The following is a 56,579-nucleotide window of genomic DNA, read 5'->3' as shown; positions in this document are numbered from 1 at the left end:
CAGGGTTCCGCGCCGTCGCCGTCGAGCGGCACGACGACGAGGTCCGTTCCGCTCGCGGCCGCCGCCGCGATCGCCTCGCCGACCGAGCCGTGATCGACGAGCTCGGCCGAGAATCCGAAATGGAAGCGCAGCGTGTCGCGCGTGCCGGGCCGCGTGGCGTTGGGGGTGTGCACCTTGAAGCTCGCCTGCGCCTGGGTGAAGGTGCCGATGATCTCGCGCCAGACATGCTCGACGGTCGAGAGGGGCAGCGTGCCCGAATGGCGACTGGCCAGTCGGCGCAGCATATCGACCTCGCGGCCGGGCCGGAAGGCGACGCCCGACGCCTGCGTGCGCTTCGCCGCGACCAGCCTGTCGATCACCTCGCCGCGGCGCATGAGAAGCCGGTGCATCTCCGCGTCGATCTCGTCGATCTGGTCGCGCAGAGCCGCGAGCTCCTCTGCGTTCTGGGGATCGGCGAGGGCGGTATTGGTCGGCACCGGCTGAAGCCTTCTAGCGGGAGGGTGAGCGGGATGGCGAAGCCCGGCAGTCATACGGAAGCGGGAGGCCGAAATCAAAAGAAACGTTGACCTCGCGCGGCTGCGTCCTTAGCTACTTTGCACCCTTGCAGAACCTTCGTCCAAGGGGCGGCCGCACGGTTCGCGGCCATCCGGCTCGGAAGATGAACGAAGTCGTCACCTCCCTCACCGCGGCCGCGCGCCAGCTCGAGGCGCCGGACAGCGCCGTCCTGAAGCTCGCGCCCGAGGACTGCCTCGAGTTCGAGGCGGGGGCACGGCTGGGCGGGCTCTCGATCGCCTACCAGACCTATGGCGAGTTGAACGCCGCGAAGTCGAACGCCATTCTCGTCTGCCACGCGCTGACCGGCGACCAGCATGTCGCGAACGTCCACCCCGTGACGGGCAAGCCCGGCTGGTGGCAGATCCTCGTCGGGCCGGGCAAGCCGGTCGACACCGACCGGTTCTTCGTGATCTGCGCGAACGTCCTCGGGGGCTGCATGGGCTCGACGGGCCCCGCCTCGATCAATCCCGAGACGGGGGAACCGTGGGGTCTCGACTTCCCGCTGGTGACGATCCGCGACATGGTCTCGGCGCAGGCACGCCTGGTCGATCATCTGGGCATCGACACGCTCTTCGCCGTGATCGGCGGCTCGATGGGCGGCATGCAGGTGCTCCAGTGGGCGGCGAGCTATCCCGAGCGGGTCTTTGCCGCCGTGCCCATCGCCACCGCCGCACGCCATTCCTCGCAGAACATCGCCTTCCACGAGGTCGGCCGACAGGCCGTGATGGCCGATCCGGAATGGTGCGGCGGCCGTTATCTCACGAAGGGTTGCCGGCCAACCAAGGGCCTCGCCGTCGCCCGCATGGCGGCGCACATCACCTATCTCTCGGACCCTGCGCTCCACCGCAAGTTCGGCCGCAACCTGCAGGACCGCGAACAGTTCACCTTCGGATTCGACGCCGACTTTCAGATCGAGAGCTATCTGCGCCACCAGGGCATGAGCTTCGTCGACCGGTTCGACGCGAACTCCTACCTCTATTTGACGCGGGCGATGGACTATTTCGACCTCGCGGCCGAGGCCGACGGCAAGCTCGCCAACGTCTTCATGGGCACGAAGTCGCGCTTCTGCGTCGTCTCCTTCACGAGCGACTGGCTGTTCCCCACGGAGGAGAACCGCAAGATCGTGCACGCGCTGAACGCCTCCGGCGCCAGGGTGAGCTTCGTCGAGGTCGAGAGCGACAAGGGCCACGACGCGTTCCTCTTGAACGAGCCCGTGATGTTCGACGCGATCTCCGGATTCCTGGACGGCGCCTGGCGCGTGCGCAGCGGGGCGTGATGACCGATCTCGTTCACGCCAGCCCGCGCCACCCGACGCCGGAGTTTCCCGACCGCATAGACCTGCAGCTCGTGGCCGAGATGATCGAGCCGGGCGCGCGCGTGCTCGACATCGGCTGCGGCGACGGCCAGCTCCTTCTCCTGCTCGAAACGACGCGCGGCGTCGACGGCCGGGGCATCGAGCTCAGCCAGGCGGGCGTGAACGAATGCGTCGCGAAGGGTCTCGCCGTCGTGCAGGGCGACGCCGACCACGACCTCGTCGACTATCCGGCGAACGCCTTCGACTATGTCGTGCTGAGCCAGACGCTGCAGGCGACCTACGATCCGCGGGGCGTGCTGGAGCATCTCTTGCGCATCGGGCGGCGGGCGGTCGTGTCCTTCCCGAACTTCGCCTACTGGCGCCTCAGGTGGCAGATCCTCTTCAGGGGACGCATGCCCGTCAGCTCGCACCTGCCCTGCACCTGGTACGAGACCCCGAACATCCATTTCTGCACGATTCGCGACTTCGTCGCGCTCGTCGACGAGATCGGCGCGACGGTCGTGCGGTCGGTCACGCTAGACGGCAGCGGCAACCGGCTGCCGGCCAACCTCCCCCTGCCCCTGCGCAACACTCTGGGCGAGCAGGCGGTGTTCCTCCTGGAGCGGGGGCAGAAGGGGAAGGGCTGAGGCCGGCGCGGACCGGCCCCAGCCCGCCCGGTCAGTTCTGCTTCGGGGTCTGCGCGTCCGGAGACTGGATCTGCGCCGTCGTCATTGGCTTCGTCTCCTTCTGGGCCGTGTGGCCGCTGTAGCAGTCGGCCGAGGCGGCACCGGCGAAGGCCACGAGCGCCGTCGCGGCGAGGATGGTGCGGATCATGTCTGGCTCCTCTGGATGCGCCCGGAGCAATCCAGGCGATCGGTGAAATGCTAGCACGGTATGCCGCTGCGTCACGGGGCCTCACCGGCTTGTGAACGCGGGGGCTCAGGCGCGCGGATGCGCCGCGAGATACGCCTCCATCAGCCGCGCCTCGTCGACCTCGGTGTAGAGCTGCGTCGTCGACAGGCTCGCATGACCGAGGAGCTCCTGTATCGCGCGGAGGTCGCCGCCGGCGGCGAGCAGGTGCGTCGCGAAGGAGTGGCGGAGGGCGTGTGGCGTCGCGCTGTCGTGCAGTCCCAAGGCGCCGCGCAGTTCCGCCATGCGGCGCTGGACGATGCGCGGGTTGAGCGGCCCGCCCTTCGCGCCGACGAAGAGAGGATCGCCGGCCGCGAGCCGGTAGGGGCAGCGCTCGAGATAGTCGCCCACCGCCTCCGAGATCGCCGGCAGCACGGGCACGAGGCGGGTCTTGCCGCCCTTGCCGAGGATGCGCAGCACGTCGTCCCCGCCGGGCAAAGGCGCCTCCTTGCGCAGGAGGCCGAGCGCCTCGGAGATACGCAGGCCGCAGCCGTAGAGCAGCGAGAAGACGGCCACGTCGCGGGCGGCCATCCACGGCTCGGCATCGGCGAGGAGGTCGGCGCACTGCGTCAGCCGCGCCGCGTTCTCCGGCGTCAGCGGTTTCGGGAGGGTCCGCTTCTTCTTCGCGCCGCGCACGACGCCGAAGGCGGGGCTAGCCGGACGTCCCGTCCGTTCGAGATGCGCCGCGAAGCCGCGCAGGGCGGCGAGGCTGCGGCCCAGCGTCCGGGCACCGACCCCGCGGTTGCGGCGCGACGCCATGAAGGCGCGCACGTCCATCGGCGTCAGCCCCGCGAAGTCGTCGAGGCGCGGCGGCTCGCCCAGGTGCCCCTGCAGGAAGGCGAGGAACTGCCGGAGATCACGCGCATAGGCCTCGAGCGTGTTCGCCGCCAGCCGCCGCTCGCCGGCCAGATGCGCGAGCCATTCCCGCACCGCCGCCTCGAGATCGGGCGCGGCGTGGAAGAGGGCGGGCGGGGCGTCGGTGTCGGTCATGCGGGGTTATTCATTTGGCCACGAGAACCATGCTCGGCGATTGCCGTGAACGCATGGTTTAATGCGCTATGGCGCCGCCGGTGGAGGCAAGGATCATGAAGGCAAGCGAGTTCGAGCCAAGGTTCAACGAGGCCGAAGACATGAGCGACCATATCGACTGGTCGAGAGCACGCCGCCCGGACCTCGACCCCAAGCACACCCGAAGCCGGGACCGCGCTCAGAGTCAGGATGAAGAAGCCGGCTTCCGGTGACGCATTGCCGGCCAGACACGGCATACATACACTCCAGCCATGCATAAGTCGCGCGACACGCACAATACGACCACGCTGACGATCAGGCGGATCGAGCCCCGCTTGAAGGCCTCGCTGCGTCGCCGGGCCGACCGTCACGGGCGCTCGATGGAGGCCGAGCTCCGGGCGATCCTGCAGGAGGCGTTGGCTTCCGAAGACGAGGAGGTCGGCCTAGCCACAGCGATCCGGCGCCGCATGGCGGAGATCGGCGGCGGCGTCGACCTGCCGGAGCCCGAACCGCTGCCGCAGCGCGATCCGCCAGATTTCAGCGAGTGGTAATCCTCGACACCAACGTCCTCTCGGAGCTCATGCGGCCGGTGCCGGAGCAAGTTGTCGCGGCGTGGGCTGACAGCCAGCCTCGACGATCGCTCTATACCGCCACGATCGTCCAGGCCGAGATTCTCGCTGGTGTGGCGACCCTTCCCAAAGGACAACGTCGCCAACTCCTGGAGCAGCGGGTTCGGGCGATCTTCGACGAGGTGTTGTCGGACCGAGTCCTCCCTATCTCGGAGGGAGCGGCGAAGTGCTACGCGCAGATATATGCGGTCCGGCGCGACCTCGGACGGCCGATCTCGATGCCGGATGGCTTCATCGCCGCGGTCGCCATGGAGCATGGCGCTACCATAGCCACACGCGACACAGGCGGATTCGAGGGACTGGGCCTTCAGCTGATCAATCCCTGGAGAGCCTGAGCGGCGCACCCGAATGCTCCTGCCCCCAGCCCGCGGATCGAGCTGCAGCGGACCTCTCCCCTCGTTACCTCACAGGATCGTCTGCCCCGTCTTCTTCCAGTCGGCGAGGAACGACTCGATCCCCTTGTCCGTCAGCGGGTGCTTCACGAGGGCGCGGATCGTCGCCGGCGGGACGGTCGCCACGTCGGCGCCGAGAAGCGCGCACTGCTTCACGTGGTTGACGGTGCGGATCGAGGCGGCGAGAAGCTCGGTCTCGAACCCGTAATTGTCGTAGATCTGGCGGATCTCGGCGATCAGTTCCATTCCGTCGAGGCCGATATCGTCGAGGCGTCCGATGAAGGGCGAGATGTAGCTCGCACCCGCCTTCGCGGCGAGGAGCGCCTGGTTGGCGGAGAAACAGAGCGTGACGTTGACGTCGATGTCGTCCTCGCGAAGCGCGGCGCAGGCCCGCAAGCCCTCGAGCGTGAGCGGCACCTTCACGACGACGTTGTCGGCGATCTCCGCGAGCTTGCGTCCCTCCTCGATCATCCTGTCCGCCTCGAGCGCGGTCACCTCCGCGGAGACCGGGCCGTCGGTGATGTCGCAGATCTCCTCGACGACCTCGAGGAAGTTGCGGCCGGCCTTGGCGACGAGCGAGGGGTTCGTGGTGACGCCGTCGATCAGGCCGATCTCGGCGAGCGAGCGGATCTCCTCGACGTCGGCGGTATCTACGAAGAACTTCATGAGGCGTGCTCCCTTCTGTCCCGTGCGGAACGAGGTGGTATACGAATCCGGTGCCCTCTTTATCGTATCCGGCCGTGCTTGACAGTCCCGCCGACAAGCCCCCCCTGCCCCGCACCGTGAACGTGCTGGTGACGGTCGCGCTCGAGCGGACCTACACCTATGCCGTTCCCGACGGCTTGTCGCTCCGGGTCGGCGACGTCGTGGTGGTGCCGTTCGGGCCCCGCCTCATGCTCGGCGTGGTCTGGGAGGGTGTGCCGGAGCCGATTGACGGCAAGAAGCTCAAGGCGGTCGAGCGCAAGCTCGACGGCCACCTCGACGCGACGATGAGGCGCTTCGTCTCCTGGGTCGCCGACTACACGGTGACGCCGCCGGGCCAGGTCCTGCGCATGGTGCTGCGGGTGCCGGGCGCCCTCCTGCCCGAGAAGCCGGTCCTGGCGCTGAGGCTCGCGGGTCCGCCCCCCGACCGCCTGACGGAGGCGCGGCGGCGCGTGCTGGATGTCTTGGGCCACGGCGAGGCGCGGACGAAGGCAGCGCTGGCCGAGGCGGCAAGGGTGTCGACCTCCGTCGTCGATGGGCTCGTCGAGGCCGGCACGCTGCGGCAGGTGGAGCTGCCGCCCGAACCGCTCGTCCCCCCGCCCGACCCGGACCGGCCGCACAAGGCACTGACCGAGAGCCAGGAAGAGGCGGCGGAGGCCCTGTCGGGGCCGGCGGCCGAGGGCGGCTTCGAGGTGACGCTCCTCGAAGGCGTGACAGGCTCGGGCAAGACCGAGGTCTATTTCGAGGCGGTGGCCGCGGCCCTGAAGGCCGGCCGGCAGGTGCTCGTGCTCGTGCCTGAGATCTCGTTGACGGGACAGTTCCTGGAGCGGTTCGAGGCGCGCTTCGGCGCCCGCCCCGCCGAGTGGCACTCCGACGCGACGCCGAAGGCCCGGGAGCGCACCTGGCGCGGCGTCGCGAGCGGCGAGGTCCGCGCCGTCGCGGGCGCGCGCTCCGCGCTCTTCCTGCCGTTCCGGGAGCTCGGCCTGATCGTCGTCGACGAGGAGCACGACCCCGCCTACAAGCAGGAGGACGGGGTGATCTACAATGCCCGCGACATGGCGGTCGTGCGCGGCATGCTGTCGGAGATCCCGGTCGTCCTCTCCTCGGCCACGCCGTCCGTCGAGAGCCGTGCGAACGCCCAGAAGGGCCGCTATCGCCACATCACGCTCCACGAGCGCTTCGCGATGCCGATGCCGGACATCACGGCGATCGACATGCGGACCGAGGGCCCCGAGCGCGGCCGCTGGCTCGCGCCGGCGCTCGTGAAGGCGATCGCCGAGGAGACGGGGCACGGGCGGCAGGCACTCCTCTTCCTCAACAGGCGCGGCTACGCGCCGCTGACGCTCTGTCGCAAATGCGGCTACCGCTTCGAGTGCCCGAACTGCTCGGCCTGGCTCGTCGAGCACCGCTTCCGCGGCACGCTCGCCTGCCACCATTGCGGCTTCGAGACCGGGCGGCCGGACAAGTGCCCCAACTGCGCCGCAGAGCACAGCCTCGTGCCCTGCGGGCCCGGCGTCGAGCGCGTCGCCGAGGAGGCGATGTCGCTCTTCCCCGACAGGCGCGTCCTCATATTGTCGAGCGACGTGGTGGCGAGCCTCGCCGACCTGCGCGAGCGGTTCGCGGTCGTCGAGCGGGGCGAGGCCGACATCGTCATCGGCACGCAGCTCGTCGCCAAGGGCCACAACTTCCCGCATCTGTCGGTGGTCGGCGTCGTCGACGCCGATCTCGGCCTCGCCTCGGCCGACCCTCGGGCCGCCGAAAGGACGTTCCAGCTCCTCCAGCAGGTGACGGGGCGCGCCGGCCGTGGCCTGCACGAGGGCCGCGCCTTCGTGCAGACCTTCGAGCCGAGCCATCCCGTCATGGCGGCGATCGTCTCGGGCGACAAGGATGGCTTCTACGAGCGCGAGCTAGAGGCACGCGCCCGCCAGGGCCTGCCGCCCTTCGGCCGCCTGGCCGCCCTCGTCGTTTCGGCGAACGCACGGGAACAGGCGGTGGCGCATGCCAAGGCGATGGCGCTGGCGGTGCCGTCGGGTGACGTCCGGGTTCTGGGTCCGGCAGACGCGCCGCTCGCGGTCATCCGGGGACGGCACCGGCTTCGCTTCCTCGTCAAGGCGCCGCGCGGCCTCGACATGGCGGCCTTCATCCGCGCCTGGCTCTCCGCGTCGCCGAAACCTGCGGGCAACGTCCGGGTGTCTGTGGATATCGACCCCGTCAGCTTTCTGTAGCCGACCGGACCGCCCTCTCTGCCAGTCGGGCCTTCAGCCGGACGAGGCGGGGGTGCTTGGGGGCGATGGCCTCCGCTTCCGACACGAGACGCAAGGGCTCGTCCGAGGACGGATCGACATGCAGCAGGGCCTGTGCGAGACCGACCATCGCGCCGGCGTGGCGGGGCTCGAACTCGAGCGCCTTGCGGTAGGCCTGTGCCGCGACCTCCGGCTGGCCGTGGAGCATATGCTTGTCACCGACGGCGAATTGGGTAAGTGCCTGCTGCTGCTTCAGGGCCGCTCTCAGCTTCTTGATCATGGCGCCGAAGGAGCGGCCGATCAGCTCGAGTTGCGCCTCGGAGAAGAGGTAGTCGGGGGCGGCCGACCTCTCCCGCCCCGGCGCCACGTCGTGCCGGTAGCGGTGCTCCGGCTCCACCAGGGCGTTCACCTCGGCAATGCAGGGACCGAGCCTCTGCCAGAAGGCCTCCTGTGCGGCGATCGAGGGACGGATCTCGTCCGCGGTAATGTCGGGCAGTTTCTCGCACAGCGGGTCGGACAGGAGCGGACTTGACGCGCCGAGCCAGGCGTTGAGGGCCCTCTGGAGAGTAAGTTCTCCGGCCGTTAGCGAGCGGTTGACCTGGCGCGCCGCCGGCGGCTCGAGAAGAGTCTCCGAAACACCCAGCCACTCCGCCGTCTCCCGCAGGAGCGAGCCACGCACCCGGCTGTAGTTGCGGACGATGGCGCGGATATTTGCTATCTCCCGCAGAGCAACAAGCGTGTCGCGCACGCGAACCGGCTTGTCGTACCGGGAGGCATAGTCGTCGATGGACATGGTGGAGCCGTGCCGTTTGACGGCCTGCTGGTAGTCCGATGCCACCTGTTCGATGGGGTCCCGAATGAAGAGGAGCACCTCGATCGCATCTGCGCCAGCCGCCGTGGCCCAGTCCGCGACCTCCCTCCGTCCGGCAGGAGCGAGGAGGTGCTCGAACAGATGCTCGCCGCTGAACAGAATCGCGTGGCACCCCGCCGGGACCTCGTCCGGCGCGACTTCATGCCTCATGAGCATGCGGCCATTGCCGGAGGTGATGCCTCCGGAAGCTGCGAGTTGCAGATCGGGAGGAGGAGGATACCAGATCCCGGCACACTCGAGCGAACGAACACTCCTCGCCAGAGACGCCTGGATGTAGCTCGAGCCGGTCTTGGAGTGCCCGACATGGAGATAGAGGGTTCGTGGCATGGCCCCCGGCTCGCCTCCCAACGCTCGAACTGCGCTTCGTGCGCCGGCAACTTCACACGGTCTGGAGGCACGTTCAATCGCCCGGCCTCGGACTCGCGAAGACAACCTTCTCGGATGTAGAGGACCCGCGCCCGCGGACACTATCCGGGGCGACAGTGGATGTTGCTCTGGTCAGCTTTCTTCAACGAGGTTGGGGCCGGCCGCCGCCGCATTGAGCTTCCGGTCGCGGGCCGGCGAACCGGCGCGCCTCGCCTGCGACAGCTTCGCCTTCAGGCGGGCCAGGCGCGGATGGTTCGGCGCGAGCGCCTCCGCCTTGGCCGCGAGACGGGCCGGTTGCGCGACGGCTCCGTTGAGCTGGAGGAGGGCCATCGCCAGGCTTATGGTGGCATCCACGTTGCCGGAATCGAACTGCAGTGCTTTCCGGAAGCTCTCGGAGGCTCGATCCGGATGGCCCGCATTCGCCTGCTTGTCACCGATCGCCAGATGGGTGAGCGCGCGCTGGCGCTGGAGCATGCTTCGCAGCTTCTCTATGGTGTCGCCGAACGACCGACCGATCACCTCGATCTGCGCGTCGGTGAACAGATAGTCCGGCGCCCCTGGCCTTTCCCTGGCGGGACCCAGATCGGCCCGGTAATGATGCTCGGCCTCGAGCTGGGCGTTGACCTCGTTGATGAATGGCTCAAGTCGCCGCCAGAAGCTTTCCTGCGCCGCCATCGAGGGGCGCATGTCGTCGGCGGCGATATCCGGCGTCAGCTCGCAGAGCGGGTCGGACAGGATCTTGCTGGACGGCCCCACCCGCCCGTTGAGAACCCTCTGGAGCGCGAGCTCTCCTGCGGTCAACGACCGGTTGACCTGCTCTCGGGGCGGCAGTTCGAGGAGGCTCCGGTCGATGCCGAGCCAGGCCGCCGTGACCGGCAGAAGCGAGCCTCGCACGCGAGAGTAGTTGCGTACCGTCACACGGACATTCGACATCGCGCGCAGACCCGCGAGCAAATCGCGCACGTCCTTCGGCATCTGCTGCTTCGCGGAGAACTCGTCGAGCGAGATTGTCGTGCCGTGTCGCTTGACCGCCTGCTGGTACGACGAGGCGAGTTGCTCGATCGGGTCCCGGATGAAGAGCAGCACCTCGATCGACCCGGCGCCGGCTGCCGTCGCCCAATCGCGCACAGCCTGCCGATTGTCGGCGTCCAGCAGGTGCTTGAACAGGCGTTCGCTGCTGAAGAGGATCGCCTCGCAGTCGGCAGGTGCTCTGTCGGCAGGAATCTCGTTGCCCACGAGCATGCGGCCGTTCCCCGAAGAGATGCCGCCGGAAGCGGCCTTATCGGCGTCCGGTGGAGAGGGATACCAGATGCCCGCCTCCTCCAGAGAGCGGCGACTCTTCGCGAGGGAGGCCTGAATATAACTGGAGCCGGTCTTGCCGTGCCCGATGTGAAGATAGAGCGTGCGTGCCATATACCCTCGCCTGAACAAGACGACTCGATCTTGCACCGCGGGGATGGACGTTCAAAGCCATCACCAACGGTCTCTCAGTTCATTCCGCCGGTGCTCTTCAACCCGATGCGCCAGGCTTCGACAAGTCCCACCGCTGCGGATCACCTCGTGTTGCACCGCCTAGGGGAGTGTGCTAGGTGCTCCGGCGGTTTCAGGGGGGCGTCCGACGCTAGCGGACCCCCCGGTCAATCAAGACATTCCGTTCTCGGGACGCGCGCATCTTACCTACGCCGTTCGATGGGTTGCGCCCGAGAGGCATCAGAGAGCAGGACGGGTGAACGGAGAAGAAACTCTCGTATCCGGCGTGGCCGGTCGTTACGCCACGGCGCTGTTTGATCTGGCCGCCGAGGAAGGCGCCATCGATCAGGTGGCGTCGGACATGAACGAGATCGGCCGCATGCTGGGCGAGAGCGACGATCTCATGCGCCTCGTGCGCAGCCCGGTCTACTCGGCCGAGGACCAGCGGCGGGCCTTCGGCGCGGTGCTTCAGAAGGCCGGCATCGGCGGGATCACGGCCAACTTCGTGAACCTCGCCGCGCGCAACCGCCGCCTCTTCGCCCTGCCCGAGATGGTGCGCGCGTTCCGCGCGATCGTCTCCCGGCACCGGGGCGAGGTCTCGGCGGAGGTCGTGACCGCGCAGGAGCTCACCGAGGAGCAGGCCACGTCGCTCGCCGCCGCCCTGAAGGAGGCGGTCGGGCGCAGCGTGAATCTCTCCCGCAAGGTTGACGCCTCCCTCATCGGGGGCATGGTCGTGCGCGTTGGCAGCCGCATGATCGACACATCCCTCAAAACGAAACTGAACGGGCTACGTCTCGCGATGAAAGAGGTCGGCTGATGGACATTCGGGCCGCAGAAATCTCCGCGATCCTCAAGGATCAGATCAAGAATTTCGGTCAAGAAGCCGAAGTCTCCGAAATCGGACAGGTGCTCTCCGTCGGTGACGGCATCGCGCGCGTCTACGGCCTGGACAACGTCCAGGCCGGCGAGATGGTCGAGTTTCCGAACGGCATTCAGGGCATGGCCCTGAACCTCGAGACCGACAATGTCGGCGTCGTGATCTTCGGCTCCGACCGCGAGATCAAGGAAGGCGACACCGTCAAGCGCACGGGCGACATCGTCGCCGTGCCGACGGGCAAGGGCCTTCTCGGCCGGGTGGTCGACGCGCTCGGCAACCCGATCGACGGCAAGGGCCCCATCGACTCCGCCGAGCGCAAGCCGGTCGACGTGAAGGCACCGGGCATCATTCCCCGGAAGTCGGTGCACGAGCCGATGGCCACCGGCCTCAAGGCGATCGACGCGCTGATCCCGGTCGGCCGCGGCCAGCGCGAGCTGATCATCGGCGACCGCCAGACCGGCAAGACCGCGATCGTGCTCGACACGTTCCTGAACCAGAAGCCGCTCAACGCTTCGGACGACGAGAGCCAGAAGCTCTACTGCGTCTATGTCGCGATCGGCCAGAAGCGCTCCACCGTCGCGCAGTTCGTGAAGACGCTCGAGGAGCGCGGCGCGCTCGAGTACTCGATCATCGTCGCGGCGACCGCGTCCGACCCGGCGCCGATGCAGTATCTCGCGCCGTTCACCGGCTGCACGATGGGCGAGTTCTTCCGCGACAACGGCATGCACGCCGTGATCGCCTATGACGACCTGTCGAAGCAGGCCGTCGCCTACCGCCAGATGTCGCTGCTCCTGCGCCGTCCGCCCGGCCGCGAGGCCTATCCGGGCGACGTCTTCTACCTGCACTCCCGCCTGCTCGAGCGCTCGGCGAAGATGAGCGACGAGCGCGGCGCCGGCTCGCTGACGGCCCTGCCGATCATCGAGACGCAGGCGAACGACGTGTCGGCCTACATCCCGACGAACGTGATCTCGATCACCGACGGGCAGATCTTCCTCGAGACGGACCTGTTCTACCAGGGCGTGCGCCCGGCGCTGAATGTCGGCCTGTCGGTGAGCCGCGTGGGCTCGGCGGCGCAGACGAAGGCGATGAAGCAGGTCGCAGGCAAGATCAAGGGCGAGCTGGCGCAGTACCGCGAGATGGCGGCGTTCGCGCAGTTCGGCTCGGATCTCGATGCCACCACCCAGCGCCTCCTCAATCGTGGTGCGCGCCTGACGGAGCTTCTGAAGCAGCCGCAGTTCTCGCCGCTGAAGATGGAAGAGCAGGTCGTGGTGCTCTATGCCGGCGTGAACGGCTATCTCGACCCGATCCCGGTCTCCGCCGTCAACCGCTACGAGGCCGAGCTTCTGCGCTTCGTGCGCGACAAGCACGCCGACCTTCTCGACACCATCCGGACCGAGAAGGCCCTGAGCGACGAGTCGAGCGAGCGGCTGAAGCAGGCCGTCGACGCCTTCTCCAAGTCGTTCCAGGCCTGAAGCCGAGACGGCGAGCGAAGGGGAAAGACGGCATAGATGGCCAGCCTTAAGGACCTCAGGAACCGCATCGCCTCGGTGAAGGCGACGCAGAAGATCACCAAGGCCATGCAGATGGTGGCCGCGGCGAAGCTGCGCCGCGCCGAGTCGGCGGCGGCTGCGGCCCGCCCCTATGCCGAGCGCATGGACGAGGTGCTCGCGGGCCTCGCCTCCTCCACGAAGGGCCAGCCGGGGACGTCGCCGCTCCTAGCCGGCACCGGCAAGGACGACGTGCACCTGCTCGTCGTCATGACGGCGGATCGCGGCCTGTGCGGCGCGTTCAACTCGTCGATCGTCAGGCTCGCCCGCCAGCACATCGACCGCCTGATCGGCGAGGGCAAGCAGGTGAAGATCCTCTGCGTCGGCCGCAAGGGGGCCGACCAGCTTCGCCGCCAGCACCGCGACAAGATCATCGACGTGATCTCGTTCCGCGACGCCAAGACGATCGGCTTCGACCATGCGAAGCAGGTCGGCGACCGCGTCCTCGCCATGTTCAACGACGGCGAGTTCGACGTCGCGACGATGTTCTACTCCCGCTTCCGCTCGGTGATCAGCCAGATCCCGACGGCGCAGCGTCTCGTTCCGGCGGAGATCGCCGAGACGGAGACGGGCGGCGAGGAGACCGGCGCGAGCGCGCTCTACGAATACGAGCCGGACGAGACGGAGATCCTCGACGATCTCCTCCCGCGCAACGTGGCGGTCCAGGTCTTCCGCGCGCTGCTCGAGAACGGCGCATCCGAGCAAGGTGCGCGGATGAGCGCAATGGACTCCGCGACGCGCAATGCCGGCGAGCTGATCGGCAAGCTGACGCTCCAGTACAACCGCACGCGTCAGGCGCAGATCACGACCGAGCTTACGGAAATCATCTCCGGCGCCGAAGCCCTCTAAAGGGCCTCTCGACCGGATACCATGACAGGGTAGACGAAGATGGCAGCCACCTCCCTCAGCACCGAAAGCCGCACGGTCGGCCGCATCGCCCAGGTGACGGGCGCCGTCGTCGACGTGACGTTCGACGACCACCTGCCGGAGATCCAGAACGCTCTGGAGACCGACAACCACGGCAACCGCCTCGTCCTCGAGGTGGCGCAGCATCTGGGCGAGAACACCGTCCGCACGATCGCGATGGACGCGACCGAGGGCCTCGTGCGTGGCCAGGAGGTGCGCGACACCGGCTCGCCCATCATGGTGCCGGTCGGTGAAGAGACGCTCGGCCGCATCATGAACGTGATCGGCGAGGTCGTGGACGAGGGCGAGCCGCTCAAGACCACCGCCCGCCGCGCGATCCATCAGCCGGCCCCCTCCTACACCGAGCAGTCGACGGAGTCGGAGATCCTCGTCACCGGCATCAAGGTCGTGGACCTCCTCGCTCCCTACGCGAAGGGCGGCAAGATCGGCCTGTTCGGCGGCGCCGGCGTCGGCAAGACCGTGCTGATCATGGAGCTCATCAACAACGTCGCGAAGGCGCATGGCGGCTACTCCGTCTTCGCCGGCGTCGGCGAGCGGACCCGCGAGGGCAACGATCTCTACCACGAGATGATCGACTCCGGCGTGAACAAGCACGGCGGCGGCGAGGGCTCGAAGGCCGCGCTCGTCTATGGCCAGATGAACGAGCCGCCCGGCGCCCGCGCCCGCGTCGCGCTCTCGGGCCTGACGGTCGCCGAGCACTTCCGCGACCAGGGCCAGGACGTCCTGTTCTTCGTCGACAACATCTTCCGCTTCACGCAGGCGGGCTCCGAGGTGTCGGCGCTTCTCGGCCGCATCCCGTCGGCGGTCGGCTACCAGCCGACGCTCGCGACCGACATGGGCGCCCTGCAGGAGCGCATCACCACCACCACCAAGGGCTCGATCACCTCGGTTCAGGCGATCTACGTGCCGGCGGACGACCTGACGGACCCGGCGCCCGCGACCTCCTTCGCGCATCTCGACGCGACGACGGTGCTCTCGCGCTCGATCGCGGAGAAGGGCATCTACCCGGCCGTCGACCCGCTCGACTCCACCTCGCGCATGCTCTCCGCCGACATCGTCGGCGAGGAGCACTACGACGTCGCCCGCCGCGTGCAGGAGACGCTGCAGCGCTACAAGGCGCTGCAGGACATCATCGCGATCCTGGGCATGGACGAGCTCTCGGAAGAGGACAAGCTCACCGTCGCCCGCGCGCGCAAGATCGAGCGCTTCCTGTCGCAGCCCTTCTTCGTCGCCGAGGTCTTCACCGGCTCGCCCGGCAAGCTCGTCGACCTCGCCGACACGATCAAGGGCTTCAAGGGCCTCGTGAACGGCGACTACGACCACCTCCCCGAGGCCGCCTTCTACATGGTCGGCACCATCGAGGAGGCGATCGAGAAGGGCCAGCGCATGGCCGAGGCGGCCTGAGCGAAGGCTTGAGAGAAGATGGCCGATAACTTCCACTTCGAACTCGTCGCGCCGGAGCGGCTCCTCCTCTCGGAGGAGGTCGAGCAGGTCGACGTGCCCGGCACCGAGGGCGACTTCGGCGTGCTCGCGAACCACATGCCGCTCGTCTCGACGTTGAGGCCCGGCGTCCTCGTCGTGCGCGAGAACGGCCAGGCGAAGCACGAGATCTTCGTGCGCGGCGGCTTCGCGGAGGTCCGGCCGAACAAGCTGATCATCCTCGCCGAGCAGGCGATCCCGGTCTCCGAGATCGACCAGGCGGAGATCGACCGGCAGATCCGCGACGCCGAGGAAGACGTGCAGGACGCGCCGGAGGGCGAGGCCAGGGTGAAGGCCGAGCAGCATCTCGCGCAGCTGCGCGAGGTGAACGACGTGCTCCGGACCAACGGCCACGTCTGACCGCGACGAAACGCCGCGAAAGCCGGTTTGACAGCCGCCCCCAGGGGCGGCTGTTCTCGTTTCCGGGCCACGATTGTCGGGGATTCGGAGGAAGGGATGGGATGACCAGGTTCAGCGAGGCGGCGTGGGCGGCGAATGCCGGCCTCTACGAGACGATCCGGACCATGGGCTTCAACGAGGAGCTGGCGGCGGGGACGCTGAAGCTCGGAGCCTTCAAGCACTACATGGTGCAGGACGCGCACTATCTCGAGGCGTTCGGCCGCGGCCTCGCCGTCGCTGCCGCGAAGGCCGACACGGCTGACGCGATCGTCCAGTTCTCCGAGGCCGCGAAGGTCGCGATCATCGTCGAGCGCGAGCTTCACGAGGAGTTCTTCCAGAAATTCGGCCTCGGCCAGGAAGAGTTTCAGGCGACGCCGCTGTCCCCGGCCTGCCACCATTACACGAGCTTCCTGCTCGCGACGTGCTGGGCCGAGCCCTACCCGGTCGCGCTCGCGGCGCTCCTGCCCTGCTTCTGGATCTATGCCGAAATCGGCAAGGACATCCACGCCCGCGCCGCGAAGGACAATCCCTACCAGGCCTGGATCGACACCTATGCGGGCGAGGAGTTCCACGAGGCGGTGCGCGCCGTGATCGCGACGACGGACGAGGTGGCGAGCCGGCAAACGGAGGAGACGGTGGCGAAGATGCACCTCGCCTTCAAGCGCGCGACCCAGCTCGAGTGGATGTTCTGGGAGGGCGCGCACCAGGAGCGCGACTGGTCGGTCGGCTGACGCTCGTCACGCGCCGAGCCGCCGCAGCACGGCGTCCGGGATGCCCATCTCGCGGACCACGAGCCGGTGGTCGCGCATGCCGCAGAGCTCGCGCTGGATGAAGAAGGCCCAGACCTCGCGCGCCGCGAGCGTCAGGGCCTCCGGCCGCTCCTCTTCTCCCGCCACTTCGAGGCGATTCAGCGCCGCCTCGACCTTGCGCCCGTGATGGCCGAGCGAGGAGGCGGTCTCCGCCTGGATCTCCGCCTCGACGAGCGACATGCCGGTGTCGGGGTTGACGACCTTGGCGAGGGACTTTGGCGGGCGGACGGCCATGCAGAGCATCCGACGAGGGGTGGGTCAACCACAGCTGGGTCTTGCAATCCTGCCGCGCAAGGGACAGCGGCCTGGCCGGCCCCTTCCGTCGCGGCTCACTCTGCGGCCGCGGCCGGGGCGTGGCGGACGGGCGGCAGCCGCCCGTCCAGCGCCGCCGGCACGGGACCGCCCTGCGCCCAGTCGAGAAGCTCGACCGTGTGCACGATGGGAATCCTCGTGCCGCCGCCGATCTGCGCCATGCAGCCGATATTGCCGGTGGCGATCACGTCGGGCGCGACCTTTTCGATGTTCCTGACCTTCCGGTCGCGTAAGCGGCCCGCGAGCTCCGGCTGGAGGAGATTGTACGTGCCGGCCGAGCCGCAGCATATATGCCCCTCCGGCACGTCGCGCACCTCGAAGCCAGCCTGGCGCAGAAGCATCTTCGGCTCCTCGCGGATCTGCTGGCCGTGCTGCATCGAGCAGGCCGAGTGGTAGGCGACGGCGAGGTCGGCCGACGCCTGCGCCGCCGGGAGATCGAGGCCGGCGAGATATTCGCTCACGTCCCGTGCGAGCGCCGAGACCCGCTCCGCCTTCTCCGCATAGGCGGGATCCTCCCGCATCATGAACCCGTAATCCTTGATCGTCGTCCCGCAGCCCGAGGCGGTGATGACGATCGCGTCGAGCCCCTCGCCCTCGATCTCGCGGGTCCAGACGTCGATGTCGTTCTTCGCGAAGGCGACCGCCTCGTCCTCCCGGCCCATGTGGTGGACGAGCGCCCCGCAGCAGCCCTCCCCCTTCGGCAGGATGACCTCGATGCCGGCGCGATTCATGATGCGGATCGCCGCCTCGTTGATGTGAGGGGCGAGCACCGGCTGTGCGCAGCCCGTGAGCACGGCGACGCGGCCGCGCTTCCTGCCCTGCGCCTCGAAGATCGCCGGCCGCCTCTCGCTGCGGCGCGGCGGCAGCGAGGACGGCGCCATCTCGACCATCGCGGCGAGCCGGCGCAGCGGCCTCGCCCGCTTCAGAACCGGCAGCGACAGCCGGCCCAGAAGGCCCGCGGCGATCGCCGCCCGGAAGCGGCCGGGATAGGGCAGGATCCGCGCCAGCGCCTCGCGCAGGTAACGGTCGTGCCACGGCCTCCTGTAGGTGCGCTCGATATGGGCGCGGCCGTGGTCGACGAGGTGCATGTAATGGACGCCCGACGGGCACGTCGTCATGCAGGAGAGGCACGACAGGCAGCGGTCGATGTGGCGCACGATCTCCGGGCTCGCCGGCCGGTCGTTCTCGAACATCTCCTTCATCAGGTAGATGCGGCCGCGGGGGCTGTCGAGCTCGTCGCCGAGCTCGAGATAGGTCGGGCAGGTCGCGGTGCAGAAGCCGCAATGGACGCAGGTGCGCAGGATCTTCTCCGACGCCGCCATCTGCGGGTCCTGAAGCTGCTCCGGGGTGAAATTCGTCTGCATCTTCGGTCTTGTCGTCTCGTCAGAGGCCGGCGTGCATGCGGCCGGGATTGAGGATGCCGGCGGGGTCGAAGGCCGCCTTCAGGCCGCGGTTGAGCCGCATCAGCGTCTCGGGCAGCGGCTGGAACGTGTCGATCCGCGCGCGCAGCTCCGCCGGTCCGCGCTGGAGCGTCGCGTGAGCGCCCTGCCCCGGCAGTGCGCCGCGAATGGCCGCCGCGCCCGCGTCCCCCGCCGGATCCGTCTCGAGCCAGACGAGCGCGCCACCCCAGTCGTAGACATGGCGGCGGACGAGGCCCTCGGGCAGAGAGCCGACGAAGGCGGCCGCAGCGGTCGAAGGCAGCGAAGCGCGCCACAGCGCGGTCTCCGCCCCCGACAGGAACGGTGCCACCTCGCGCACGTCGCGCCACAGGCTCCGGCTCTTCTCGTCGCGCAGCTCGGCCGGTCGTCCGAATGCCTTCAGCGCCTGCGCCAGCATCGTGCCGCGATGCTTCATCTGGCCCGGGAAGCCTTCGATGCGGACGATCGTGCGGGCCGCGCGGTCGCCCTCCGCCGGCAGGTGAGCCGCCCCCGTCGCCTCGTAGGGGCTGCGCAGGGCGGCGGAGAGGCAGGCGACCGCGCGGGCGTCGTCCAGCTCCTCGAACTGGAGCGTCAGCTCCGTCTCCGTCTTCGGCAGGACCTTGAACGTCACCTCGGTCAGGACCCCGAGGGTGCCCAGCGCACCGGCCTGCAGCTTCGCGAGGTCGTAGCCGGTCACGTTCTTCATCACCCGGCCGCCCGAGCGGATGAGTTCGCCCTTCCCGTTCACGAAGGCGACGCCGATGAGGGAATCCCGCGCCGCCCCCGAATGCACGCGGGCGGGGCCGGAGAGGTTCATCGCGGCGAGCGCGCCGACGGTCGGTTCGCCGGCGCTGCCGTAGAGGCTGTCGAGGCGCGGCGGCTCGAAGACGAGCCTCTGGTTCTCCGCCTCGAGCGCCGCCTCGACCTCGGCCACCGGCGTGCCGGCGCGGGCGGAGATCACCATCTCGCTCGGCTCGTAGAGCGTGATGCCCGTCAGAAGCTCCGTCGAAAGGGACGCCTGCGTCTGCGCCGGGCGGCCGTAGCCGCGCTTCGTGCCGCCGCCGACGATCTCGAGCGGCTGCGCGCCCGCCGCCGCCTCGCGCACGATCGCCGCGACCTCCGCCGCGTCGCCCGGCCGATGGCTCTCGGCGCGCGGATCGCTCACGCCGCGTCCCTGACGTCGAGCGGGAAGACCTTCGCGGGGTTCAGGAGCCATTGCGGATCGAACAGGTCCTTGATGGCGACCTGCTGCCTCAGATCCTCCTCCGTGAACTGCTCGCGCATCAGGTCGCGCTTCTCGACGCCCACGCCATGCTCGCCGGTGAGGCAGCCGCCGACCTCGACGCAGAGCTTCAGCACCTCCGCGCCCGCGACTTCCGCCCGGTGCAGCTGGTCGGGATCGTTGATGTCGTAGAGGATGAGCGGGTGCAAATTGCCGTCGCCGGCATGGAAGATGTTGGCGACGCCGAGCCCGTGGCTCTCGCAGATCTCGGAGATGCGCACGAGCACCTCCGGTAGCCTCGTCGTCGGGATGGTGCCGTCCATGCAGACATAATCGGAGATGCGGCCCATCGCGCCGAAGGCCGACTTGCGGCCCTTCCAGATCGCCGCCGCCTCGGCGGGCGTCTTCGCCTCGCGCACATGGACGACGCCCGCGTCCTTCGCGACCCTCGTGATCTTCGCGATCTGCTCGTCGATCTCGCCCGGGGCGCCCTCGACCTCGACGATCAGCATCGCGCCGACGTCGAGCGGGTAGCCGGCCTGCGCGAAGTCCTCGCAGATCCTGATCGCCGGCTCGTCCATGAACTCGATCGCCACCGGCACGAGGCCCGAGGCGATGATCTTCGCCACGCACGCTCCCGCGTCGCTGCTCGTGGGGAAGCCCAGGAGAACGGGCCTCGCGCCTTCCGCCTTCGGCAGGATCCTGAGCGTCGCCTCGGTCGTGATGGCGAACTGCCCCTCGGAGCCGATCATCAGGCCGAGGAGGTCGTAGCCCGCCATGTCGAGCCCCTGGCCGCCGAGCTCGATCACCGTTCCATCCATCAGGACGCAGGTCATGCCGAGCACGTTGTTCGTCGTGACCCCGTATTTCAGGCAGTGCGCGCCGCCGGAATTCATCGCGAGATTGCCCGCGATCGTGCAGGCGAGCTGGCTCGAGGGGTCGGGCGCGTAGAAGAAGCCGAGGTGATCGACGGCGCCCGTGACCGCCAGATTTGTTATGCCGGTCTCGACGCGGACGGTGCGCGTGTCGAGGTCGATGTCGAGCACCTTCGACATGCGCGAGACGCCCACCACCACCGCGTCCGCCTCCGGCAGCGAGCCGCCGCAGAGCGAGGTGCCGGCGCCGCGGCCGATCACCTTCACCCCCTCCTCGTGCAGGAAGGTGAGGACGCGGCTCACCTCCTCCGTCGTCGCCGGCAGCACGACGGCGAGCGGCACCTGGCGATAGGCCGTCAGACCGTCCGTCTCGTAGGGGCGCAGCTCGTCCTCAGCGCTGATGACCCAGCGCTCGCCGACGATGCGGGCGAGCCCCGCGACGATCTCGTCGCGGCGCGCGATGACGCGCGGGTTCGCGTCCGGCATGCGAAGCGACATCGGTCTCTCCTCCCCGCTCGGGCCTTCGCGGGCCCAAGTCCTTGTCCTCGGTCGCGATTTTGGCAGCTTCGGCGGAACGAAGAAAGTCCCCCGCGCGGCAGCGGGCGCGCGCCGTCCCTCACATCGGAGCGCGATGCCCGTCGAACGGCGGGCCGCGAGCGGCGGCGCCCCTCAGAAGCGCTCGAGCAGGCGCTCCAGATAGTCGCGCTCGATCATCGGGCGCATCGGCTCGGACAGCCGCCGCCGCAACTCCTCGAGGATCTGCCGGGCCCGCGCGGCGTCCATCTCCTCCGGCACCTCGACGCCTTCGCCGAAATCGGGACCCTCCGTGCGCAGCGGCCGGCCGAGCGGATCGGCGCGCCCGCGCCCCTGACCCGTCGGCTCTCCGGCCATGCCGGGGCCGCCCTGGCCCTGCTGCATCTGGTCCTGCATCGACTGGGCACCGCGGCGCAGGCTCTCGAGCGCCCGGCCCTGCTGCGACAGGGCCGGGCCGGACTGGCCCTGGCCGAGCTCGTCGGCAGCCTGCCCCATCGCCTCGCCCGCCTCGCCGAGCGACTGGCCGGGCTGCCCCTGCCCCTGCTGCTGGCCTTCCTGCCCTTCCTGGCCCTCCCCCTGCTGGCCCATCTGGCCGAGCTGCTCCATCATCTGGCGCAGCTGCTCCTGCAGGGCCCGCTGCGCCTCGCTCAGCTCGCCCATGCGGCCCTCCTGGCCGCCCTCCTGGTTCTCGCCGCGTCGCTGCGCGTCGAACGTGTCGTCCATGAGCCGCTGCTGGCGCTGGATCATCTCGCCCAGCTGGTTCATCATCTCGCCCATCTGCTGCTGCTGCGGGCTCTGCATCATGCGGCCGGCCTGCAGGTTGTTCAGCATGTTCTGGAGCTGGTTCAGCATCTGCTGCGCCATCTCGCGCGAGCCCTGCTTCGCCATTTCCTCCATCTGGTCGAGCATGCGGTTCAGATCCTGCTGGCTCAGCATCTGCGCGTTCGGATCCATCGGCATGGGCGGCATGTTCTGCGCCTGCATCGCGAGCTCGCGCATGAACTCGTTCAGCGCCTGGCGCAGCTCGTTCATGAGCTGCTCGATCTCGGCGTCGGAGGCGTCGTTCTCCAGCGCCTGGGCGAGACGCTCCTGGGCCCGCCGCAGCGCCTCGGAGGCGAGGGACAGGTCGCCGTCCTCCTGGCGCAGCGCCACCTCCCAGAGCTGGTCGACGACGGAGAGCAGCGTCTCGTCGTTGGCGCGCGGGTCCTCGAGCCGCCAGTAGGCGGAGCGCAGGCCGAGATAGACGCGGGTGTCGGAGATATGCCGCTCGGGCTCGAGGGTCAGTGCGTCGATCGCATAGGCGACGTCGCGCCGGGCGGTGCGGTCGAGCGCGAGGTTGCGACGCTGCTCGACGATCGCGCGCGCCAGCGGGTCGCGGAACGGACGCTGCGGCAGCGTCACCTCTTTCGTCTCGCTCCGCCCCTCCTGCCCGGCGGCATCCGTCGCGGCGAGCGTGAGATCGACCTCCGCCCCCGCCCACGGGTGCGACGTCAGGTCCCGCATGGTCTGGGCGCTGCCTTCCCGCCCCTGGGACCGCGGCAGGACGAGCGGCATGTCGGGCGCCGGGACGAGCGCGTTCTCGCTCGCGAAGCTCTCGTCCTGCGGCACGATCTCGGCGCGGCCGGAGACGACGCCGTAATCGTCCGCCATCGTGTAGGCGAGTTGCAGCGCCCCGCTCGGCGCCTGCCCGGGATCGCGGGCGAAGGCGACGCTCGGCGGCTCGTCGGGGATGACGGTTATCGGCCAGCGCGCCGCCTCGGCCCCCTCCATCGTCACGACGAACTCGGCGGAGGCGTCGAGCGAGGTCTTGAGGCCGGCGGACGCGACGTCGGCCTCGCCCGGATCGACCGGCTCGCCGTCGCGGATGACCGCGAGGTCCTGTCCGCTCGAGCGCACCGTCAGCACCGACCCCTCCGGCACGGCGAGCTCGCGCGCCCGGCCCGGCGCGTCACCCGTCAGCATGATCGGCGGTCGCCTGGTGTAATTCGGCGGCGAGATCCAGGCGTCGAGGCGCGCGGCGAGAGCGGGCTCGGTCACCACGGGAGCGCCGGGATCGGCGGCCGAGACGAGGCGGTTGCGCCAGTCTGGCCCGGCCCAGAAGAAGGAGACGACGAGAAGGAGCAGCACCGCCGCCCGCAGCGCGAACGGATCAAGCTCGGCGCGCCGCGGCTCGGGCGAGCCGGCCGAGAGGCGGCCGAGCTGCGCCGACATGCGGGCCTGGTGCGCCCGCCACAGGCGGTCCGCGTCGGGGCTCGAGGCGCCCGTCGGACGGTCGTTCAGCGCGTCGAGCGGCCGGTGGGCGAGCTTCGAGCGGGTCTCGACCCGGTGCCGCGCCTCCGTCTCGCCGGGCCAGCGCAGGCGCCGGAGCGGCAGGAGCGTGACGATCAGCGCGAGGGGGAACAGGGAGAGACCAACGTAGCCCGCCCAGCGGGGCAAGGCGAGCCAGAGCCCGAACCACGAGACGATCAGGAACAGCGCGACGACGACGCCCGGCCAGAGGAGATCACGCCAGGCACGCTCGAACATCATGGCCACGCGGGCGCGGCCGATCGCCCGGCCGATGCGGCGGTCGAGCGGGCCGTGGGCGGGGTCGGTGGTCATCAAGGCTTTCCTTCGCGGCCCCGGAAGCGTTCCGCGCGGACGAGGCGCGCAGAGGAACAATCAGGGAAAGTCTAGCGAAGTTCACGGTGGCGGCGAAAGGTGGCCGTATTCAGGCCTTCGTGAGCCAGGGCGGCAGGCGGTCGAGCCCGATCAGCTCCTCGTAGCTCGGCCGCGGCCTGACAACATGGAATTCCGCCCCGTTGACGAGGACCTCGGGCACGAGGAGACGCGAGTTGTAGGTCGTCGCCTGCACGGCCCCGTACGCGCCGGCCGACATCACCGCCAGGAGCTCCCCCGGACGGGCCTCGGGCAGTGCCCGGTCGAGCGCCAGATAGTCGCCCGTCTCGCACACCGGCCCGACGACGTCGACCTTGCGCGACGTCCGCGCCGGCTCGTGCTCGTCGACGGGCAGGATCTCGTGATACGCCTCGTAGAGCGTCGGCCGCACGAGGTCGTTCATCGCGGCATCGACGATCAGGAAGGTCTTCGAGCCGCCCTCCTTCACGTAGAGGACCGAGGTGACGAGTATGCCGGCATTGCCGGCGATCAGGCGGCCGGGCTCGATCACGAGCCGGCAACCGAGCCCCTCGAGGTGGCGCCTCGCGACGGCCGCATAGTCGGACGGCACCGGCGGCGCGGCCAAGCCCTGGCGGTAGGGGATGCCGAGGCCGCCGCCGAGGTCGACATGCTCGATGCGGAGCCCGTCCGACCGCAGGGTGCCGATCAGCTCCGCCAGCCGGCGGAAGGCCTGGTCGTAGGGCTCGAGCTCGGTGATCTGGCTGCCGATGTGCATGTCGATGCCGACGGCCGAGATGCCCGGCAGCTGCGCCGCCCGCGCGTAGACCTCGCGCACGCGGTCCCACGCGATGCCGAACTTGTTCTCGGCCTTCCCGGTCGAGATCTTCGCGTGGGTGCGCGCGTCGACGTCGGGGTTCACGCGCAGAGAGACCGGCGCCGTGCGGCCCATCGAGACGGCGACCGCCGAGAGGCGCTCGAGCTCGGGCTCGGACTCGACGTTGAAGCAGAGGATCTCCTGCTCGAGCGCGTAGGCCATCTCGGCGGCGGTCTTGCCGACGCCCGAGAAGACGATGCGCTCGCCCGGCACGCCGGCGGCCCGGGCGCGCCGGAGCTCTCCCTCCGAGACGACGTCCATGCCGGCGCCGAGCTCGGCGAGCGTCCTCAGCACCGCCTGGTTCGAGTTCGCCTTCATCGCGTAGCACAGGAGCGTCGGCGTGGCGGCGAAGGCCTCGGCGAAGACCCGGTAGTGACGCCGCAGCGTCGCGGTCGAGTAGCAGTAGAACGGCGTGCCCACCGCCTTCGCGATCTCCGCGATGGCGACGTCCTCCGCGTGCATGTGGCCGTCGCGATAGTCGAAATGGTGCATCAATCGAGCCTTCGGCGTCAGTCGTTCACCGTTCTCGTCGCCCGGCGGGCCGGGCGGAATGTCGGGCCGCTAGAGGAGGAGCCCGTCGAGGACGAAGGGCCGCGACGGCCGCTGGCCGTCCGGCGGCGGCACCGGCCGCTCCTCGTAGACGCGGACGTCCTCGGGGTTCGCCTGCGGCGGCGGCTCGAGATCGCCCTTCCTGCCGCAAGCCGTGAGGCCGAGGCACAGGGCCAAGAGGCCGACGGCCGCCAGGCGCGGCAGTCCCGGAACGCGTCCCCAATCCCTGTTCATGTCCCCTCGGGCGGCAGCGGTTGAACGTCGCCTGCTGCCTAGCAGAAAACGGCGCGGGGCGGAACGCTTCACGAGCGCTGCCCGGTCACGCCCCCTCCTCCCGCGCCGCCTCGTCCTCGAGGCCGTACATGTCGTCGTCGGAGAGGCCGAAATGGTGGCCGATCTCGTGGATCAGCACGTGGGCGACGAGGTCCTCGAGCGTCTCCTCGTAGTCCTGCCAGTAGGCGACGATCGGCTTGCGGTAGAGCGTGACTATGTTCGGCATCGTGCCCGTCGGCAATTCGCCCGCATGCGCGAGGCCGACGCCCTCGAAGAGGCCCAGTATGTCGTAGGAACTGTCGAGCTCCATCTCGCGCATCACGTCGTCGTCGGGGAAGTCCACGACGCGGATCACGACGTTGCCGCACATGTCGCGGAAGTCCTGCGGAATTCGTTCCCAGGCCTCCAGGGCCATCGCGTGGAACTCTTCCGTCGTCGGCATGCGGCCGCGGGGAAAGTCGCGCCCCTGGTGGATCTCCGCCATCTCAGCGCGCCCGCACGAGCTCGAGCACGTCGAAGTCGCTCTCGAACTGCGGCTCGGGCATGCCGAGCCACAGGCGGTCGCGCCCGACCCGGGAGAGGATGCCGACCGTGTTCCGCTCCGAGTTGGCGTCGTAGGCGATCGGGTCCTCCCGCGCATAGTGGTCCGCGCCGACATAGCCCCAGCGCGAGCCGTCGAGCGAGACGAGACGCCCGGAGGTGCGCTGCGAGCCGGACAGCTTCTGCAGGCTCAACCCGCCGGTGACGCGCTCGATGCGGCAGTCGAAGAAGCCGTAGGCGACGAGCGGCAGGTTGCCGCCGATCTTGATCGTGCGGCAGCGCCAGTCGCCGATCAGGCCCTCGGCGGAGGTCGGCTGGGCCTCGCCCCCGATCGCCTGCTGCAGCGTCTCGATGTCCTCGAAGGCGCCCGCCTTCACCGCCTGGATCAGCGCCTGCCCCAGCGCCTCGTCGAAACGGGCGATGCGCGCCTCGTCGGCCTCGTTCATCAGCTCGGTGAATTCGGGCGCGACCTCCTGGGCGGCCGCCGGACAGGCGAGCAGCAGGCTCGCGAGGATCATCGTGGCGAAGCGTCTCATCGTGCCTCTAGAGATAGGTGGCGGCGAGGTAGATCACGAGGCCTGCCAGCAGCACGACCGACAGGGCGCGGCCGATGCGCCGCCCCCACACCTCGATCCTGTCGTCCTGATCGGCCTCCGCCGCCGTCATGTGCCGGCGCGCGCGCTCGGCGTGGTGGGCGAGCTGGCTCGAGCCCAGGAGCTCTCCGCCGGAGCCGAGCTCGTCGAGCCGCCTGAGCGCGGCCTTCCGTTCGCGGTCGGGGTCGTGGCGCCGGGCGTTCACCTGGCGTCGCGCTCCTCGGCGCGTCTCTTCGCCTCGAGGAACTCCGGGTCCTCGTCCGTGCGCTGGCGCGGCAGATCGTCCGTGATCCTGAGCCAGACGACCCAGGATTCCACGCCCCAGTGAAGGGCCGGCGGCACGGAGGAAGGATCGTCGAGCGTGCCCATCGTGAGGCCGACGGCGTCCGGTTCGTGCGCATAGGCCATGGTGAGGCTCGATCCGCATACGGGGCAGAAGCCGCGCGTCGCGAAGCCGCTCGAGGCGTGCTCCCTGACCTCGCCCGTCATGCGCAGGCCCGAGCGCGGCACGGTGAAGAAGCCCATGAAGGCCGAGCCGGACTGGCGCTGGCACATGCGGCAGTGGCAGGTCGCGGAGCTCTGTGGCTCCGCCGTCACCTCGTAGCGCACCGCGCCGCACAGACAGCCGCCGGTCAGGGGAAGTGTCGTCATCTCGCCTCCGTCGGCGTTTCCCGCCGGCCGAAGGGTAGGATCCCGTGAGGCGCGCGGCAAGGTCGGCCACGCGGAACCCGCCATGCCTCGAGGCCGTTCATCGGGCGAGGAACATTTACAGAACGCGAGGAGAGATCGATGGGCCGATCCGAGACGGACGACCGGCACGAGACGCATGGGCACAACCCGAAGGCGGACCCGGCGCCACAGACGAACACGGAGAAGGACCCGGAGGACTGGGTCTCCGGCGGCGAGCCCATGACCGGCGCACAGGCCTCCTACCTGAAGACGCTGAGCGAGGAGGCCGACGATCCCGACGCCTTCAGCGAGGATCTGACGAAGGCCGAAGCCTCGGAGCGGATCGACGAACTGAAAAGACGGCTCGGCCGCTGATCGGGCCGGGCGGCAGGTCGGCCGCCCGCTCGCCCCGTCAGCGGTTCATGCCTGGAACGTAGTCGTAGATGCGCTGGGCGAAGCCGCGCCTGTCTTCCGTCGCCGCCGCGGCCTCGGCCGCCCGGCGATCGGCGAGCTCCGCCTCGAGCCGTTCCACGCGGTCCTTCAGGAAATCGATCTCGCGCTTCATGTCGACCCGCTCCTCCTCCGCGATGCGGCAGTTCCAGCCGCCCTGCTGCAGGTCGCAGAGGTCGAACGCGCCAGTCTCCGTGTCGAGACGGACGATCTTCTCGTTGACGTCCATGAGCTGGTAGCGGCCTCCCTCGGCGAGAGGGTGCGCCGTCTGGGCGTGGGCTGCCGTGAGTCCCGCGAGAAGAGCGGCGGGCAGGATGATGGCACGCATGTTCATGCTCCCGGCTTTTTGCGCTTTCATCCACTCCCTGCCGGGCGGGAGCGGCGGAAATGGGGCCCTCAGGAGGCGCTTTCGTCACGAAGAGGAGAGCTGGGAGCTTACGGGAGAGGGTGTGACATCGATGCAAGCTCATCCCGAAACGACGGCGGCCGGGGATGCCCCGGCCGCCCGTGACGTCTCTTGGTCCGGCCGAGCCTCTAGCGCCACTCGCGCACGTCGACGAAGTGGCCGGCGATCGCGGCGGCGGCCGCCATCTGCGGCGAGACGAGGTGCGTGCGGCCCTTGAAGCCCTGCCGCCCCTCGAAGTTGCGGTTCGAGGTCGAGGCGCAGCGCTCGCCGGGCTTGAGCTTGTCGGCATTCATCGCGAGGCACATCGAGCAGCCGGGCTCGCGCCACAGGAAGCCCGCCTCCTTGAAGATCCTGTCCAGCCCCTCGGCCTCGGCCTGGGCCTTCACGAGGCCGGAGCCGGGCACGACCCACGCCTCGATCGCCTCGTGGACCTTGCGGCCCTCGACGATCTTCGAGGCGGCCCTGAGGTCTTCGATGCGCGAGTTCGTGCAGGACCCGATGAAGACGCGCTCGGGGCGGATGTCGGTGATCTTCGTGCCGGGCGTGAGGCCCATGTACTCGAGCGCCCGCTTCTTCGCGAGGCGCCTGTTCTCGTCCCGGATCTCGTCGGGATCGGGCACGACGCCCGTCACCGAGATCACGTCTTCGGGGCTCGTTCCCCAGGTGACGATCGGCGGCAGCGCGCCGCCGTCGAGGCGGATCTCGGTGTCGAAATGCGCGCCCTCGTCGGAGCGCAGCGTGTCCCAGTAGGCGCGGGCCATGTCCCAGGCCATGCCCTTGGGGGCGCGCGGGCGGTCCTTGATGTAGGCGTAGGTCTTCTCGTCCGGCGCCACCATGCCGGCGCGCGCGCCGCCCTCGATCGACATGTTGCAGACCGTCATCCGGCCTTCCATCGACATGTCGCGGAAGACCTCCCCGGCATACTCGATCACGTGGCCGGTGCCGCCGGCGGTGCCGATCTGGCCGATGATGGCGAGGATCACGTCCTTCGCCGTGACGCCCTCCGGCAGCTTGCCGTCGACCGTCACGCGCATGTTCTTCGCCTTGCGCTGGATCAGCGTCTGGGTGGCGAGCACGTGCTCGACCTCGGAGGTGCCGATGCCGTGCGCGAGCGCGCCGAAGGCGCCGTGCGTCGAGGTGTGGCTGTCGCCGCAGACGATCGTCGTGCCGGGCAACGTGAAGCCCTGCTCGGGCCCGATCACGTGGACGATGCCCTGCCGGACGTCGTGCTCGCTGTAGTACTCGATGCCGAAGTCGCGGGCGTTCCGCGCCAGCGCCTCGATCTGGGTCGCGCTCTCGGGGTCCGGGTTGGGGATCGAGCGGTCGGTCGTCGGCACGTTGTGGTCGACGACCGCCAGCGTCTTCTCCGGCGCACGGACCTTGCGGCCGGCCAGGCGTAGGCCCTCGAAGGCCTGCGGGCTCGTCACCTCGTGCACGAGGTGGCGGTCGATATAGAGCAGGCAGGTGCCGTCCGGCTGCTGGTCGACGACGTGGTCGTCCCAGATCTTGTCGTAGAGGGTGCGTGGGGCGCTCATGATGATGTCCGTTCGAAAATGGCGTCTGAGGAGGGTATTCGGGTCTCGGCGCGGTCAGGCGCGGCCGCCCCCAAAGGGGGAGCCTGGAGGATCAGACGCCTCGAAGCGTGCCGTCGGCGGCTCGCATCGCCGGATGGAAGCGCCACGGCAGCAGCGCGTGATCGTCGAGCGGGCCCGGCAGGATCCGGCCGAGCGGGCGGTCGCCGTCCCGGTGCCGGAACGGCGCGGTGCGCAGCGACGAGGGCTTCATCCTTACTGTCATGTCCGGGAAAATAGTCGCGATGCGCGCCCGCTGCAACAAGTCAGGCGCGTGAGGCGCACACGTCAAACTCTACCAGCGCAGCGGCCGCCTTTCCGCAAGGCAAGCCGAGATGATCGCCCTGTCAATCTCTCCGTCGGCCAATTCGACGTCGTCTTCCCTCGCCAGGAGGGCAATAATGCGCCGCATCGCCGGGACATCGACGGGGCGATGTCTCGGGATGATCCGGAGCGCCGAATCGACCGCGTTCTTGATCCAGTTGCCCAAGTCTTTCCTTCATCACGACATTTTACTTCCTGATGAAGATAGGGCGCCCCTCTCGTGACGACCAGCTTGAGCAGCGGGGACAGGACCGGCTCGCCCGGAGGAATACCGCGCCAGGCACGGATCCGCCGCGCTCATTCTCCCACGTAGCGCGGCCTCGCGGCGCCAAGTCCGACGATCAGCGCGGCGATGCTGACGGCGATGAAGAAGACGCCCGGCACCGACCAGCCGCCGCTCGCATCGTGCAGCATGCCGAGCGCGAGCGGCCCGAGAGAGGCGAGGAGATAGCCGACGCTCTGAGACATGGCCGAAAGCTGCGCCGCGGTGCGCCCGTCGCGCGTGCGCAGCACGATCAGCGTCAGCGCGACGCCGAAACAGCCGCCGAGCGAGAGGCCGACCAGCACGGCCGACGGCCAGATCAGGAAGCCAGGCCCGAAGAAGATGCCCGCCGTCCCGGCCGTGCCGATCAGGACGGCGAAGGCGAGCACCAGACGCTGGTCCCGCGCGCGCGCCGCGATCGGCGGCAGGGTGAGCGCCGTCACCATCTGGCAGGCGATCGAGACGGCGGAGACGAAGCCCGCCCTCTCCGCCGTCATGCCGAAATCCTCCAGGATCACCGGCAGCCAGCCCATCGCCATGTAGGCGAGCGAGGACTGCAGGCCCATGAAGAAGGTGACCCGCCAGGCCAGCGGATCGCGCCACAGATTGGGGGGCGGCGCGTCGTCGCGCGGCGTGAAACGGTGCGCCACGACCTGTGGCACCCAAACGAGCGCGGCCAGGAGCGCCGGGGCCGCCCATGCCATCAACGCGGGCTGCCAGCCGCCGAGCGCCTCGGCGAGCGGGATCGAGGCGCCCGCCCCCGCAGCGGCCCCTGCGACGAGCACCATCGTGAAGACGCCCATCATGCCGCCGGCCTGGGCGCCGAAATCGCGCTTCACGAGCGCCGGCAGCAGGACACCCACCACGCCGATGCCGGCGCCGCCGAACGCCGTGCCGAGAAAGAGGGCGGCCTGCGAGCCCGTCCCGCGAAGGAGGCTGCCGCACGCGATCATCAGGACGAAGGCGAGGACGACGCTCTCGGTGCCGAATCGGCGCGCGAGCCGTGCGGCGACGGCACCGAAGACGCCGAGGCAGGCGACCGGCAGCATGGTGAGCAGGCCCGCCGTGCTCGCATCCATCCCGAAATGCTCGCGGATGGCGTTCAAAAGCGGCGCCACCGCCGTGAGCGTCGGCCGAAGGTTGAGGGCGATCAGAACGAAGCCGGCAACGAACAGGACCCGGCGGGCCGGCAGACCACGAGCGGCCGTGCTGCCGGCCTCGTTCAAGAGCATCTGGCGTCTCCCGTTTCCCGTCGTCACCCCCCCCCGCGAGAGGGAAGGGTCGGGCTCTTCTCCGGCCCTTGGACGCAAAACGGGCGGCCATGGCCGCCCGTTTCGAAAATCATCGCGAAGAGGGTGTGGCCCCGATCAGGCCTTGTCTTCCTCGCCCTCGGCCGGAACCTCGGCCGCCGTCTTCTCGGCGAGAAGGTTGCGCGCTTGGCCAGCCCAGTCGTCGTTGGCGAAGGTGCCCTCGTTCTTCAGGGCGTCCTCGAGACGGGCGATGTCCTCGTCGGAGAAGTTCACGATCTGCTCGTACTGCGTGACGCCGAGCTTGTTCAGCTTGCCGGCGAGATCCGCGTCGACGCCGCTGATGCGCGTCAGGTCGTCGGCCTCGCCCTTGGGCTTCGTGAAGATCGCGCCCTTGATCTCGACCACGCGCTTCTCGGCGCGCTTCTCGACCCGCGTGTCGGTGCGCTCGGGGATGCGGGCCGACTTGCCGCGGCGATCGCGCAGGTAATAGAGCTTCGCGCGACGGACCTTGCCGCGGCGGCGGACCTCGATCGACTCGATCGAGGGCGAGTGGACGGGGAAGACGCGCTCGACGCCCTCGCCGTAGGAGATCTTGCGAACCGTGAAGCTCTCGTTGATGCCGCCGCCGGAGCGCGCGATGCACACGCCCTCATAGGCCTGCACGCGGGTGCGTGTGCCCTCGGTCACACGGACGTTCACGCGAACCGTGTCGCCGGGGCGGAAGTCGGGAACCGCGCGAGCCGCTTCGAGCGCGGCCGCGTGCTCCTGCTCGATCTCTTGCAGAATATTCATCGGACCAGTCCTTCGGAAAATGGCACGTGCGTGCGCTTCGTGCGCGCTGCCGCGCTCGCGTTGCCTTTGCGTCTACTTCAAACCGTCACACTTGTCGAGCCGTGAAGGCGACGAAAGACGCCTCCCGGCCCACAGATCCGGGCGTCGCTCGCGCGTCGCCCGCTCCCGTTCCGCGCGCCGCCACTCGGCGACGCGCCCATGGTCTCCCGACACCAGGACGGCAGGGATCTCGCGCCCCTCCCAGACCTGCGGCCGGGTGTATTGCGGATATTCGAGGAGACCGTCCTCGAAGCTCTCCTCGACATGGCTATCGGCCGCGCCCATCACGCCGGGCAGGAGCCGAACAGCGGCATCTAGCACCGTCATGGCCGCGATCTCGCCGCCAGACAGCACGTAGTCGCCGATCGATACCTCCTCGAGGCCCCGCGCCTCGATCAGGCGCTCGTCGACGCCCTCGAACCGGCCGCAGAGAAGGACCGCGCCCTCCCCCGCCGCGAGCTCGCGCACCCGTTCCTGGGTGAGCGGGCGGCCGCGCGGACTCATCAGGAGCCTCGGCCGATCCGGCCCGGCCGCCGCCGCCGCGTCGATCGCGGCGGCCAGAACGTCGGGCCGCATCACCATTCCGGGACCGCCGCCGGCCGGCGTGTCGTCGACGGAGCGGTGCCGGTCGAGCGCGAAGGACCTGATGTCCGACACGTCGAGCCGCCAGTCGCCCCGCTCGAGCGCCCGGCCCGCGAGCGCGTGACCGAGCGGCCCCGGGAACATCGCGGGATAGATCGTGAGGACGCTCGCGTGCCAGCTCATGGCGCCTCCTCCCGGTCCTCGGTGCCGCCTTCGTCGAGGAGCCCCGCGGGCGGATCGACGATCAGGAAGCCGCCTTTCACGTCGACCACCGGCACGGCGTCGCGCGTGAACGGCAGGTAGACCGTCTGCCGGCGCCCGTCCCAGCGGATCTCGAGGAGGTCGCCCCCGCCGAAATCCTGCACGGCGATCACCTCGCCCACCGTCTCACCCGCACCGTTGCTCACGGACAGGCCGATCAGGTCGGCGTGGTACCACTCGTCCTCCGCCTCGGGCTCGGGCAGGCTCGTGCGGTCGACATAGAGCCGGACGTTCTTCAGGGCGTCCGCCGCCTCGCGGTCGGCGACCCCCGTGAACTCCGCGATCAGCACGTCCTTGCCGGGCTTCAGGCTCCGGATGGTCAGGCGGCGCCGGCCGTCCTCCGTCTCGAGCGGGCCGTAGGCGGCGACGTCGGCCGGGTCGGCCGTGAAGGCGAAGAGCCGCACGGCACCGCGCACGCCGTGCGGCGCGCCGATCCGTGCGACACAGACCCTCTTCCCGTCGTCAGCCATGACCGCATGAGGCCCCGGATCGTCAGCGCGCCCGGCCGATCACTCGGCCTGCGCTTCCTCGGCAGGGGCGTCCTTGGCGGCGGCCTCCTCGGCGGCGATGCGGCGGGCCTCCTCGCGCTCCTGCGCCTTGCGACCGGGCTTCGCCTTCTCCGGGTTGTTGCGCTCGGGGCGCTGGGCGACGCCCTGCGCGTCGAGGAAGCGCAGCACGCGGTCGGTCGGCTGCGCGCCCTTGGCGATCCAGGCCTTCGCCTTCTCGGTGTCGAGCACGATGCGCTCGGGATGGTCGCTCGGCAGGAGCGGGTTGTAGGTGCCGAGCCGGTCGATGAAGCGGCCGTCGCGGGGGCTGCGCGCGTCGGCCACGACGATGCGGTAGAAGGGGCGCTTCTTCGCGCCGCCGCGGGAGAGCCTGATCTTCAGTGCCATGTAACTCAGTTCCTCTTTGAAGTCTCGGTCAAGTCGTTCGATCGGTCGTCCGTCGGCCGGGCGGCTCGCGCCGCCGGCGTCATTTCTTCTTCTGCGGGCCCTTCGGCATCCCGGGCAGGCCCGGAAGGCCGCCGCCCCCCGCGCCGGGGAAGCCGGGCGGCAGTCCGCCACCACCCATGCCCGGCATCTTCGAGAAGTCAGGCATGCCGCCGCCACCGGCGCCGCCGCCCATCTTCTGCATCTCGCGCATCATCTCGGGGCTCGGCTGCGGCATCCCGCCCATGCCCCCGCCCATGCCGCCGAAGAGCTTGGCCATCGCGCCCTTGCCCTTCTTGCCGCCCATCATCTTCATGACGTCGGCCATCTGGCGATGCATCTTGAGGAGCTTGTTGACCTCTTCGACCTTGGTGCCGGAGCCGGCGGCGACCCGCTTCTTGCGGCTGGCCTTCAGGATGTCGGGCTTGCGGCGCTCCTCCTTCGTCATCGAGGAGATGATCGCCTGCTGGCGCTTGATGACGCCGTCGTCGAGATTGGCGCCTTCGAGCTGCTTCTTCATCTTGCCGATACCGGGCAGCATGCCGAGGACGCCCGACATGCCGCCGATCCTCTGCATCTGCTGGAGCTGCTCGGAGAGATCGTCGAGGTCGAACTGACCTTTCCGCATCTTCTCGGCGATCTTGTTCGCCTTCTCGGCGTCGATCGTCTCCGAGGCGCGCTCGACGAGGCTGACGATGTCGCCCATGCCGAGGATGCGGTTCGCGATGCGCTCGGGGTGGAACTCCTCCACCTGGTCCATGCGCTCGCCGACGCCGACGAGCTTGATCGGCTTGCCGGTGATCGCCCGCATGGAGAGCGCGGCGCCGCCGCGGCCGTCGCCGTCGAGGCGGGTCAGCACGATACCGGTGAGATCGAGCCGCTCGGAGAAGGCGCGCGCGGTGTTCACCGCGTCCTGGCCGGTCAGCGCGTCGGCCACCAGCAAGGTCTCGTGCGGCTGCGCGGCCCTGTAGACCTCGGCCATCTCGGCCATCAGCGCCTCGTCGACCGACTGCCGCCCGGCGGTGTCGAGGAGCACGACGTCGTAGCCACCGAGGCGGGCGGCCTGCATCGCCCGGTTCGCGATCTGCACCGCCGACTGGCCCGCGACGATCGGCAGCGTGTCGATGCCGCCCTGCTCGCCGAGGAACTTCAGCTGCTCCATCGCGGCCGGGCGCCTGGTGTCGAGCGAAGCCATCAGCACCTTGCGCTTCTGGCGGTCGGTCAGTCGCTTGGCGATCTTCGCCGTCGAGGTCGTCTTGCCCGAGCCCTGCAGGCCGACCATCATGATCGGCACCGGCGAAGGCGCGTTCAGGTCGATCGTGACGCCTTCCGAGCCGAGCGTCTCGACGAGCACGTCGTTGACGATCTTCACGACCATCTGGCCGGGCGTGACCGACTTCACAACCTCGACGCCGACGGCGCGCTCCTTCACCTTGTCGGTGAAGTCCTTGACGACCTCGAGCGCCACGTCGGCCTCGAGCAGCGCCCGGCGCACCTCGCGCAAAGCGGCCGAGACGTCGGCCTCCGTCAGCGCGCCGCGCCGCGTCAGGCTGTCGAGAATGCCGGAAAGGCGGTCCTGCAGGCTCTCGAACATGGAACTACTCCGCTTGGGCCGGGCGGGGGCGCGCGAGCGCGGCGTCGAAATGCGCGATCGCCGTCTCGAACTTGTCCCGGCAGCCTGGATTGCAGAAGCCGACGACGCGGCCGCGATAGAGCGTCAGCGCATCCGCCCGCACCGGGTCGCCGGACCACGGGCAGGTGTCGTTGACGCAATCGGCGATGTCGAGGCTCGAGGCCATGCGTTCAAGATCCGTTCGCGCAAACGCCGACGACACCCGTGGGCGAACCCTCGCTGACGGGTGGCGACCCCTCGCGCCTCGTGTGCGCAGCGGCCGAAGACGGCAATCGCGTCTGACTATGATCGGCGGGTGATACGCGCGCGAGGGCACGGTGTCAAGGAACGGGGCCGCGGGGCCCCGGGGGGCCGCATGGGCTGCAGGGCGTTCGCCGTGCCGGCCGCCTGTTCTACGCGCCCGTTCTACGGCAGGTTGATCTGCCAGGAGACGCCGAACCGGTCGTTGAGCCAGGCGAACCTTCGGCTGAACCCGTAGTCGTCCGGCGGCATCAGCATGCTGCCCCCCTCGCCGAGCGCCTGCACCAGCCGCCCGAAGGCCTTCTCGTCGTCGCAGTCGACGAAGAGCGAGACGCTCGGCGTGAAGCCGAAGGAGTGTCCGACGTAGCTGTCGATGCACATCACGCTCAGCCCCGCGACGCGGAAGCGCGCCAGCCGCACCGAGCCTTCCGGCCCCGGCCCCTCAGGCCCATAGCGTTCAATCGCCTCGATCTCCCCGTCGGGAAACAGGCCGACATAGGTGCGCATGGCCTCCTCTGCCTGGCCTTCGAACATGAGGAAGGGGGTTGCCCGCATGCGTTTCCTCTCCGATTGGGCGAGCCCGACCGCCGTCCGCCTGCGGCGGGCAATCGGGACAGGCTGACCCGTTCTAGCGCCGAATGACGATCTTCGTGTTGCCTGACCCGTGCCGGCGCACGAGCTCATAGAACGCGGCGGCGTTGCCGGGCGCGAGGCGGATGCAGCCGTGGCTCGCGGGCCGGCCGAGCTGCTTCGTCGCGTAGGTGCCGTGGATCGCCCAGCCGCGATGGAAGAAGACCGAGTGCGGCATCGGCGACATGTCGTATTTCCAGCTGTGCCACATCCTGTGCATGCGGATCGGCCGGTACGTCCCGGTCGGCGTGTGGTAGCCCTTGCGCGCCGTCGAGACGGGCCAGCTGTGCTGCACCCGCCCGTTCACCAGCACCTTCATTCGGTGCTGGGATATGTCGATCTGCGCCACCACGCCGGCGAATGCCGGCGTCGTCGCGGCCATCGCGAGGATCGTCGCGACCACGATCAGAAGAATACGCATCTGCCCCTCCAGGCCCGGCACTCCGCACAGATGTCGGACTGGACCCCTCTGTATCGGAGCCTTCTTCTTGGGCATGAAGTAAAGGGGCCGCGGATGACATGACGGTGAACCGCGGCGCGGGCGAAGTTTGCGGAGAATCGCCTTTTGACGCCATCATGCGAGGCAAGCGAAGCGGGAGCCACATCATGCGACGCCTTCTCACGATCCTCGCGGTCACCAGTCTCGCGCTATCGGTCTCGGCCTTCGCGGGCAGGACCGCGGCGGCGCAGACGCCGGCCAAGGAGCTGTTCGGCGCGATGGCGGAGCCCGCCCCCCTCGCCGCGCGGGCGATCGGGTCCTACGCGAAGGGCTGCCTCGCCGGCGGCGTGGCGCTGCCGATCAACGGGCCGGCCTGGCAGGTCATGCGCCTGTCGCGCAACCGGAACTGGGGGCACCCCAAGCTCGTCGGGCTTCTCGAGCGCATCGCGGTCGGCGCGCAGAGCGAGGGCTGGCCGGGCCTCCTCGTCGGCGATCTCGCGCAGCCGCGCGGCGGGCCGATGACCTCCGGCCACGCGAGCCATCAGATCGGGCTCGACGCCGACATCTGGCTGACCCCGATGCCGAACCGCACGCTCATCCCCGAGGAGCGCGAAACAATCAGCGCCGTCTCGATGCTGAAGGACGGCACGCGGCAGGTCGACCCCGCGAGATGGTCCGACGCGCACGCCCGGCTGATCCGCCTCGCGGCGCGGCAGCCGGAGGTCGACCGCATCTTCGTCCATCCCGGCATCAAGCAGGAGCTCTGCCGCACCGCCGGCAACGACCGCGCCTGGCTCAGGAAAGTGCGGCCCTGGTGGGGCCACCACTACCATTTCCACGTGCGCATCGACTGTCCCGGCGGCAGCGCCGGCTGCACGCCGCAGGGCGCGCCACCCGCCGGCGACGGCTGCGGCGAGGAGCTCGCCTGGTGGCTGTCGGACGAGCCGTGGACGCCCTCCGACACGCCGGCGAAGCCGAAGCCGCCGCTCACGCTCACGGACCTTCCCCGCGAGTGCCGGATGGTGCTCGACGCCAGAGGCGCGCCCGTTTTCGGCGTCCACCCGGCGCCACCGCCCAACCCGCTGCGCCGGAGCGGCTGAGGCGGCACGGCGCCGCCCCCGCCGTCGACGCCGCGTCACAGTGCGACGCCTACTCCGCCGCCACGCCCGTGCCGACGGGGCAGGACACGCCCGTTCCGCCGAGTCCGCAATAGCCCCCGGGATTCTTCGCGAGGTACTGCTGGTGGTAGTCCTCGGCGAAGTAGAACGGCCCGGCCTCGACGATCTCGGTCGTGATCGGCGGAAGGCCGCGCGCCTTCAGCGCCTCGCCATAGGCCGCGCGGACCCGCTCCGCCGTCTCCCGCTGGGCCTGGGAGGCGACGTAGATGCCGGAGCGGTATTGCGTGCCGACGTCGTTGCCCTGCCGCATGCCCTGCGTCGGATCGTGGCTCTCGAAGAACACCCGCACGAGGTCCTGAAAGGAAATACGGGCGGGGTCGAAGACCACCCGCACCACCTCGTTGTGGCCCGTCATGCCGGTGCAGACCTCGTGATAGGTCGGGTTCGGCGTCGAGCCCCCGGCATAGCCGACGGCCGTCACGTGGACGCCCGGCAGCGTCCAGAAGGCGCGCTCGGCGCCCCAGAAGCAGCCGAGGCCGCAGGTCGCGACCTCGTGGCCTTCCGGGTACGGTCCCTTGAGGGCTTCCCCGTTGACGTGGTGGCGGGCCGCCGTCGGGATCTCGTCGGGGCGGCCGGGCAGCGCCTCCTCGGCGCCGGGCAGCGACATCGGCTTGCGTTTGAAGAACATCGGATCGGTCTCCTGTCGTCTCTCGCCCCAATATGGGGAGCGGGAGGCCGGCCGTCACCGCTCCTCGTCGGCCTCGTAGGGATCGTGGCGGCGCCGGCCCAGGGCGAGGAAGAGCCAGCCGAACAGGCCGAGCACCGCGAAGGCCGGCAGCTTCAGGAAGCCGGTGAACACGGGATCCCACAGCCAGGCGGCGAGATCGTTGACGAGGAAGAGGCGTATCGCCTCGAGCGACTGCGGCGCGACGCCGATCCACAGCGCGCCGAACGGCACGATGGCGATCCTCGAGGCCCCGATCGAGGTCGCCCCGTCGACGATCACGGCGATCGTCGCGCCGGCGAGGAGGAAGAGGCCGATCAGGCGGGCGAGGAAACGGAGCATCGGTCGGGAACACCTGAAAGCGGCAGCGGGCGACGTCCACCCTGATAGCGAGTGCCCGCAAAGCGCTCAAGACCGCCTTGCGTTGGCCGCGCGACGCGCATATACCCCGCACCCTATGCGGAGGGGTGGCCGAGTGGTTGAAGGCGCACGCCTGGAACGCGTGTATACGGGAAACCGTATCGAGGGTTCGAATCCCTCTCCCTCCGCCAGATTCTTCCTCCCTTAAATCCCAAGGACTTAGAGCGCCGACGCGCCCGCATTGTACAAGGGAATGTACAAGATGCGGAGCCGCTACCTGACGCGCCACGGCGACAGCTGGGTCTTCCAGATCCGCGTGCCGAGAAGACTGGATCCGTCCTCGTCGTTTTCGTCCCTTCGGGTTTCAATCGGTGTCATGCCCGCCCGGCAGGCACGGATTCTCTCGACCGTCCTCGCCGGCGCCGCTCAGACGCTGTTTGCGAGGACCACGATGAACGACATTTCCCATCTCGATCACGAAGAGCGCCGCGACCTCTTCACCAGCAGGATCGAAGCCCTGATCCCGATGTTTCGCGGCCTGCACACGCTCGACCAGAGCGTGCTTCCGAACGACCTGAAGACCCCCGCCGCCGATCATGCCTTCGACGTGCTCGCGGCCATCGGCTTCGACCAAGCCCGCGGCCACGGCCTCTATGCTTCCACTGCGATCGACCACGCCGCCCCGATGCTCGCCATGCTGCGGGACGAGGACCTGGCCCGTGCCTATGTCGATCCGCAGCCCGACACGGGAGAGCCGAAGACACAATCGGCAAAAGTCGCGGAGCAACTCGCCAGTCAGACGGAGCTCCTCGCGGATCTGCTGCGCAAGCAGGCCGAGCCGAGCTTCAAGGGGCCGCTCTTCAGCGCGGCGGCCGACAAGTACATCAAAAAGCTGGAGGATGCGCACGGCGAGGACTACGACGAGCTCAAGTACCTGAAGCACCGCAAGGTCGTCTTCATCCAGATCTGCGGTGACAAGCCGGTCGATGCCTACACGCTCGACGACCTGCAGCACTTCATGAACGAGGTGAGCTGGCTGCCGGCGAACATCTCGAAACAGCCCGACTACGACGTGAACCGCGTCTGCGACTATATCGACGAGAACCGGAACGCGCCCAAGGGAGCCCGGAAGAAGACGCTCGGGAAGTCGACGCTCGAAAACAACTACGTCGGCAAAGTGAAAACCATCATTCGCGCCGGCTGTCATTCCGCTCACGTTCCGTACCTGCTCTCCGGCGCTCGCATCATCACGCCGAAGAGGGCGCGTCCTGCGAAGCCGCGCCATGCGCCCGCGCGCGAGGTGTTCACGGATACCTGCCCTTCGAGCCCAATGCCGCACACCTGTTCTTCCAGATGGTCAGCCGGCGTTACGAGCGCGGATCGGTCCTGCTGACCTCGAACCGGTCGGTGGGCGAATGGGGCACGGTGTTCGGCGATGCCGTGGTGGCGACCGCCATCCTCGACCGCCTGCTCCACCACAGTCACGTCATCACCATCAGGGGCGACAGCTACCGTCTGAGGGAGAAGCGCCGTTCCGGCCTGCTGCAGAAGGCCGGCACGATGGACGACAAGGCCATTGGAAACTGAAACCATGCCGGGGGTCAGTTCCAGAGGTCGTCGAGGGGGTCAGAAGTTCAAGTCGCTCGACAAGGTAGCCGCGCGCAATTGGACAACGGAGCCTGTCTGAGGTGCTGAACACATTTCGTTACTCCAAAGAGCGCGTTCCGGTTGCGCAAAAGGCCTGCTGATCCTGCGGATCCCGAACGGCGGGGCCTGCATCAAGCACGTCTGTCTGTGTTCTATTAGGAGGTCAATGCGCCCGCTGCTCCTTGCGTGGTCGAGATGTCAGCAAGCTCGTCCGTTCGCAATGGCTCCGAGAGACGAAAGGAAGGCGCGGCTCCGACGGGCCGAGGAGCCAATGGTGAGGAGGAGCTTCAGGCCGAACCTCCCCCCGCTCAGTCAGACGGGAGCCCCATTCGAGGGCGTTTCCCAAAGGGCGTGTCGGGGTCGTCTGATGTCACCGAAGAGTGCATTGAAGCAGCAGGATCAGAGGAGGCGGCCGCAGCCCCTCCAACTGGTCGATGATGCTTCGCGACCGACGGAACCGCCAGTTCGCGAGGCGGCGAAGCGGAGGGGGGCAGAGGAGCAAGCGGCCCGGCGGGGCGGACAAGACTGTAAACATTCATGAAGCGCTTACAAAAGAGATTTGAGAGCAAAAAGTAGGATAATGATGGATTTTTATGCAAGAAATAATTATTATAAAGGCATGAACTGTGGATAAGATGTTCGGATGATAGGCATTATCTCCACCCCTGCGAAAATCTAGGCTGTTTGGCGCGCGGGTTGTTCAGTATATGACGCAAGTCACGGCATAGCGTCGAAATCTGACCGGCGGTAGCCCTCGACCATCTGCCGGAGTGCTTCGGGGCGCAGCACTTCGACCTTGTCCCCCCACTGGTAGAGGTGCCAGGCCATCTCCAGCCAGCCCGCGGCATGAAACCGGACAATCAGGCTGCCGTCATCCTGCGGCTCCAGCACCTGCCGTGGGTGGAAACGGAACCCGGCGGCACGTTCTACGGCCTCGGGGACGAACCGCCACACGACCTCGCCATATTGCTCGGGGTCCTGCCAGACGCCGAAGGACTGCGCGGCGTAGTCTGCGGTTGCGAAGCCGTCCTCGATGGCGAAGCTCTCGTCCAGGACTTCCGCCTCCCGGATCAGATCAATGCGGAAGTTCCGTATGTCCGCGGCCTTGGCGGGACCGCGGGCAGCCAGGTAGGTCCGGTGGCCGAGCAGCACGCCGTGTGGCTCGAGGACGCGCTGGGCTTCATTCCGGCTGTAGCGAACGCGCAGACGGAAGGGACCGCGCAGCGCCTCGATAATCGCGTCGAGGATATCCGGCACGACATCGACCCGGGGGCCTGGCCGGGTGACCTGATACATTGCGGAAAGGACCGCTTCGGCATCTGCCTCCACACGGGTTCGCTCCGGCAGCCGCGCAAGCATGCTGTCTCGTATATCGGTCAAGGCCCGGACGTGACGCAGGCGCCCGTCGGCGGTTGCGCCCCGAGTGGCGATCTCCAGCGCCTCCACGGCTGTGTCATGCCGCAGTTGCAGCCGGTCCAGTCGAGCATCGACCAGTCGCCAGCGGCGCTTGCGGTCATCACCTTCCTCCACGGCAACAGCGGCGAAGGTGTCCTCCAGCGCATTGGTCATCCGCTGCGCCGTTCGATGGGACACATCAAACTCGTCGCAGATCTCTTCCAGGCTGATGCCGTAGCGCCTCGCGGCCGCCAGCTGGGCCAGGCGGACAAGATCCTGAGCCTTGGAAAAGGACATTCCCGCCTTGCAGCATGTCAGATTCTGTCATCCCGGCAGGCTATGAAGGTTGCTGCTCCCTCTCGAGCCGCTTCTGCTCGAGATGCAGTAGGGACTGGCGACACTGGGACGCGCACAAGACGGAAGGAGGAAGAGCCGTGAGTGGACGAGTGATCAGGATCGAACGAGTGTCGCCGCGTGAAGGTCTGGAGGAGGAGCCGGAATTCACGGGCAGGGGTTACAGGATGGCTGATCCTGCGAAGGGCCGCCAAAGGCACCATGCCGAACACGCAATCTACGTGAAGTCGCTGGACGAGGCGGCAACTTTGATCGACCGAGGCTTCTCTCTCTGGATGGTTGCAAAGGGGAAGCGCGCCTCGCTGATCTCGCCGCAGAGTCTGCGGATCGTGCGTAGCTAAGAGCGTGGGCTGACGAGAGCGTCTTGCGAAGCGTCAATGCTATAGCAATAGATCTGCGATTATTGCCGCATGAGGCGCTCTCGAGTAGCCGCAGATCGAGCGAATCTGTTCAAGTTGCATCTGTTGATGCTTGCGGGGGACCATGCGGGAGTTCGGTGACAACATCCTCTTCTCAGCCACCGACCTCATGCGGTTCATGGGCTGCGCCCACGCGATTCAGCTGGAGCTTCTGCGTCTGAGGGGCGAGGCCCCCGAACCTGCCGAAGACAGCGAGGATGCCGAGCTCCTGCAGAGGATGGGCGATGCACACGAAGCGGCGCATCTTGCAAGTCTTAAGGCAGCTCGGAAGGACGTTGTCGAAATCCCGCATGGCGATCTTGCCCGAGACGCCGAAGCCACACGCGCTGCACTCGCTGAAGGTGTCGAGGTGGTGTTTCAGGGAGCGTTCCTGTCCGGCAACTGGGGCGGCTGGTCGGATTTTCTCGAGCGTGTCGAGCGTCCGTCGGCCCTGGGATCATTCAGCTACGAGGTGGCCGACACAAAGCTGAAGCGACGCCCGCACCCGAAGCACGTTCTGCAACTGGTGCTCTATTCGGATCTGCTCGCTGAGATGCAGGGCCTGATGCCGGAATTTGCCCACGTCGAGCTCGGAACAGGCGAGCGGGCCACACTGCGGATCGCCGATTACGCGCACTACGCGCGTGGGGCTCGGGCACGGCTGGAGGCTTTTGTGGCCGATCCGCCGCCCACCCGGCCCATCCCCGTCGCCGATTGCGGCTTGTGCCGTTGGGGCGAGCACTGCGGCGGCGTGTGGAAGGCGGAGGACAGTCTCTTCGGCGTTGCCAACATCAGCCGCAGCCAAGTCAAGAAGCTTGAAGCAGCGGGTATCCAGACGATGGAGGCCCTGGCGAATCTAGATCATCCGATCCGAGGCATGGCAGAAACCACGCGCTCTCGGCTCGCGACACAGGCTCGCCTGCAACACGCCCGAAAGACGGGCAGCCCGTCGTTCGAACTGCGCGCCGCTGAGCCGGGCAAGGGCTTCGACCTGCTGCCTGAGCCGAAGCCCGGGGACCTGTTCTACGACATCGAAGGCGATCCGCACTACGAAGGCGGGCTCGAGTACCTTCACGGCGTCTGGTTCGACGGCAATTTCCGCTCGTTCTGGGCTCATGACCACGCGGCCGAGGCGCGTGCGCTGACTGAGCTTCTGGAGTTCTTCCGGGCGCATCTCACGGAGTATCCGGAGGCGCGGATCTACCACTACGCCGCGTACGAGATCACCTCGCTCCGCCGGCTGACCACGAAGTACGGGATCGGCGAGGCGTTCCTCGATCGCCTCCTGCGCGAGCGCCGGTTCGTCGACCTGTTCGCCGTCGTGCGCGGCGGGCTGATCGGTTCGGAGGAAAACTACTCGATCAAGTCGATGGAGGCCTTCTACGGCCTAGAGCGCGCGGGCGAGGTGCAGACCGCTGGCGGCTCGGTCGTAGCCTACGAGCGCTGGCGCGAGACAGGCGATCAGCAGATCCTCGACGAAATCGAGGCCTACAACCGCGTCGACTGCACCTCGACGGAGCAACTGAGGAACTGGCTGGTCGGCATCCGTCCCCCTGCGCCGTGGCCGCTACCCGGCTCGGACGCTGGCGACAAGGAGGCCGAGGAGGATGCCGACACGCAGGCGCTGCGTTCGGCCCTGGCTGCGTCAGGACTGCCGCAAGACAGGCAGGAGATGCTGTTCAACCTCGGCTTGTTCCACAAGCGCGAGGCGAAGCCGGCGCAGTGGGCGGTCTTCGACAGCGCTGGAAAGGACGAGGACGATCTGATCGACGACCTCGACGCGCTCGCCGGTCTCGAGGCCACTGGCCCGGTCGAACCCGTCAAACGCTCCTTCATTCGCAGCTACTGCTTCCCGCCGCAGGAGACCAAGCTGCGGGGCGGCAAGAGCGCGACCGTGCCAGTGCCGGACGGAGCGCCTGCGACTGTCAACATCGAGTCGCTGGACCGGAGCGCTCGCGAGATCACCATCAAGGTCGGATCGGCGAAGCGCGACCTCCTGGCAGACCGCCTGACTTTGCATCCTGACTGGCCACTGAACACCGACGTGATCGCTGGTGCTTTGCGAGAGGTGATCAACGACCAGTGCGGAGGGCGCCGGTACGCGGCCGTCGACGACCTCCTGTCGCGGCGTCCTCCCCGTCTGAGCACTGGGCGGCAGCCCGACCTCCTGAACGGACAGGATCCGGTCCACGGGACGATCGCGGCGGTGGCAGCCATGGATAAGACGGTCCTGCCGATCCAGGGGCCTCCCGGGACCGGCAAGACCTATATCACGGCCCGCGCAATTCTCGCCCTCGTGCGCCGGGGGGCTCGGGTCGGAGTGACCTCCAACAGTCACGAAGCCATCCGCAACGTGCTGATGTGCTGCCTGAGCGCGCTCGAGGACTCGGAGGATCCATTCGCGCTGGACGTGGTCCACAAGGTGTCCGGGGGCAATGACGAGTATCCAGACGATTGCCCCGTCCGGCGGACTACCAACAACACCGAGGCGGCTGAAGGAGGAGACGTCGTCGGAGGCACTGCCTTCTTCTTCGCCCGCGAGGAGAACGTGCAGGCTTTCGACTGGCTGTTCGTGGACGAGGCAGGACAGGTTGGCCTGCCCAACATGACCGCCATGGGCCGGGCGGCTCGCAACATAGTGCTGGTGGGCGATCCGCGGCAGTTGCCGCAGGTCGTTCAAGGGGCCCATCCCGAACCGGCAAACCTCTCCTGCCTCGAGTGGATGCTGGGGAATCATGCAACAGTTCCATCGGACGGGGGCATCTTCCTCCCCGTCTCGCGGCGGATGCATCCCGAGGTGTGCCGGTTCATTTCGGAACAGGTCTACGAGGGGCGGCTGTCCAGCCATCCTGACACAGCGCGGCAGGCCGCGCTCGGCACGTCGCTGCCGGCCGCCGGTGCGTTCTGGGTGTCGGTGCAGCACGAGGGTAACGCCCAGATCGCGCCTGAAGAAGTCACGGCCATCCGGGCTGCCGCTCACGAACTCCTGATGGGCGAATGGACGGCGAGGGACGGCACCACCCGGCCCATGCGCCAGTCTGACATTATTGTCGTCGCCCCCTTTAACGCGCAGGTGAATGCCCTGCGCGACGCGCTGCCCGAGGGGATTCGCGTCGGCACCGTGGACAAGTTCCAGGGACAAGAGGCGCCTGTCTGCCTTGTCTCGATGACCGCGTCGTCAGCCGAGGACACGCCCCGTGGTATGGACTTCCTGTTCTCCCTCAACCGCATCAACGTTGCCGTCTCCCGCGCCAAGGGGCTGGCGCTGGTGTTCGGTAGCCCCCGCCTCCGCGAGGCGAAGTGCGACATGATCGAGCGGATGATGCTGGTTAACGCACTGTGTGCATTGACTGAGATGAAAAGAGGCGACACCGACTGATGAAGTTCGATCCAAAGGACATTGTCGAGCATCTCCGTCACAACTTAGAGCGCTACCCCTACGGTGACGGGTTCACCGTCTTCCGCGAACTCCTACAAAATGCCGACGATGCCAAGTCCGCGCACGTGGTGCTGCGATACCTGGAAGGTTGGCCGGGTGCGGACAACCCGCTGCTGCGCGGGCCGGGCCTCCTGCTCGTCAACGACGGTCAATTCGACGCGCAATCCGCTGAGGGAATGCAGACGTTCGGCGGCAGCGTGAAGGCGTCGGATCAAGAGGCTGTAGGCCGCTTCGGCCTCGGCCAGAAGTCCGTCTTCCATATCTGCGACGCCTTCGTTGTCGTGCCGAATGGCTACGGCGGTGAGCTTCGGCCTTTCGTTGTGAATCCTTTCGAGACGTTGGGCCAACCAGGAGATGCGTGTCTGGATTGGGGAGGGATCAGCTCCGGTGATACGGAACTGATCATTTCGGCGAGCGCCGAGGACGGATTCAACGGTGGGTGCCTCGCCCTCTGGTTTCCCCTGCGCCGCGCGGGTCTAAGGCCCAAGCCGAAAAGCAGCGGGATCGAAGCGTCCGATATCGCAGCCGAAAGCCTCCGCACACTCGCCGACCGGTGGAGGCTGGCCGAACTGCTCGCGTCACTGCGCCGTGTCCAGCGGATCGACGTCGAGGTCGCCGGGGCTTCGGTCAGTGTGGATCGCGGCGACGCCGCAAGAGTGACCGGGTATGCGCTAGGGCCGGGGGAGCGCCGCTTCGGCGGCGGCCTCGGACACGGGATCACCAGCGTCGGACGCGAACGCATGGGGCCGTCGGATTTCCGCTCCGAGTTGAGGCTTTCGGCCGGCTGGCCACGCAGCCGGAACCGCCTCACCGACGAAGAAGAACCGCAGAAAGCTTCCCCTCATGGCGCGGTCATCCTACTGGCGGATCGAGAAGGCGAGGACGAGCTTTCAGTCGATTGGTCTGTGCTTTTGCCCGTCGCCGAAGCGTTGTCCCAAGTGCCTACACAATCCGCTGGACGTGTGAAGCTCTTGCTGCACGGCTGCTTCTTCGTAGACAGCGGGCGCAAGGAGATTGCAGGCCTCACCGATGATCCCGACGAGATTTCGGAGCAGTCGCGCGTTCGAGCAGGTTGGAACCGCGCGCTCCGCAACGAGGTCGTGCTGCAACTGGTCCCGGCCGTGCTGCACGACGCCCTGTCCGAGCGCATCCTTTCTTCCGAGGCCCTCGCGACGATCGTCGCCGCGCTTGCCGACAGTGAATTCGGTCGCCGGCACCGAACCGCCATGGCAGGTGAAGGCGCTTTGGCACGGGTGGTCGAAGATGGACGGGGCGGTGCCGTCGCCATCTGGCGATACGTGCCCGCCCCGGCTGCATTGCGTCCGCTCCCACCCCCGGACGAGCGCGGTCGGGTCGCGTTAGCAGGTATAGTGCCCGGCCTCGGGGACTGGGCAGCCGCACGAGGTATCAAGCTCATCTGTGGCCCGGAGTCAGTGCTGTCGGCTGAACCGCCCCGATGGCTGCCGGACGAGCTCGAAGACCTGATCGGCCGCGTCGAGTCGTCTATCTTCGTGTCCCAAGCGCGCACTGAGGGGCTCGCTCAATTCCTGACGGTCGCCGCCGCCGACGAGGACCTGCGCGTGGCAGCAGCCTCATCGGTGCTCGAGCGTCTACGGCAGGCCCTTTCCTCCGACCGCACGCTCGCGCCCCATGAGAGCATCTCACGCGTCCTTGCGGCGATCGACTGTCCCGGGATCGTGGCGCTGCCGCCCTCCGCATCCGATCGGTCTGTCCTGCGCGCGCTTGCGGGTGCGCATGGCGCGCGGGTCTGCCTGCCTCAGGCGTGGCTGGGGGGCACCGCGTCCGCACAACCTTTGAACGTGCAGGAGGGCCTGCCGCTGATCGAGGCCCTGCAGCCGATGTTGCGCAACGAGAAGCAGGCCGAGGCAGCCGGTGCGGCCGCAGCAACGCTGGTCCGCAGCCTCGGCGATCTTCGCTCCGCGCTCGATCACCCCCAGTGGCGCCAACTCCTCGTGCTCCGTGCTCTGGACGGACAGGGAACTCGCCCCGTGAGCCTTGGCGATCTGGATGAGGCGGGCAGAAGTCGGCGGATCTTCCGTGATAGCCCCCCTGCCCGCAAGCGGCTTCGACTCGTGCGGGACGCGCTGCCCGACTGCATCGCATTTGTCGTGCCGAACGCGGTTGCCACGGTTCTCGAGGATGCTTCCGGCAGTCTTGCTCTCTCCGAGCTGACGAAGGGTGCCGCAGCGGAAATCGTCGACGCAGGCGGGGCTTTTGGGGCTCCAGAGGCGCGAGCCGCGCTTCTGAAGGACATCTTCACGGAGAGTCCTGCCGCCCGGGACGCCCTACGCATGCTCGCAGCCGGCGACCGGCAGGTGGCGGGGAATCATGCGCATCTCGTGGCGCTCGCGCAGACGGCACCGGCCCTTGACTCGCTTCTCCGGCGGCTCATCGCGGGCTCATCAGGCGAGCTGCTGGTCCCCGCAACGATCACCGACAGACTCGACCCGCAGGCAGTGAGACATCTCGGGATCGAAACACTCGACAAGGCCGGGCTGGGGTCGCTTCTAACCCGTCACGCAGAAGAGCTTGCGCAGATGGGGCTCGACGAGGAGGCAGCGGCCGCGATCCTTGCCTCCCAAATTCCCGATGCCGACCTAAAGCAGCTGGCGGTCTTTCGTGACCGAAACGGGGGCTGGCACAAGGCGGATGCCATTTGGCGCGACAACCCACAGTGGCCCGTTCCACACATTTTGCAGGACATCGTGCCCCTTCTCGCGCCCCTTCGACAGTCAACGGCCCGGGAGCAAGCCGAGACCCTACTCTCGGCTTGGACGCCAGATACGCAGGTCGCGGTGTGCCTCAGTCAACCTGACCCGTCGAGCTTCGCTCTTGAGATCATGCGGGCGCTTGAAAAAGCGACCCGCCCCGACATCAGCGCCGTTCGCGGCACGCCGTGGCTGCGCGATAGCAGCGGCCGACCATGGTCGCCGGACGCCGTTCTCGATCTTCATGAGGAGGTCATGACGGCCGCAGCTGACGTGCTCGGACAAAGCAACGAATCGTTCGTTTTGCCGATCACCGATATTGCGGCCGATCTGCGGGACGCGCAGGTAGTAGATATACTGCGAAACGGGGAAATTCTTGGAGATGCCGCGCGAATGACTGCAGGGCTCCTTGAGCGCATTGCCGAGGTTCGCCCTATTGCCGTCTTCGAGCCGGTAAGTGCGTTGCCATCACAGGGTCTTGCGCGCCTCGCAAGAACTGGCGTCGATCTTCAATTGCCGGGTTGGCCGCTCTTGGCCGCCATGTTGCGGCACAGTGACGATCCGACCCGCGCAGCGCACGTATTCGGCGCCGTTCCACCGGACCGACCGGAGTTAGCCGCCCGCGCACTGACCGTCTTGGCGGAGCTCGCCCAAGGCAGCGGGGCAGAGCTCCGAGCGGTCTACGAATGGGGCTTTCGAGCGGTGGCCAAGTGGCCGGTGGACGCCCGCACTACAGCTCTTGGGCAGGCGCTCGTCCCGACACGGGAGGGTTCTTGGCGCCCGGGCCGAGATGTAGCAGGGCGTGGCGGGGGCGTGGCGCCTTCGAGTTTGCTCGACGACGTGCTTCTTGAAGCGCTACCAGCGCCAATGGTGGGGGAGAACGCAGACGCGAACCGGCGCGATCCGTCGGTTTCTGGCCGCCCGGAGCAGGCGAACCCGGAAGCCTTTCGAGGAGAGGTCCTCCAAGGGCTTAAGGAAGTAGTGGAATATGCCAAGCCGCACGTGCCGCAAGACCTTCTGATTCTACTGATCGGTCTCCTTGGTCGGTCAGAAGCCTTCAAGTCTCTAGCCCTAACGGTTCTCGAAGCCCGGCAAGCCGATCTCAGTCGCGTCTGGCAACGCTTGGACGACGAGGTTGCCGTCGCCTTCCGGGCTTCAGAGCAGCATCTGTCGCTGGACGCGCGACGCGAGGACAACTTCCTGATTCTCCTTCCGGTGGTCGAGCCGCCAAAGACGATCAAGGTGGAGACGTTGTCTGGTGAGCTGCGACCCTTACCAGTTGTCGAGCTCAAGCCTCTCGGAGTGCTAGGGAACCTGCACAGCGGAGGCTTCACCTATTTCGTTCGGCAGCAAGCTATCCGACGAAAGTCTGTGAGGATTGGAACGCCACGCGCAGAGGCCGTGACGTCCAGGGCTGTTAAAGAACTCTGCACCGCCGTCGCCGAAATCATGATCGGTCATCGGAGCGAGCAGCTAAAGGCATTCGAGGTGCTGGAGTCCCTTGCAGAGGACTGTGACAGGGTCGATCAGACCAGACTGGCGAGTGTAATTGCCGAACTTGAGGATCAGCTGCCGCATATCCTCGGTGAACTGAAGCCACTCAAGGGAACACGGCTGCGCCAGGCCCGGGACGCCTATAGGGACACGATTGACGCCGCTCCCGCTGTAGACGCCCGGGAGCAGGCGCGACCACAGGCAAAGGCCGAGCTATGGCGTGTGACTGACGCCGCGCGCGATGAGCTTCTCGGAATGGTTCGCGAGCGGATCAAGGATTACGGGTATGACGAAGGGCGCGTCCTGTTCGAACTCTTTCAGAACGCTGACGATGCTGCCGTACAGCACCCGCCAGCCGAAGAGGCCCGATTTCGCGTTGAGCCCCACGCAGACCATATTCGAACGCTGCATTGGGGGCGGCTTCTGACCCACCAGGGACCTTCGAAGGAAGTCGGGGAGCGGGAAGGATATGCCCATGACCTATCTAACATGTTGCTGCTCAATTTCTCCGAAAAGTCGGAGGACGTCACTGGTCGCTTCGGCCTCGGCTTTAAGAGCGTGCACCTCGTCGCAAGTGAAGTTCGCATCGCCAGCCGATGGGTCGCGTGCCGCGTGCATGGCGGCATGTTGCCGTCCGAATGGCCGGAAGGCCCCAAGATTTCGGAAAAAGAGAAACGCGCCGGACGTCCGGCAACAGTGATTGATCTGGACTTTGACCCGGAGCGATGCGGCGAGATATCGGCGCAGACAGTCCTCGACGCTTTTCGGACGGCTGCGCCCTGGCTGCCTGTCATGAGTCGAAAGATACGTCGTCTCGAAATTGACGGCGAAGGAACGTGGATAGCCGAGCGGGTGTCGGCCGGCACTTCCGGTATCGACATTGTCAGAATCTCTGGCTCCGACACCCGTCGCGCGATCGCGATTGAACTGGGCGAGGAGACGACGCTCTTTCTGCCTGTCGACCGTGAGGGTCCAGTATCGGTCGAGCCGGAGACGCCTCGTCTTTGGCTTATGGCCCCTCTCGAAGAACGACTGAAGACGGGATGGTTGATGAACCGAATGGGGTTTCGGGTTGACCCCGGCCGTGGACGGCTCGCCGGCACGGAAGACGAGAAGGTCGCAGTCTTCGAAAACCTCGGCACGTGGTTGGGCGAGAGGCTGCTCGCTCTATTCGATCTTGTGCGAGACGATTGGACTAGCTTCGCAGCGGCGATCTTTCGTGGCCCGTCTGAACGAGCGCTCCGCGCCGACACGTTCCTTGCGAGGCTGTTCGACGTATTCACTGCCGATTTAGCCGACGATCTGGCAAAACACATGCACGGGCCCGAGCGCGGGCTCGGGCGCCTGACTGCCCAACGCGCCGCTTTGCCGACTCGTCTTCCCACACCGTTCGAACAGTTTCTTACGGCCGGGGACGCCCAATACGTACTAACCGGAACCCTCTCCAAGGAAGATGTTTTGTCGGAGTTGCGTAATTGGTCGGCCTTTGGGGAGATTCGTAGAAACAGCGTGGCGCCGACTGTAGCCGATATAGTGACGAGCCTCGGTTTCAATCGCCCCCGGTCCTTCGGCATCTGCGAGCTCGTTCGCTACGAGATCGGTTCCGACCGGCGCGTCGGTCCCGAGATCGCAGCCCGGTTGGGCAAGGTTCTCACCCCTTCTCGGGTCGACGCTCTAGAGAGCGAAGAGAGACATGACTTGCTCGCTCTCTTCAGAAATATGACCTTCAGCATGGCTGACGGCAGCTGGCGGTCAGTCGCGCTGCATTCGCGCGAGAGCCGGCATCTCGATGACGAAGAACGGAAGATCCTGGAATTCGCGCCGGAGTCCGAGATGGCCGCGCCCGGTTACACCGGCGCGGCCGACGATCTCTATGATTTTGCGAGCCAGCAGAGTGGCTACCAGCGTACGGCGCGAGCATTCGCTTCCTGGGCTGTGTCGATGGATGACCGGACCCGTAGATCCGCATTGCTTCGCTACGTCATCGAGGGCCGCCAAGGGCTCGAACTCGCGACTGCTCTGGGAGACCAAAGACCCGGTTGGCTGCCGGCCACCTCACAGGAGCTTAAGCAGAGCGACCTCGTCGTCGGATGGTCAAAGGGCGACCTGGCAAGGCTGCTCAGCCTCCTCTATCCCGAAGAAAATCGCCTTCGCTGGGATCAGCCCCGCGAGGATCCGCCGCCGCTGCTCACCGATCCAAAAGAATTTCTCGAGCAGGCACACGCTTGGTGGCGGGACGTGTACGAAGACGAGCGTCGCGACTACGATGCCAAGGTCCTCCCGGCCGGCTTCAGCCCGGGCGCGCTCCGCAATCGTGGTGCGGCAGAGGACCGCGAGGGCTGGTTCACCTTCTTTGCCCTCGGCGCATTCCGTACGATCGGTTTCGGACATGAAACCGCGCATGCCACTTTCGTCAACCACGCCCGCGCGCAGGGCTGGTGGCGCGAGATGAGCGAGGCCGGCCCGTCCGAAGATGCCGCGCCCTGGGTCGCGCGCCTGAGGGAACTGGCCGACCCACTTGCCGTCAGGATCGAATATTTCCCGTGGCGCCGTATGCTTTCAGACCTCTATGTCATAGCCCGATGGCTGGATGATTATGTGGACGTATTTCTCCATTTGCCGGACGTAGCGCGGCAATCTAAGCTCAAGCTTTCCTATGCTTGGCAAGTCAGCGCGTCTCCGCTCTGGCAGCACTATGGCTACGAAGGAGCGCCTCTCACCCAGAGTCTCGGTGTCGGTGCAAACTGGATGATCCGGGAAGCGATACGACACGGTCTCTGGACCGGCGATGACGCGGTGGCCATGCACCCCTATGCTTGGGCGACGACTGCGCGGCTGCGGAGGCTCTTCGAGATGCGGCTCGGAGAGCCTTTGGGAGAGCGCGCCGACATGGATCTCGCGCCCTTCGTTCACGAATCCATTCGCGCCTATCTTGGCGATCGGGCCGACTTTCTCGGTGACCTCGACCTTCCCCTCCAGATTTTGGCAGTGCGCGAGACGATTGGCGGTGAGCCGTCCCCGTCAGGCACGGTCCGTGAGCACGTCAGAGATGTGGAGGACAAAGAAGACGAAGAGGTGATCTGAGAATGGAGCCCTTCTCGCCAGATCAATCGGTTCGCCATCAGCGCCATGGCAATGGTCGTGTGGTGGCGGAGCTCGGCGAAACGGTCGTTGTTCGCTTCGGAGCAGGTATTCACCAGGTCGAGGCTGTCGAGCTAACGCTGGTTCGGGCCCTCTCCGACGCTCTGGCGGCACGGGAACTGGATGATCCCCTGCAGGTACTGACCCGTGCTCAGGCGCTGGCGATCCAGTCGGCGAACGATCAGTGGGGCGTGTTCTCGCGCTCGCGCGTGACGCTGCTGCCGCACCAGCTATGGGTCTGCAGAGAGGTCACCCGAACATGGCCGGCTCGCTGGCTCGTGGCGGACGATGTCGGCCTCGGCAAGACCATCGAGGCGGGCCTGATCCTTGAGCCGTTGATGGCGTCGGGGCGCGTGCGCCGGGTGCTCGTGCTCACACCGGCCCGGCTTGTGCCGCAATGGCGCAATCGGCTGAAAACCATGTTCGACATCCGGCTGCAGGAGTACGCGGGCGAGCGAGACCGTGGGCCTCTGACGTTTTGGGAGACGGCGGACCAAGTAGTCGCCTCATTCCATACGCTCCGACAGGAAAAGTCGCGCAAGCGCCTGCTCGCCGCTGAACCTTGGGACATGGTGATGGTTGACGAAGCCCATCACTTTCAATCGCGAGAAACAGACACCACGCTGACCTACGATCTCCTCCGCCAACTAGAGGATGCCGGTCGCATCGGATCGCTGATCCTCTTCACCGGCACGCCGCATCGTGGCAAGGACTACGGCTTTCTGGCCTTGATGCAGTTGGTGCGGCCCGACCTGTTCGACCCCGAACGCGACGTGCAGGAACAGCTACCCCTGCTCGGACAGGCAATGATCCGGAACAACAAGGCACTGGTGACCGATCTCAACGGACGCAAGCTGTTCAAGCCTGTCGAGACCGAGACGGTGGACTATGCCTACTCGCCCGCCGAGGCCGCATTCTACCGAACCATGTCCTCATTCATCCTCGATGGTCGGGCCTATGCCTTGAGCCTCACGGGCCGCCAGCAATCGGCGCGCATGCTTCTGCTGATCACGCTTCAGAAACTCGCAGCGAGCTCAATCGCCGCGATACGCCGTGCGCTTGAACGTCGGCGGGAAATGCTTGCTCGGAAGGCACCGCTGCCCTCGGCTGACTTGTCTGTCGAGAATGGAACGACCGATGATGAAAGGGCTGAAGCGGAGGAGCAACGCGCCTCGGAAGTCACCGTGACGCTGATGCAGGATGAGATCGAGCGGCTCGACGAGATCCTCGCGCTGGCCGCTGAGATCGAGGAGGAGTCCAAGATTAGGCGGTTGCTTGACCTCATCGAAGAGCGTCTCGAACCGGACGAACCGCTTCTGCTTTTCACCGAGTACAAGGCAACACAGGCGCTCGTGTTCGAAACGTTGGAGCGGCGCTTTGGAAAAGGGTGCGTCGGCTTCATCAACGGGGATGAACGCTTGGACATCGTTTCGAACGGTTCCCCCCGCGCGCTCACCGTCGCGCGAGAGGCCGCCGCCGCCGACTTCAATTCTGGACGTGCGCGTTTCTTGATCTCCACAGAGGCCGGGGGCGAGGGCATTGATCTACAAGAGCGATGTGCGGCGCTCGTGCATGTCGACCTGCCTTGGAACCCGATGCGTCTGCATCAGCGCGTAGGGCGTCTTCACCGGTATGGGCAGAAGCGGGCTGTGCGCGTGTTTTTGCTGCGAAACCCGGAGACGGTGGAGGCGCGGATTTGGGCATTGCTCGAGGAGAAGCTTGCACGAATCCAGGCCGCGCTGTCCGCTTCGATGGACGAGGCTGAGGATATCTCGCAGCTGGTGATCGGCATGGCCGGGGACGGGTTCTTCGACGAGCTGTTCGCCGCAGCCATCGCTGGACCCATGAAGGGCCTGAAGGACTGGTTCGATGCCGAAACCCGCACCTTCGGGGGGCAGGGTGCAGTCGATACTGTCCGCAGCCTTGTCGGCAATGTATCGCGCTACGACTTTCAGGCGGCAAGCGCGGAGCTGCCAAGGGTGGACCTGCCGGCCTTGGAGCCCTTCTTTCGGAATGCGATGCGGTTCGAAGGCAGGCGTGTCACACGCTCCGATTCAGGCTTGGCGGTCGCGACGCCGGAGGGGTGGCGATCTGAGGTGGGCATGAGGTCCCGCTACGACGGCCTTGTCTTCGACCGGTCGCTTCCGATGGAGCGTGGCATGATCAACTTGCTCGGCGTCGGACATCCCCTCGCGGACAGGGCCCTTGCAGAATTCGGCCGCGCGGAAGCTCTGCTGGGAAGAGCCGACGAACTGGAGAAGCCCTTCATCGTCGCGCTGGTCGAGGATGAGGTCACCGGCACTGACGCCACTGTTCACCGAGTGGTCCTTGGCTTTGAAACGACCGTGGACGGTCGAGCCGCTGTGCTCAGGGACTGGGAAGCGCTGCTGAGGCTCAACGCGATTCAGACCCTGCCAGAGAACCGGATGCCGCCTTCCGATCATGAAATTGCAGAGGTGCAGAAGCTGATCGAACAGCTGCCCGAGACTGTCCCCACGCTTGTCCTGCCGTTCAGACGTCCAAAGCTGACGCCAGTGTTGGCGCTTCTCCCCGGAACTCCTCAAGTCTCCATCAACAGAGCTTCGCAGCCGAAAATGGAGCCGGATGCACCTCGAGTTGGTAACTGACCGGGGCATGGCCGCCTTCGAATCATAGGAGCCAGCGGACGGAGAACACTGGACCTTCGATCTTGGCCCGACCCGCACCTGGCGCACGGCTGACGATTGGACGTTCTGCTCGTTAACCGACCTTTTACCTAGCCCTCATCCCGGCCTTGCAGAACTGTCGGCGCGGTGCCATTATACAAAGTAATGTAGTCCTCGCGGGCCTGTCGGTGCCCGATCCCTTGGAAAACAAGGCGAAAGGACGAGTTCGGCGGAGTGTCCCTCTCCCTCCGCCATCCCCGCCGATTGCCCTCTATGGCCCGACATTCCCGCCGATCACCGCATGACACCAAGCGGCGCTGAAAACCGCCGATGTTACGCTACAGCCCGATGTGTCTTGAAGATCAGCAAAGG

49 protein-coding genes, 1 tRNA gene and 2 pseudogenes (1 of these 52 running past the window's edge) are annotated in these 56,579 nt (G+C 67.5%); 20 read left to right on the top strand and 32 right to left on the bottom strand.

Annotation, left to right across the window (positions count from 1 at the left end; translation table 11 throughout):
• Positions 1-476, bottom strand: the 5' portion of a protein-coding gene (locus tag N177_RS04415) for a chorismate mutase (RefSeq protein WP_023431042.1). Its footprint begins 328 nt before the window's first position; the window shows 476 of its 804 coding nt (coding positions 1-476); it begins with the start codon at positions 474-476; its stop codon lies off the left edge, out of view.
• Between the two features lie 182 nt (positions 477-658).
• Here N177_RS04415 and metX point away from each other — a divergent pair, with 182 nt between their 5' ends.
• Together metX and metW are read left to right on the top strand one after the other, a co-directional pair.
• Positions 659-1,831, top strand: a complete 1,173-nt coding sequence (gene metX, locus N177_RS04410) for a homoserine O-acetyltransferase MetX (RefSeq protein WP_023431041.1) — start codon at positions 659-661, stop codon at positions 1,829-1,831.
• On the top strand, positions 1,831-2,496 hold the full coding sequence (metW, locus tag N177_RS04405) for a methionine biosynthesis protein MetW (RefSeq protein ID WP_023431040.1): 666 nt from the start codon (positions 1,831-1,833) through the stop codon (positions 2,494-2,496). The genes metX and metW overlap by 1 nt, the downstream gene beginning before the upstream one ends.
• Before the next feature lie 31 nt (positions 2,497-2,527).
• Here the strand turns inward: metW and N177_RS21595 are convergent, their stop codons facing one another.
• Both N177_RS21595 and N177_RS04400 read right to left on the bottom strand, forming a co-directional pair.
• A complete protein-coding gene (locus N177_RS21595; RefSeq protein WP_023431039.1) occupies positions 2,528-2,683 on the bottom strand; it encodes a hypothetical protein in 156 nt (51 codons plus the stop codon).
• Between the two features lie 105 nt (positions 2,684-2,788).
• Positions 2,789-3,748, bottom strand: a complete 960-nt coding sequence (locus N177_RS04400; protein ID WP_023431038.1) for a tyrosine recombinase XerC — start codon at positions 3,746-3,748, stop codon at positions 2,789-2,791.
• Between the two features lie 95 nt (positions 3,749-3,843).
• On the opposite strand from N177_RS04400, the gene N177_RS21590 reads away from it, so the two are divergent.
• The 3 genes from N177_RS21590 to N177_RS04390 are packed head-to-tail and all read left to right on the top strand — an operon-like array spanning position 3,844 to position 4,730.
• Positions 3,844-3,999: a hypothetical protein gene (locus N177_RS21590; RefSeq protein WP_160170909.1), complete on the top strand. Its 156-nt coding sequence runs from the start codon at positions 3,844-3,846 to the stop codon at positions 3,997-3,999.
• A 39-nt stretch (positions 4,000-4,038) separates the two neighbouring features.
• Positions 4,039-4,317 (top strand): FitA-like ribbon-helix-helix domain-containing protein, encoded by a 279-nt coding sequence (locus N177_RS04395; protein WP_023431036.1) that lies wholly within the window; start codon positions 4,039-4,041, stop codon positions 4,315-4,317.
• Positions 4,311-4,730: a type II toxin-antitoxin system VapC family toxin gene (locus N177_RS04390; RefSeq protein ID WP_023431035.1), complete on the top strand. Its 420-nt coding sequence runs from the start codon at positions 4,311-4,313 to the stop codon at positions 4,728-4,730. Before N177_RS04395 ends, N177_RS04390 begins: the two co-directional genes overlap by 7 nt.
• 69 nt (positions 4,731-4,799) lie before the next feature.
• Here the strand turns inward: N177_RS04390 and fsa are convergent, their stop codons facing one another.
• The gene (gene fsa / locus N177_RS04385) at positions 4,800-5,453 is read right to left on the bottom strand and encodes a fructose-6-phosphate aldolase (protein WP_023431034.1); all 654 of its coding nucleotides are present in this window, start codon (positions 5,451-5,453) and stop codon (positions 4,800-4,802) included.
• Between the two features lie 104 nt (positions 5,454-5,557).
• On the opposite strand from fsa, the gene N177_RS04380 reads away from it, so the two are divergent.
• Positions 5,558-7,714 carry a primosomal protein N' gene (locus N177_RS04380; RefSeq protein ID WP_040485155.1) on the top strand — a complete coding sequence of 719 codons (2,157 nt, stop codon included), beginning with the start codon at positions 5,558-5,560 and terminating at the stop codon, positions 7,712-7,714.
• Here N177_RS04380 and N177_RS21585 read toward each other — a convergent pair.
• Together N177_RS21585 and N177_RS04370 are read right to left on the bottom strand one after the other, a co-directional pair.
• On the bottom strand, positions 7,701-8,930 hold the full coding sequence (locus N177_RS21585) for a tetratricopeptide repeat protein (protein WP_023431032.1): 1,230 nt from the start codon (positions 8,928-8,930) through the stop codon (positions 7,701-7,703). The genes N177_RS04380 and N177_RS21585 overlap by 14 nt on opposite strands.
• A gap of 171 nt (positions 8,931-9,101) precedes the next feature.
• Positions 9,102-10,382 (bottom strand): tetratricopeptide repeat protein, encoded by a 1,281-nt coding sequence (locus tag N177_RS04370; RefSeq protein ID WP_023431031.1) that lies wholly within the window; start codon positions 10,380-10,382, stop codon positions 9,102-9,104.
• A 313-nt stretch (positions 10,383-10,695) separates the two neighbouring features.
• Between N177_RS04370 and N177_RS04365 the strand changes: the two genes are divergently transcribed.
• The 6 genes from N177_RS04365 (at position 10,696) to tenA (ending at position 16,399) form a co-directional block, all read left to right on the top strand.
• Positions 10,696-11,256, top strand: a complete 561-nt coding sequence (locus N177_RS04365) for a F0F1 ATP synthase subunit delta (RefSeq protein ID WP_040485136.1) — start codon at positions 10,696-10,698, stop codon at positions 11,254-11,256.
• Positions 11,256-12,788, top strand: a complete 1,533-nt coding sequence (gene atpA / locus N177_RS04360) for a F0F1 ATP synthase subunit alpha (RefSeq protein ID WP_023431028.1) — start codon at positions 11,256-11,258, stop codon at positions 12,786-12,788. Before N177_RS04365 ends, atpA begins: the two co-directional genes overlap by 1 nt.
• A 36-nt stretch (positions 12,789-12,824) precedes the next feature.
• Entirely contained in the window at positions 12,825-13,712 is an 888-nt protein-coding gene (locus tag N177_RS21295) for a F0F1 ATP synthase subunit gamma (protein ID WP_023431027.1), read from the top strand.
• 39 nt (positions 13,713-13,751) lie between these two features.
• Positions 13,752-15,194, top strand: a complete 1,443-nt coding sequence (gene atpD / locus N177_RS21290) for a F0F1 ATP synthase subunit beta (RefSeq protein ID WP_023431026.1) — start codon at positions 13,752-13,754, stop codon at positions 15,192-15,194.
• A gap of 18 nt (positions 15,195-15,212) precedes the next feature.
• Entirely contained in the window at positions 15,213-15,629 is a 417-nt protein-coding gene (locus tag N177_RS04345; RefSeq protein WP_023431025.1) for a F0F1 ATP synthase subunit epsilon, read from the top strand.
• Between the two features lie 101 nt (positions 15,630-15,730).
• Positions 15,731-16,399 (top strand): thiaminase II, encoded by a 669-nt coding sequence (tenA, locus tag N177_RS04340; protein WP_023431024.1) that lies wholly within the window; start codon positions 15,731-15,733, stop codon positions 16,397-16,399.
• Positions 16,400-16,405: 6 nt separating this feature from the next.
• On the opposite strand, the gene N177_RS04335 is transcribed toward tenA, so the two are convergent.
• The 11 genes from N177_RS04335 to N177_RS04285 form a co-directional block, all read right to left on the bottom strand.
• The gene (locus N177_RS04335; RefSeq protein WP_023431023.1) at positions 16,406-16,711 is read right to left on the bottom strand and encodes a DUF6665 family protein; all 306 of its coding nucleotides are present in this window, start codon (positions 16,709-16,711) and stop codon (positions 16,406-16,408) included.
• A gap of 95 nt (positions 16,712-16,806) precedes the next feature.
• Entirely contained in the window at positions 16,807-18,153 is a 1,347-nt protein-coding gene (glcF, locus tag N177_RS04330; RefSeq protein ID WP_023431022.1) for a glycolate oxidase subunit GlcF, read from the bottom strand.
• Positions 18,154-18,172: 19 nt separating this feature from the next.
• Complete coding sequence (glcE, locus tag N177_RS04325; protein ID WP_023431021.1) at positions 18,173-19,372, bottom strand: glycolate oxidase subunit GlcE; 1,200 nt, start codon at positions 19,370-19,372, stop codon at positions 18,173-18,175.
• Positions 19,369-20,802 carry an FAD-binding oxidoreductase gene (locus tag N177_RS04320; protein ID WP_023431020.1) on the bottom strand — a complete coding sequence of 478 codons (1,434 nt, stop codon included), beginning with the start codon at positions 20,800-20,802 and terminating at the stop codon, positions 19,369-19,371. The genes glcE and N177_RS04320 overlap by 4 nt, the downstream gene beginning before the upstream one ends.
• A gap of 171 nt (positions 20,803-20,973) precedes the next feature.
• Positions 20,974-23,439, bottom strand: coding sequence for a TIGR02302 family protein (locus N177_RS04315; RefSeq protein WP_023431019.1), 2,466 nt, complete (start codon positions 23,437-23,439; stop codon positions 20,974-20,976).
• A gap of 109 nt (positions 23,440-23,548) precedes the next feature.
• Positions 23,549-24,823 (bottom strand): diaminopimelate decarboxylase, encoded by a 1,275-nt coding sequence (gene lysA / locus N177_RS04310; RefSeq protein WP_023431018.1) that lies wholly within the window; start codon positions 24,821-24,823, stop codon positions 23,549-23,551.
• A gap of 69 nt (positions 24,824-24,892) precedes the next feature.
• Positions 24,893-25,114, bottom strand: a complete 222-nt coding sequence (gene lptM / locus N177_RS04305; RefSeq protein WP_023431017.1) for an LPS translocon maturation chaperone LptM — start codon at positions 25,112-25,114, stop codon at positions 24,893-24,895.
• Positions 25,115-25,199: 85 nt separating this feature from the next.
• Positions 25,200-25,637 carry a metallopeptidase family protein gene (locus N177_RS04300; RefSeq protein WP_023431016.1) on the bottom strand — a complete coding sequence of 146 codons (438 nt, stop codon included), beginning with the start codon at positions 25,635-25,637 and terminating at the stop codon, positions 25,200-25,202.
• Between the two features lies 1 nt (position 25,638).
• On the bottom strand, positions 25,639-26,229 hold the full coding sequence (locus N177_RS20455; protein ID WP_023431015.1) for a DUF4893 domain-containing protein: 591 nt from the start codon (positions 26,227-26,229) through the stop codon (positions 25,639-25,641).
• Between the two features lie 7 nt (positions 26,230-26,236).
• Complete coding sequence (locus N177_RS04290; RefSeq protein ID WP_023431014.1) at positions 26,237-26,491, bottom strand: hypothetical protein; 255 nt, start codon at positions 26,489-26,491, stop codon at positions 26,237-26,239.
• On the bottom strand, positions 26,488-26,937 hold the full coding sequence (locus N177_RS04285; protein ID WP_023431013.1) for a GFA family protein: 450 nt from the start codon (positions 26,935-26,937) through the stop codon (positions 26,488-26,490). The genes N177_RS04290 and N177_RS04285 overlap by 4 nt, the downstream gene beginning before the upstream one ends.
• Before the next feature lie 138 nt (positions 26,938-27,075).
• Here N177_RS04285 and N177_RS04280 point away from each other — a divergent pair, with 138 nt between their 5' ends.
• Positions 27,076-27,330 carry a DUF3072 domain-containing protein gene (locus N177_RS04280; RefSeq protein ID WP_023431012.1) on the top strand — a complete coding sequence of 85 codons (255 nt, stop codon included), beginning with the start codon at positions 27,076-27,078 and terminating at the stop codon, positions 27,328-27,330.
• Between the two features lie 37 nt (positions 27,331-27,367).
• Here the strand turns inward: N177_RS04280 and N177_RS04275 are convergent, their stop codons facing one another.
• The 12 genes and pseudogenes from N177_RS04275 to N177_RS04220 all read right to left on the bottom strand — a co-directional run bounded on the left by N177_RS04275 (position 27,368) and on the right by N177_RS04220 (position 36,745).
• Positions 27,368-27,733: a hypothetical protein gene (locus N177_RS04275; RefSeq protein WP_152527835.1), complete on the bottom strand. Its 366-nt coding sequence runs from the start codon at positions 27,731-27,733 to the stop codon at positions 27,368-27,370.
• A 206-nt stretch (positions 27,734-27,939) separates the two neighbouring features.
• Positions 27,940-29,346, bottom strand: coding sequence for a 3-isopropylmalate dehydratase large subunit (gene leuC / locus N177_RS04270; protein WP_023431010.1), 1,407 nt, complete (start codon positions 29,344-29,346; stop codon positions 27,940-27,942).
• A 91-nt stretch (positions 29,347-29,437) separates the two neighbouring features.
• Complete coding sequence (locus N177_RS21580) at positions 29,438-29,596, bottom strand: hypothetical protein (RefSeq protein WP_023431009.1); 159 nt, start codon at positions 29,594-29,596, stop codon at positions 29,438-29,440.
• A gap of 407 nt (positions 29,597-30,003) precedes the next feature.
• The gene (locus N177_RS04260; protein ID WP_023431007.1) at positions 30,004-31,200 is read right to left on the bottom strand and encodes a CynX/NimT family MFS transporter; all 1,197 of its coding nucleotides are present in this window, start codon (positions 31,198-31,200) and stop codon (positions 30,004-30,006) included.
• 437 nt (positions 31,201-31,637) lie between these two features.
• A pseudogene (gene rplS, locus N177_RS22300) lies at positions 31,638-32,010 on the bottom strand (50S ribosomal protein L19); the annotation flags it as partial.
• Between the two features lie 72 nt (positions 32,011-32,082).
• Positions 32,083-32,814 carry a tRNA (guanosine(37)-N1)-methyltransferase TrmD gene (gene trmD / locus N177_RS04250; protein WP_023431005.1) on the bottom strand — a complete coding sequence of 244 codons (732 nt, stop codon included), beginning with the start codon at positions 32,812-32,814 and terminating at the stop codon, positions 32,083-32,085.
• Complete coding sequence (gene rimM / locus N177_RS04245) at positions 32,811-33,362, bottom strand: ribosome maturation factor RimM (RefSeq protein ID WP_023431004.1); 552 nt, start codon at positions 33,360-33,362, stop codon at positions 32,811-32,813. The genes trmD and rimM overlap by 4 nt, the downstream gene beginning before the upstream one ends.
• A gap of 39 nt (positions 33,363-33,401) precedes the next feature.
• Positions 33,402-33,785, bottom strand: a complete 384-nt coding sequence (gene rpsP / locus N177_RS04240; RefSeq protein WP_023431003.1) for a 30S ribosomal protein S16 — start codon at positions 33,783-33,785, stop codon at positions 33,402-33,404.
• A 79-nt stretch (positions 33,786-33,864) separates the two neighbouring features.
• Positions 33,865-35,415 carry a signal recognition particle protein gene (gene ffh, locus N177_RS04235; protein WP_023431002.1) on the bottom strand — a complete coding sequence of 517 codons (1,551 nt, stop codon included), beginning with the start codon at positions 35,413-35,415 and terminating at the stop codon, positions 33,865-33,867.
• Between the two features lie 4 nt (positions 35,416-35,419).
• The gene (locus tag N177_RS04230) at positions 35,420-35,620 is read right to left on the bottom strand and encodes a hypothetical protein (protein WP_023431001.1); all 201 of its coding nucleotides are present in this window, start codon (positions 35,618-35,620) and stop codon (positions 35,420-35,422) included.
• 239 nt (positions 35,621-35,859) lie between these two features.
• Positions 35,860-36,249 (bottom strand): VOC family protein, encoded by a 390-nt coding sequence (locus N177_RS04225; RefSeq protein ID WP_023431000.1) that lies wholly within the window; start codon positions 36,247-36,249, stop codon positions 35,860-35,862.
• Between the two features lie 73 nt (positions 36,250-36,322).
• Entirely contained in the window at positions 36,323-36,745 is a 423-nt protein-coding gene (locus N177_RS04220; protein ID WP_023430999.1) for a L,D-transpeptidase, read from the bottom strand.
• A 185-nt stretch (positions 36,746-36,930) separates the two neighbouring features.
• On the opposite strand from N177_RS04220, the gene mepA reads away from it, so the two are divergent.
• Complete coding sequence (gene mepA / locus N177_RS04215; RefSeq protein WP_152527834.1) at positions 36,931-37,863, top strand: penicillin-insensitive murein endopeptidase; 933 nt, start codon at positions 36,931-36,933, stop codon at positions 37,861-37,863.
• A 49-nt stretch (positions 37,864-37,912) separates the two neighbouring features.
• On the opposite strand, the gene msrA is transcribed toward mepA, so the two are convergent.
• Positions 37,913-38,569, bottom strand: coding sequence for a peptide-methionine (S)-S-oxide reductase MsrA (msrA, locus tag N177_RS04210; RefSeq protein ID WP_023430997.1), 657 nt, complete (start codon positions 38,567-38,569; stop codon positions 37,913-37,915).
• A 54-nt stretch (positions 38,570-38,623) separates the two neighbouring features.
• A complete protein-coding gene (locus tag N177_RS04205) occupies positions 38,624-38,947 on the bottom strand; it encodes a hypothetical protein (RefSeq protein ID WP_023430996.1) in 324 nt (107 codons plus the stop codon).
• Positions 38,948-39,066: 119 nt separating this feature from the next.
• On the opposite strand from N177_RS04205, the gene N177_RS04200 reads away from it, so the two are divergent.
• From N177_RS04200 to N177_RS04190, 3 genes and pseudogenes are all read left to right on the top strand, one after another.
• Positions 39,067-39,156: transfer RNA gene (locus N177_RS04200), tRNA-Ser, on the top strand.
• Between the two features lie 260 nt (positions 39,157-39,416).
• Entirely contained in the window at positions 39,417-40,358 is a 942-nt protein-coding gene (locus N177_RS04195) for a hypothetical protein (protein ID WP_152527833.1), read from the top strand.
• A pseudogene (locus N177_RS04190) lies at positions 40,274-40,552 on the top strand (ATP-binding protein); the annotation flags it as partial. The gene N177_RS04195 and the pseudogene N177_RS04190, both read left to right, overlap by 85 nt.
• A 777-nt stretch (positions 40,553-41,329) precedes the next feature.
• On the opposite strand, the gene N177_RS04185 reads toward N177_RS04190, so the two are convergent.
• Positions 41,330-42,304, bottom strand: coding sequence for a helix-turn-helix transcriptional regulator (locus N177_RS04185; protein WP_023430993.1), 975 nt, complete (start codon positions 42,302-42,304; stop codon positions 41,330-41,332).
• 540 nt (positions 42,305-42,844) lie between these two features.
• Between N177_RS04185 and N177_RS04175 the strand changes: the two genes are divergently transcribed.
• From N177_RS04175 to N177_RS04165, 3 genes are read left to right on the top strand one after another with little or no spacing between them, the layout of a single operon-like run.
• Positions 42,845-46,138 carry a TM0106 family RecB-like putative nuclease gene (locus tag N177_RS04175; protein WP_023430991.1) on the top strand — a complete coding sequence of 1,098 codons (3,294 nt, stop codon included), beginning with the start codon at positions 42,845-42,847 and terminating at the stop codon, positions 46,136-46,138.
• The gene (locus N177_RS04170) at positions 46,138-53,505 is read left to right on the top strand and encodes a sacsin N-terminal ATP-binding-like domain-containing protein (protein WP_023430990.1); all 7,368 of its coding nucleotides are present in this window, start codon (positions 46,138-46,140) and stop codon (positions 53,503-53,505) included. The genes N177_RS04175 and N177_RS04170 overlap by 1 nt, the downstream gene beginning before the upstream one ends.
• A 2-nt stretch (positions 53,506-53,507) precedes the next feature.
• On the top strand, positions 53,508-56,189 hold the full coding sequence (locus N177_RS04165; RefSeq protein ID WP_023430989.1) for a DEAD/DEAH box helicase: 2,682 nt from the start codon (positions 53,508-53,510) through the stop codon (positions 56,187-56,189).
• Positions 56,190-56,579 lie beyond the last annotated feature (390 nt).

The organism is Lutibaculum baratangense AMV1 (assembly GCF_000496075.1).
In the GTDB taxonomy this organism is placed as follows: domain Bacteria; phylum Pseudomonadota; class Alphaproteobacteria; order Rhizobiales; family Tepidamorphaceae; genus Lutibaculum; species Lutibaculum baratangense.
This window is presented reverse-complemented; position numbering and strand designations above follow the sequence as displayed.

Excerpts from the sequence above, each read along its gene's own strand:
- metX (WP_023431041.1), top strand. The coding sequence starts at position 659 with ATGAACGAAGTCGTCACCTCCCTCACCGCGGCCGCGCGCCAGCTCGAG.
- metW (WP_023431040.1), top strand. The coding sequence starts at position 1,831 with ATGACCGATCTCGTTCACGCCAGCCCGCGCCACCCGACGCCGGAGTTT.
- N177_RS21595 (WP_023431039.1), bottom strand. The coding sequence starts at position 2,683 with ATGATCCGCACCATCCTCGCCGCGACGGCGCTCGTGGCCTTCGCCGGT.
- N177_RS04400 (WP_023431038.1), bottom strand. The coding sequence starts at position 3,748 with ATGACCGACACCGACGCCCCGCCCGCCCTCTTCCACGCCGCGCCCGAT.
- N177_RS21590 (WP_160170909.1), top strand. The coding sequence starts at position 3,844 with ATGAAGGCAAGCGAGTTCGAGCCAAGGTTCAACGAGGCCGAAGACATG.
- N177_RS04395 (WP_023431036.1), top strand. The coding sequence starts at position 4,039 with ATGCATAAGTCGCGCGACACGCACAATACGACCACGCTGACGATCAGG.
- fsa (WP_023431034.1), bottom strand. The coding sequence starts at position 5,453 with ATGAAGTTCTTCGTAGATACCGCCGACGTCGAGGAGATCCGCTCGCTC.
- N177_RS21585 (WP_023431032.1), bottom strand. The coding sequence starts at position 8,930 with ATGCCACGAACCCTCTATCTCCATGTCGGGCACTCCAAGACCGGCTCG.
- N177_RS04370 (WP_023431031.1), bottom strand. The coding sequence starts at position 10,382 with ATGGCACGCACGCTCTATCTTCACATCGGGCACGGCAAGACCGGCTCC.
- atpA (WP_023431028.1), top strand. The coding sequence starts at position 11,256 with ATGGACATTCGGGCCGCAGAAATCTCCGCGATCCTCAAGGATCAGATC.
- N177_RS21295 (WP_023431027.1), top strand. The coding sequence starts at position 12,825 with ATGGCCAGCCTTAAGGACCTCAGGAACCGCATCGCCTCGGTGAAGGCG.
- atpD (WP_023431026.1), top strand. The coding sequence starts at position 13,752 with ATGGCAGCCACCTCCCTCAGCACCGAAAGCCGCACGGTCGGCCGCATC.
- N177_RS04345 (WP_023431025.1), top strand. The coding sequence starts at position 15,213 with ATGGCCGATAACTTCCACTTCGAACTCGTCGCGCCGGAGCGGCTCCTC.
- tenA (WP_023431024.1), top strand. The coding sequence starts at position 15,731 with ATGACCAGGTTCAGCGAGGCGGCGTGGGCGGCGAATGCCGGCCTCTAC.
- N177_RS04335 (WP_023431023.1), bottom strand. The coding sequence starts at position 16,711 with ATGGCCGTCCGCCCGCCAAAGTCCCTCGCCAAGGTCGTCAACCCCGAC.
- glcF (WP_023431022.1), bottom strand. The coding sequence starts at position 18,153 with ATGCAGACGAATTTCACCCCGGAGCAGCTTCAGGACCCGCAGATGGCG.
- N177_RS04320 (WP_023431020.1), bottom strand. The coding sequence starts at position 20,802 with ATGTCGCTTCGCATGCCGGACGCGAACCCGCGCGTCATCGCGCGCCGC.
- N177_RS04315 (WP_023431019.1), bottom strand. The coding sequence starts at position 23,439 with ATGACCACCGACCCCGCCCACGGCCCGCTCGACCGCCGCATCGGCCGG.
- lysA (WP_023431018.1), bottom strand. The coding sequence starts at position 24,823 with ATGCACCATTTCGACTATCGCGACGGCCACATGCACGCGGAGGACGTC.
- lptM (WP_023431017.1), bottom strand. The coding sequence starts at position 25,114 with ATGAACAGGGATTGGGGACGCGTTCCGGGACTGCCGCGCCTGGCGGCC.
- N177_RS04300 (WP_023431016.1), bottom strand. The coding sequence starts at position 25,637 with ATGGCGGAGATCCACCAGGGGCGCGACTTTCCCCGCGGCCGCATGCCG.
- N177_RS20455 (WP_023431015.1), bottom strand. The coding sequence starts at position 26,229 with ATGAGACGCTTCGCCACGATGATCCTCGCGAGCCTGCTGCTCGCCTGT.
- N177_RS04285 (WP_023431013.1), bottom strand. The coding sequence starts at position 26,937 with ATGACGACACTTCCCCTGACCGGCGGCTGTCTGTGCGGCGCGGTGCGC.
- N177_RS04280 (WP_023431012.1), top strand. The coding sequence starts at position 27,076 with ATGGGCCGATCCGAGACGGACGACCGGCACGAGACGCATGGGCACAAC.
- N177_RS04275 (WP_152527835.1), bottom strand. The coding sequence starts at position 27,733 with ATGCGTGCCATCATCCTGCCCGCCGCTCTTCTCGCGGGACTCACGGCA.
- leuC (WP_023431010.1), bottom strand. The coding sequence starts at position 29,346 with ATGAGCGCCCCACGCACCCTCTACGACAAGATCTGGGACGACCACGTC.
- N177_RS21580 (WP_023431009.1), bottom strand. The coding sequence starts at position 29,596 with ATGAAGCCCTCGTCGCTGCGCACCGCGCCGTTCCGGCACCGGGACGGC.
- N177_RS04260 (WP_023431007.1), bottom strand. The coding sequence starts at position 31,200 with ATGCTCTTGAACGAGGCCGGCAGCACGGCCGCTCGTGGTCTGCCGGCC.
- trmD (WP_023431005.1), bottom strand. The coding sequence starts at position 32,814 with ATGAGCTGGCACGCGAGCGTCCTCACGATCTATCCCGCGATGTTCCCG.
- rimM (WP_023431004.1), bottom strand. The coding sequence starts at position 33,362 with ATGGCTGACGACGGGAAGAGGGTCTGTGTCGCACGGATCGGCGCGCCG.
- rpsP (WP_023431003.1), bottom strand. The coding sequence starts at position 33,785 with ATGGCACTGAAGATCAGGCTCTCCCGCGGCGGCGCGAAGAAGCGCCCC.
- ffh (WP_023431002.1), bottom strand. The coding sequence starts at position 35,415 with ATGTTCGAGAGCCTGCAGGACCGCCTTTCCGGCATTCTCGACAGCCTG.
- N177_RS04230 (WP_023431001.1), bottom strand. The coding sequence starts at position 35,620 with ATGGCCTCGAGCCTCGACATCGCCGATTGCGTCAACGACACCTGCCCG.
- N177_RS04225 (WP_023431000.1), bottom strand. The coding sequence starts at position 36,249 with ATGCGGGCAACCCCCTTCCTCATGTTCGAAGGCCAGGCAGAGGAGGCC.
- N177_RS04220 (WP_023430999.1), bottom strand. The coding sequence starts at position 36,745 with ATGCGTATTCTTCTGATCGTGGTCGCGACGATCCTCGCGATGGCCGCG.
- mepA (WP_152527834.1), top strand. The coding sequence starts at position 36,931 with ATGCGACGCCTTCTCACGATCCTCGCGGTCACCAGTCTCGCGCTATCG.
- msrA (WP_023430997.1), bottom strand. The coding sequence starts at position 38,569 with ATGTTCTTCAAACGCAAGCCGATGTCGCTGCCCGGCGCCGAGGAGGCG.
- N177_RS04205 (WP_023430996.1), bottom strand. The coding sequence starts at position 38,947 with ATGCTCCGTTTCCTCGCCCGCCTGATCGGCCTCTTCCTCCTCGCCGGC.
- N177_RS04195 (WP_152527833.1), top strand. The coding sequence starts at position 39,417 with ATGAACGACATTTCCCATCTCGATCACGAAGAGCGCCGCGACCTCTTC.
- N177_RS04185 (WP_023430993.1), bottom strand. The coding sequence starts at position 42,304 with ATGTCCTTTTCCAAGGCTCAGGATCTTGTCCGCCTGGCCCAGCTGGCG.
- N177_RS04175 (WP_023430991.1), top strand. The coding sequence starts at position 42,845 with ATGCGGGAGTTCGGTGACAACATCCTCTTCTCAGCCACCGACCTCATG.
- N177_RS04170 (WP_023430990.1), top strand. The coding sequence starts at position 46,138 with ATGAAGTTCGATCCAAAGGACATTGTCGAGCATCTCCGTCACAACTTA.
- N177_RS04165 (WP_023430989.1), top strand. The coding sequence starts at position 53,508 with ATGGAGCCCTTCTCGCCAGATCAATCGGTTCGCCATCAGCGCCATGGC.